Below are 57,671 nucleotides of genomic sequence, written 5' to 3'. Positions count from 1 at the left end.
GGAAGCCATCAAGCGGCACCAGAGCCTCCACAGCAAGCTGGTAGCCAACATCGGGGACGTCATTGTCATCATCGATCAGGAAGGCGTAAACCGTTATAAGAGCGCCAATATAGAAAAACATTTCGGCTGGAAGCCGGAAGACGTGGTGGGAAAAAGCACCTGGGACAACGTCCATCCTGAAGATATAGAGGAGGCGAAAGAATTTTTTCTGAATCTGGCCAGGGAGCCGGATAAAACAGGCGTTCTTGAATGCCGGTATCGCCGCAAGGACGGCGCTTTTCGATGGATAGAGTTTACGGGCGTGAGCCTTTTTCATGACCCTGATATCAATGGAATTTTAGGAAATTACCACGACATAACCGAAAGAAAGGAGGCTGAAAAATCGCTGCGGGAAAGCGAAGCCCGCTTTAAGGCCCTGCACAACGCCTCCTTCGGCGGAATCGCCATCCATGATAAAGGAGTGATTCTGGACTGCAACAAGGGGCTTTCCGATATCTCCGGATATTCGGCGGAAGAATTGATCGGCATGGATGGGCTGCTGCTCATCGCCGAGCAAAGCCGGGACCTGGTGATGGGAAATATCTTGGCGGGCTATGAAAAGCCCTACGAAGCCATGGGGGTCCGGAAAAACGGCGAGGAGTTTCCCATTCGCCTGGAGGCGCGAAACATCCCGTACCAGGGCAAGCAGGTCAGGGTGGTGGAATTCAGGGACATCACCGAATCCAAGGCGGCGGAGGCGGAGCGGGAAAAGCTGCAATCCCAGCTTCTGCAAGCGCAAAAAATGGAATCCGTAGGCCGCCTTGCCGGCGGAGTAGCCCACGATTTCAACAATATGTTGAGCGTCATTATCGGGCATGCGGAAATGGCTATGGATGAGATGGACCCCGCCAACCCTATTTTCGCCGACTTAAGCGAAATCTTCAGCGCCGCTCAGCGCTCGGCCGACATTACCAGGCAATTGCTGGCTTTCGCCCGCAAGCAGACCATCGCCCCCAAAGTTCTGGACCTGAACCACACCGTGGAAGGCATGTTGAAAATGCTGCGCCGGCTGATCGGCGAAGATATAGACCTTGTGTGGGCGCCGCACAATAATTTGTGGGCCGTCAATATGGACCCCACTCAGATCGATCAAATCCTGGCCAACTTATGCGTCAACGCCCGTGACGCCATTGACGGCGTGGGGAAAATTGTCATCGAAACCAGTAAAGTCTCCATCACGGACTCTCCGGACAAAGACTCGGAAGCCCGGCCTGGAGACTATGTGGTCCTGGCTATCAGCGACGACGGCAAAGGCATGGATTTTCAAACCCAGGAGAAGCTGTTCGAGCCTTTTTTTTCAACAAAAGATGTGGACAAGGGAACCGGGCTGGGATTGGCCATGGTCTACGGAATTGTAAAGCAAAACAAGGGTTTTATTACGGTTCAAAGCGAAGTGGGCCAGGGCGCCACCTTTAAAATTCATTTGCCGAAGCATACGGCGCCTGTTGCGCGTGCGCCGAAAAAATCCGCGGAAGCTCCGGCCGCCAAGGGACACGAAATGATCCTGGTGGTTGAGGATGAACCAGCCATCCTGAATATGGCAAGGCTCATGCTGGAGCAATTGGGGTACAAGATTTTGGCGGCCAACTCCCCCAGCCAGGCCATCCAACTTGCCAAGGACCCGCCCGGGGAGATTCGTCTGGTGATAACCGATGTGATCATGCCAAACATGAACGGAAGGGAGTTGGAAGAGCGTTTGCGAATGATGCATCCGAACATCAAAACCCTGTTCATGTCCGGGTACACAGCCAATGTAATCGCCCAGCACGGCGTTTTAGACAAAGAAATCAGGTTTCTCAAAAAGCCTTTTACCAAAAAGATTCTGGCGGCAAGGGTTCGGGAAGCCCTGGACGGGAGTGATTGAAGACATCCTCGAACAAGGTAATTCCATAAACCATAAGGACAAAACCGGGCTCTTATTCAAAGACGAACAAGAACCCGGCTGTTGGCGGAATTTGAAGATTATTTCGGGTTTTTGGGATTCATAATCACAGAGGGTTTTGTTCGCTTCGAATACTTGAAATTGGGCGCTTCCACTGCCTGGCCGTATTTTTTTTGCAACTCGTCCAAAGGCCCGAAGTCCAGCGCCCTGGTGTAGCAGGCCTCCACGCAGGAAGGCATTTTGCCCTGGACCAGGCGGTCCGTGCAAAAGACGCACTTGCCCATTTTAGCGCCGGGCTCGGGGCCGAACTGGGGGGCGTCGTACGGGCAGGCCTTCAGGCACTTGGCGCCGCATTCCTCCTTGCCCAGGCAAGCGTTGCGATCCACCAGGACGATCCCGTCCTCCGGCCTCTTGGTGATGGCGCCGGCCGGGCAGGCCTCGGCGCATATGGGCGATTCGCAATGGAAGCAGGTTTGAATCATGTAGGCCACAAACACGTCCGGCGTTTCGCCCTGCTCCAAGTATTTCACCTGCATCCAGGCTTCCGGGCCTTCAGGCACGTCGTTCCAGTCTTTGCAGGCCACGCGGCAGGCGTTGCAGCCTGTGCAGCGGGTTTGGTCGAAATAAAATCCCATTTGCATAGCATCCCCTCCTTTAGGCCTTGGCAACCTGGACCAGTGAAGTGTTCATGACAGCAGCGCCGCCGCCGGAATAGTCGTCCTTGGTCAGGGTATTGGCGCAGGCGCCCCGGTCTATCCCGTTTTCGTCAGGCTGATACCAGGCGCCTTCAAACATGCAGACCACGCCCGGCTTGATGCGCTGGGTGACGAAGGCCTTGAGGGCCACCCGGCCGCGATCGTTAAAAGCCTGGATGTCGTCGCCGTTTGAAACGCCCCGGGCCTCCGCATCCTTGGGATGAATCCAAAGCACGTGGGGCTCGGCCTCCCTCAGCCATTCCACCTTATACATTTCGGAGTGCACCCGGTTTCTGGGATGGGGCGTCAATAGTTGCAGGGGGTATTTTTCAAACAGGGGATCGTTCCGGTCCTCGAAGGTGGGAATGTATTTGGGCACAGGCGGACATTTGGGGCTGTTTATGTCAGCCACCCGCTGGGAATAAATTTCGATTTTGCCCGAAGGCGTGTCAAAGGGATTGTTCTCCGGGTCTTCAATCTGCTTGCGAAAGGCGATGTACGGCTCCTTCAACTCAATCCGGTGGATGCCGTCGTTCTTGAACTTGTCAAAGTCCGTGACGTATTTGCTGGTCACGGGATTTTGGTCCACCATGTGCTTGAGGATGTCATCTTCCTTTGCGCCCAGGCGATAGTCTTTCACGCCCAGATAGTCGGACAGCATTTCGCAAATTTCCAGGTCGGACTTGCACTCGCCCAAAGGCTCGATGGCCCGGTTCACAAAAGTGTAATAGGGGCCTGAGGGCCAAGCGTAGGTGAGGTCGCTCCGCTCCGCAGCCGTGGTGACGGGCAGAAGCAGGTCCGCGTACCGGGCCTGGGCGGTCATGAATATTTCATTTACCGCAAAGAAGGGCAGCTTTTTGAGGGCCTTGTCCCCCTTGTTGGCGTTGCCGATCTGGTTCAGGTAATTGTTGCACATGGACCAGGCCATTTTGACGTCCGCGGGAAATCCCCCGGCCTTGCCTTCCAGAATGGCCTCCCACAGCTTGTTGATGTGGATGCGCTTGATCACCCGGTCCCGGATGTCCAGGGTGCCCTTGATTTTGGGGCCGGTCATTTCCACGGGGTTCTTCCCGGGCGGAATGGCCGACATGCGGAACATATGGCCGATGGGGATGCCCATGAGTCCGCCGCAGGCCGAACCGCCGGGCTTGCCCACGTTGCCGGTCATGGCGGACAGAGTGGCTGCAAACCGGCAGTATTGCTCGCCCATGGCGCTGCGGGCCGGGCCCTGGCAGTCCATGAGCGCGGCCGGCTTGGCTGCGGCGTACTCCCGCGCCAGGTCCGCGATGGTTTCGGCGGGAACGCCGCAGACGGCCTCGGCCCACTGCGGGGTCTTGGCCTGGCCGTCCTCGTCGCCCAGGATGTATTCCTTGAACTTGTCGAAGCCTATGGTGTACTTGTCCAGAAAAGCCTGGTCATGCAGGTCTTCCGTGATCATGACATAAGCCATGGCCGCCATCATGGCCGTGTCCGTACCCGGATAAATGGGAATCCACTTGTCGGCCACGGCGGCGGCGGTGTCGGTGTAACGGGGCTCCACGGAGATCACCCTGGCGCCGTTTTCCTTGGCCTTAAGCAAGTGATGCATGGTGTTGGAGCCGGAAATCATGCGCGCCGGATCCCAGCCCCAAAGAATAATGAGCTTGGAATTCAGCATGTCCTCCCGGCTGTGGCCCACCATCACGCTGCCGTATTGGACCAAGGAAGCCCAGACCGCGCCTTCGGAGGAAATGTTGCCGTAATGGGTGGTGTATCCGCCGAACTGGTTCAAAAGCCTGGGCGCAGCCATGGACCCGCTATGCAGGCTGGCCAGATACCCCCCGCCGGTCATGAGCAAAATGGATTCGGGGCCGAATTTATCCTTGGTCTCCTTGAGCTTGTCCGATAGGATGCTCAAGGCCTCGTCCCAGGAAATGCGTTCGAACTTGCCCTCCCCTTTGGCGCCCGCGCGTTTTTGCGGATGCATAAGGCGTTCCGGGTGGTGCACGTATTTTCGGTATGCGCGACAGCGAAGACAGGTGCGCAATTGCCGGTCCGAGTCCGGGTGATCGTCGCCCTCGATGCGAATGATCTTGTTGTCCTTCACATGAAGCAGCAGCGGACAGCGCCCGCCGCAGTCAAAGGCGGACGTGGCCCGGACTATGCGGACGTCTTGGGAGTGTTGCGGGTTTTCCAAAGCAGGCCTCCTTACAAAAGGTGCATGGTTGCTTTCCCTCGGGGTGGTTCATGGTTGATCTCGCAAAGGAAATTTAACCATACAGGGCGGTGGATAAGCAATTTTGGCGCTTGGATTTTCCGGCAAAGGCTGAATATCGCCTTAAAAAGCCATTAGAATTTCTGTTTTGATCTGTTCTAAAATGGTATAATTAATATGTTTGAAAGGGAGTTTCCGTTCTGTCAAGCGGGCTAGCACGGTTGTGAAAATCAAAGAAAGGCGCCCCCATGGGTTATGAAATCAAAAGAAACTGCGAAAACGTAGACTGGCAGGCGGTCTCGGATTTGCTAAAGCAGGTGGGCATGACCCATTACCCGCCTGCTATTCATCAAAAGGCTTTCAAGGCCAGTTACTCTGTGGTCTTTATTCTGGATAACGGCAAGCTGGCCGGCATGGGCCGGGCCATATCCGACGGGGCGTATCAGGCGGCCTTTTATGACTTTGCCGTTTCGCCGGATTATCAGGGCAAGGGGCTGGGGAGAATTATCCTGTCTGCAATTTTGGCTGACGTTCCCGATTGCCATGTGATCTTGTATGCTGCGATCGGCAAGGAGGGCTATTACGAAACTCAGGGCTTTAGGAAGATGAAAACCGGCATGGCCAGGTTCCTGAACGCCGAGGCCATGGCAAAAAAGGGGTTTACGGAATAGCCGTCAGCCGTTCCCACGATTCTGTGTGGAAACGCATCATAGGAATAATCAAGCTATCAAAATGATTGTAATATTTTTGTTTTCAACACCTTACAATATGCATTCCCACGTATGAGGGCATGGGGTCAAATCCACGTTTGACGTTTGAGGAAATTGGCGATTCCCGTATGCATTCCCACGCGACAGCCCATATCGCAAACCACTGCGATACGGGCTGACAGCATGGGAACGAGTTCAAAAAAGCGCAGAATCAGTTAGTTGGTCATACACAAACACGACACGTGGTCCTCGCTTGCGGGCGATCCGGAAACAACCGGAACGCCTTTGCGGGGATGACAACCCTAAAAAGGTAACCAGCTGTAATACTGATATATTGTTGGGTTTCGCAAGCTCAACCCAACCTACGTCGCGCAAGGATGAAGCGTTGGGTGGTTTTGCGCTTAAAAATTTCATGAATCCATAAGTATAGCTGAGCCTGCATTATGAATGAAATGGTGCAATGATGTTATGCAGGTTAACCCAACAAAACAAAGCGACAGCATGTTCGCCCTCATTTATTTTAGCGGAACCCGAATTTCGGTGATGAGGTCCTGGGGCGCGACCTCCTCCGGGCTGTTGATATACACTTCCAGGGAGGGGCCGTAGGCGCCCTCTTTGCCGCTGGATGGCAGCCACTCTCCGAACAGCCAGCGGTAGCAGTCATGCAATCCCTCATAGGGGCCGCGGTGGGTCAGGACGGCGTACTCTCCCCCTTTGATGGTCTGTTTTTCCATGCCTTCCGGCGGCGAGAGAGAGGGCGGCGCGGTGACACAAACATCCATGCGTATTTTGTCCGCTTCGGTGATGTCCGGGTCATCGTAGCAAATGCCTATGGCCTGGGTTTCAGGCCCCAGTTCTTTGGCGACGTGCGGGTGGGAGCACAGCTTTTCCCAGGCGATTCCGCACTCTTCGTACGGGCCGGTATGGCGGATGAAAACAACATCAAGGGGTGGAAATTCTTCGATTCGGATGTCCATGGCGTCTCCTTTAGGCTTGAGGATTCTCAGGTTAAAAACCTGGGGAGAGCCCGCCCTATTGCGAGCCCTGGAGGGGAGCTCCGTCCTGTATTGTCTGGGGGGAACGCCGAACATATTTCTGAAAGCGCGCGTAAAGGCTTCGTGGGTCTGGTATCCCGCGTTCAAGGCCACCTGCACCACCGGCTGATTGGAGTACCGCAGTTCATGGGCGGCCCGCTCCAGAAGCAGACGGCGGATATATTCCTTAAGCGGCTCTCCCGTCATGGCGGTAAAAATCCGGTGAAAATGGAACGGAGAGAAGCACGCCACTTTGGCCAGTTTCTCCAGCGTCATGGGATCATCCAGATGATCCTGGATGAACATCTGCACCCGGATTATGCGCTCTTCATAATATGCTCGTGCGTCGGACATTGCCAACCTCCATGGCCTCAACGCTTAGCACACGGCATGGGAGCTTTCTTGACCGTTTTTGCGGAGTTTTATCAATCCGCGCTCTTCAGGACAACCAGGGCGTCCAGGGCGAACAAGTTCGTCCCTTCGGTGACCAGGGGATTGATGTCGATTTCAGCGACCTCGTCGTGATCAAGGCCGATTTGCCCAATGCTTATAAGGATGTCCTCAAGGGCCCGCTTGTCCACGGCCGGCTTGCCGCGGAACTCGCCCAGGAGCTTTTTCGAACGGATTTCCTCGATCATCTCGCCGGCGTCAAAGCGGGTTAAAGGGGCAATGCGGAAAACCACATCATCCAGGGCTTCCATCAATACCCCGCCAAGGCCGAACATGACGTAGGGGCCGAATTGAGGGTCGCGCCCCAGGCCCACGGCGAATTCCCGGTCCGCTTTGACCATGGGCATGACCAATACCCCGTCCAGGGGAACGCCCGCCGCGACCAATTCGTCATAAACGCGGTCAGCCTCCTCCTCATTGGCGATGTTCAGCTTGACCAGGCCCATCTCGGTCTTGTGAGTCGCCTGATCCGAACATCCTTTCATGACCACAGGATAGCCGATTTCCCCGGCCATTTGCAGGGCTTCCTTTCGGGATTTCGCCAGACCCTGGGAGGGGACCGGAACGCCCGCCTTTTGAATCAACAGTTTGGATTCATACTCAGAAAGCGCCTTTTGTTTCTTTTCCATAGCCTTTTGGATCAACTCTTTCATACCGCCCTCCTCAAATCAGGAAACATACATCCACTTCAACAGCTCTTTAAAATTCTCCCCTTTGTAGTGGCCCCTGAGCTGCTGCAAGCCGATATAAATGGAATAATCTTTAATAGCCTTGAGCTCCGCAAGGGTTTCATCGTCAAAGTTCTTGCGATGCACTTTTTTCAGGTGCTCAAGGCGCATATGGTCCATGCGATCCTGGAACTCCCGCACGACCGGATCGTACAAGGCCCAGGCACGGACGGCCAGCTCCAGCCCGCCAGGGATTTGAAACACATGGTCCGTGAGCTTTTTCAGGTGCTCCAACGCGTCGCCGTCGTCCAATTGCATGGAGGTGATCTCCCCGTAATACTCCAGCAGCGCTTCTATGTAGACTTCCCGATTTTTAAAGTGGTGGTAAAAGGAGCCCTTGGTTTTTCCGGTGCGGGAGCTCAAATTTTCAATGGACAGGGCGCCCGGCCCTTCCTGCTCCAGGACTTTCAGGCCTTCGTCCAGCCAGACATATCTGGGAGCTCTTTTTTCCACGGCCATGGAGTCTTCTCCTTTTTTCTTGACATCCGGGGTGGGCTTACCATACTGTAAGGTACGTAAACATACCTTACAGTATGTTTATAGCTCCAACCAAACAGGCCGTCAAGTTTTTTTATGTCCGGGATTTTTTTGCAGGAGGATGGAAAAAATGGTCCGCAATTTTGAGCAAATAAACCGTATGTTCAACCCCCAAAGCATTGCCGTGCTGGGCGTTTCCGCCCAGGGCTTCGGCTTTGGCCGAGGGATTTTGCACTCCATCATGTCCGTGGGGTACGAAGGGCGTTTGTATCCCGTAAATCCCAAAGGGGGGGAGGTTTTCGGGCTGGAAATGCATCCCTCGGTGGAAGCGATCCCGGAGGATATAGATTTCGCCATCATCGCGGTGCCGGCCCCTGCCGTGCCTGCGGCTCTTGAGGAATGCCGGAAAAAAGGCGCGGCGGGCGCCGAGATTATTTCCTCGGGCTTTAGCGAGCTGGCCAACGAGCAGGGGGAGGAGCTGGATCGTCAAATCAGGGAAATCGCCGCCAAGGGCATCCGGGTTCTGGGGCCCAATTGCTTTGGCATCTATTGCCCTAAATCCGGCCTGACCATGGCGCCGGGCGGGGACTTTCCCCGGAAGACCGGACCTGTGGCCCTGCTTTCCCAAAGCGGCGGGCTTTCCATTGACTTTGTGAGCATGGCAAGGTGGCGGGGGTTCAATTTTTCCAAGGTGGTGAGCTTCGGCAACGGATGCGACCTGCGGGAAACTGAAATGCTGGAATATTTGCGCCATGATCCTGACACGCAAGTCATATGCATGTACGTGGAAGGCGTGGAGGACGGCCGGGAATTTTTTAGGGTTTTGCGGCAAACCGCCCTGGAAAAGCCGGTCATCATCCTGAAAGGCGGACTTTCCGAGTCGGGCGGCCGGGCTGTGGCCAGCCACACGGCCTCCATGGGCGGCAGCGATAAAATCTGGAAGGCGGCGCTTAACCAATGCAATGTGGTCGTTGCGGAAACCTTGAAGGATATGGCTGACGCGGCCCTGGCGTTCACCTTTTTGCCCAGAAAAGCCTATAAGGGAATGACCATCGTGGGCGGCGGCGGCGCCCTGGGCGTGCACGGGGCCGACATGGCGGAGCTGGCCGGATTGGCCACGCCCCTGTTGCGGGAGGATTTGCGGGAGCAGATTCACGCTATCCTGCCCAAGCCGGGCTCCAGCGCCAACAATCCCGTGGACATCGCCAATCCGTTCACGCCGCCTCGGATTATCAAGGAGACCGTTATGCTGGCCTCCCAGGACGAAGCCATCGACCTGCACCTGATCATCCAGCTTTTGTATATGTACAAGGCCAACGTGGGGATTATGAACGCCAAGGACGTGACGGAAATCATCCCCTTGCAGGATTTCATCTCGGAATATCGCAAAGCCCACGAAAAGGCCGGAAAGCCCATTGTCCTGGCCCTGCCCAACAACCGGCAGGAACGGGAATCCATGGAAGTGGAGGGAATCATCCGGGAAGCGCGGTACGGCCTGACTGAGGCGGGCATACCCATTTTCGACCAGGTCAAGGACGCGCTGCAAGCCGTGGCGGCGATCTCCCGCTACACCGAAAGGCGCCAGGCCATGCTTGGATAAAGCCAGATCTGCCCAGAAACGCCTCTGGCGGCGAACTTTTTTTCTGTGCGCCGCAGAGCGGCTAAAAAAGCTCCGCAAAAAACTTTTGAATGGCGCTTTGTGCGGGGCGAACAGATCGCTGTATTTGTATGGATAAGCAACAAAGGAACTATGATGATATACAAGGGATCTTGCCTTTGCGGGAAAATACGGTTTGAAGTGGACGGAGAATTTGAGAGCTTTTTTCTTTGCCATTGCGAGCGTTGCCGCAAAGACACCGGTTCCGCTCATGCGGCGAATCTTTTTTCTTCCACAGCCAGGCTGACCTGGGTGTCAGGGAAGGATGATGTGCAGACCTTTGATTTCAAATCAGAAGGACACATAAAGAGTTTCTGCACTGTCTGCGGGTCGGCTCTGCCCAACATCCAGATGGACGGAGCATTGCTGGTCGTCCCGGCCGGGAGTCTCGACAGTGACGTGGACATTAGGCCTCAAGGGCATATCTATTGCAGGAATAAAGCGAACTGGGACAAGGAGTTAGCTGAAATTCCCAAATTTAAGGAACTTCCGGAAAAAATCTAAGCGGCATTTTAGGGGACATCCTTAACTTTTTAAATAAGAGCATGATCATTGGGACGCAGGGGCCTGGCTTGCAGCTGATTCGTACATGTTAACGGGGCTGCCATTGCGTATAAGATTGAACTATATGTCGCTATGCGACCCCGGCAGGATACTGCTCTGCCGGGGCTGCCCGCTTGAGGAAGCGTTTGTGGAAACCAATGTTCTTCCTGAACCAGTGTCGCCGAAAAATGCAGGCTCCATAAAAATCCGTCCGTCCGTCCGTCCGCCCGCCCGCCGGGCCAAACCTTGATTATCACCTTGGGTCGCGCCTTTTGCGCTTAGGCGCCCAGGAAAACGAGTTTCCTGGGCCAGTCTAATCTTGAAAAGCCCAGGTTACTGTGGAGCGGCGAAGATAGTGCTCCCGTATTTGGTATTTTCATCCCAAAATATTGGGGGGTATTCTGAATAAGCCACTAACTATTTGTCGCTATGCGCCCTCCGGCGGCCCTCTTTTTCGAAAAAATATCTTTCCTCTCAAAAGCCTAACCAAAATATAATGCTTACAATGAGCCTGCCTTCTATTATAATATGGCATGTTGGAACTGTTTTTGCTTAACCTGTTCCATGAGGCCGGCCGCGGCCGATGAGGTGAATTATGGAAGGCGAACTGTACGTCAGGCTTGGATATACCATGGATGCTCTGTACCGGAGCATCACAAGGCATTTGGCTTATTCCCTGGGAGTTGTGCCGACCCAGGCTTCAAAGCGGGACATCTACCTGGCCCTATCCTATTCGGTCAGGGACCGCCTGCTGGAAAAAATGCTCAAGACCAACCAAAGGTACGAGGATTCCGGCGCAAAACGGCTGTATTATCTTTCCATGGAGTTTCTCATAGGAAGATCCCTGGCCAACAACCTGCGGGCCATGAAGATTTACGATCAGGTCGCCGAAGCCCTGGAGCTTTTGGGCACGGACGTGGAAACCATCTGCGACCAGGAGCGGGACGCAGCCTTGGGCAACGGCGGCTTGGGCCGTCTGGCCGCCTGCTTTCTGGATTCCATGGCCAGCCTGGACATGCCGGGATTCGGGTATGGGCTTCATTACGATTACGGCCTGTTTGAGCAGGATATCAGCAACGGGTATCAGCGGGAAAAGCCCGACTCCTGGATTTCTGAAGCGCCGGCCCTGCAGGTGGAGCGCGCCGACGCCGCATGCATCGTGCCCATGTACGGCAGGATCGAGGAGACCAAGGACAAATGGGGCCGCCACAATCCTTTGTGGCTGGGCTGGAACCTGGTTACGGGCGTGCCTTACGACATCCCCATCGCCGGATACGGCGGGTTGACGGTGAACCGCCTTAGACTGTTCGCCGCCCGGCCTTCCACGGAGTTCGACATCAAGATCTTTAATGAAGGCGACTACTTGCGGGCCGTGGAGCAGAAAATCGAATCGGAAAAAATCTCTAAAATCCTGTATCCCAAGGATTCCTATGAGGCGGGGCGCGAATTGCGCCTGATCCAGGAATACTTCCTGGTGGCCTGCTCGTTGAACGACATTGTCCGCACCTACGAAAAGGATTACAGCGATTATAACAAGTTCCCGGAAAAAGTGGCGATCCAGTTGAACGACACCCACCCCGCCCTGGCCGTGGCCGAGTTGATGCGGATTCTGGTGGACCAAAAATGGGTCCCCTGGGAGCGGGCCTGGGACATCACCAACCGGACCATCGCCTACACCAACCACACGCTTCTGCCCGAAGCCCTGGAAAAATGGCCGGAATCGCTCCTGGCCAGGCTGTTGCCCCGGCATCTCCAGTTTATATACGACATCAACCAGCAGTTTCTGGACAGGGTGGTCACCTTGTGGCCCGGCGACGTGGACCGGATGCGCAACATGTCCATTGTGGAGGAAGGCCCTCCCAGGCAGGTGCGCATGGCCAATTTGGCTATTGTGGGCGCTCACTCCGTCAACGGGGTTTCCGCGCTGCACACGGACCTGATTAAAAAATCCCTGGCGCCCAATTTCTTTGAAATGTGGCCTGAACGCTTTAACAACAAAACCAACGGGATTACGCCGCGCCGCTGGCTGTGCGTGGCCAACCCCAATCTGCATGATTTGATTGAGGACGCCATCGGCCCTGGATTTGTCACGGATCTGGAAAGGCTTCGGGAGCTGGAGCCATTCGCCGAAGATCCAGTTTTTTGCGAGAAGTTCCTGCAAGTCAAGCACGGCAACAAGGAGCGCCTGAAGGACGTCATCTTCAACACCACGGTGGTGGAGGTGGATCCGGCCTCTTTGTTTGACGTTCAAGTCAAGCGCATTCACGAATATAAACGGCAACTTATGAATGTATTGGGGATTATCTGGGAGTACTTGGCCCTGACTGAGGACGGCGTGGAGCCTGCCAACCCCAAGACCTTCATCTTTGCAGGCAAGGCCGCCCCCGGATACTGGGCCGCCAAGCAATTGATCAAGCTGATCCACAACGTGGGCAACACCATAGAGGACGATCCCAAGGCCCGCGACTTTCTGAAAGTGGCCTTTGCGCCCAATTTCCGGGTTACTCTGGCGGAGCAAATCATCCCGGCGGCGGACATCAGCCAGCAAATTTCCACGGCGGGATTCGAAGCCTCGGGCACGGGCAACATGAAGTTCGCCCTGAACGGCGCCTTGACCATCGGCACCATGGACGGCGCCAACATCGAAATCTCCCAAAAAGTCGGCCGGGAAAACATTTACATTTGCGGGCTGACAGCGTATGAAATCGAGAAAATGAAGCGTGCGGGCAGTTACAAACCCAAGGCCATGTATGACAAGCATCCCATGATCAAACGGGTGGTGGACTCCTTGGCCAGCGACCGGTTCTGCCCCCGGGAGTCCGGGCTGTTTGCCTGGCTGAAGGATTATCTGCTGGCGGACAACGAAATGTTTTTCCACCTGGCGGACCTGGAATCCTATGTAAAAACCAGGGAACTGTCCACCAAGGAATATGTGGATAAAACCCTCTGGGCGAAAAAAGCGATCCTGAACGTGGCTCGCGTGGGCCATTTTTCCTCGGACAGGACCATCCGGCAATACGCCGACGAAATCTGGGACCTGGTTCCCATTCCCCCCACCGAGGCGGAGAAGTCCGGCAAGTTAAAATACACTCCCAGCGATCCTTCATCCATTGCCACGGCAAGGGCTTGGTGAAAGAGGAGCGGATATGAGAATACATTCCAAGCAAGAACAGGACGTCATGATCCTGACCCCCATGGAGAAGAACATCGACGCTTCCATTCAGGATGAATTCAAAGCGGCCTTGGTGGAAGCCATTGACGAGGGGCACAAAAAGATCATCCTGGATCTTTCGCACGTCAAATTTCTGGATTCCAGCGGCCTGGGAGTCATGGTCGCCATGGTGAAAAAGCTCTCCGGCTCGGGCGCCCTGGCCTTTTGCGGGATTCAGGAGCAGGTGGGCCAGGTTTTCAGCCTCACGCGGCTGGACAGGGTCTTTAACATTTATCCCAACAAAAACGTGGCCCTTGATGCGTTGGTTGCAAAAGGGCCTGCGACGGAAGGAGCGGTGTAATGAAGCAGGTTTTCCGGGTTCCGGCGATTTTTTGCATCTTCATTCTTCTTGCGGGGTGCGCGACAACCCAGCAGGATACGATCACCCAATATTCGTTCATTGACGCGATATTGGCGGGCGCCTACGACGGCCAGGAGAAATGCAGCAAAATCCTTGAACACGGCGACATGGGCATTGGCACCTTTGACGGCCTGGACGGCGAAATGGTGGTCCTGGACCGGCAAATCTACCAGGTGAAGTACGACGGCAGCGTTGTGACGCCCGGCCCCGAGGAAACAACGCCTTTCGCCTGCGTTACGGAATTTCTGCCGGACAAGGCTGTGAACATCGTTCCCGGAACCGACCTGAAAGGCCTCATGCACGTCACGGACCTGGCCGCGCCCAACCAGAACATCTTTTTGGCCCTCAAAGCCACGGGAACCTTTTCCATGATGCTCACCCGGAGCGTGCCCGAACAGACCAAGCCCTACCCGCCTCTGGTGGAAGTCACCAAAAACCAGTCCCAATTCCATATGAAAAACGTCAAGGGCACGGTGGTGGGATTCCGCACGCCTCCCTACGCCAAAGGCATCGGCGTGCCCGGATACCACCTGCACTTTTTATCCGACGACAAACAGCAGGGCGGACACATCCTGGACCTGACCTTTGAAAAAGGCGCCGTGGAAATCGACTTGTGCAACCGGTTCGTGCTGATCAACCCCAAGGATGAATCCGGGCTGAAAGACATGGATTTTTCCAAGGACCGCACCCACGAGCTGGAGCAGGCCGAGAAAAAACGCCAATAGATGGAGTTAGTCCCGCCGGAGGATTTATTTCCTCCGGTGGTCGCAATCCTTGCTGGGGCAGGACTTGCACGGGCTGAGGCTCGGCAGTTCAGGCGCGAAGGCGATGGCGCCCGTGACGGACTTGGACGGCGTCATGGCCCACCCCTCCGAGGCGGTTATGCCGATTTTTTCCGGCTTTAAAAACTCGAACAATTCCTTTTGCCCTTCCGTGGGCCAGTCGCAATATCCCGGCGAAAACCTTCTGGACATAACCAGGCCTTCAAAGGCCGGATCCCTTCCGATCACAAATTGCACCGCGTCCGCCGCTTTTTCGGCGACCACGGCTCCGGCCGCATGCATGAAAAATCCCATGGCCATGGCTTTTTCCTGAATCCGGGCGCTTTCCTCCTCCAACTTCTTGCCCAGAGTCACGGCGAATACGGCGGCCTTACGAGGCTCAGGCGTTTTTCCCATCAATTCCGCCCACAACCTGCTGGAAATCTCCATGCCCTGGCAGATAATGGCGGCCTCGCCGACCTCTTGAATCTCCGTAACCTCGTACATGGCCAAGGGCTGGCCCAGGCTGATGACTTTTTCCAAGGTCGGGACGGCGATGGCTTTGATCTGAGAGGGAACGTCCTCGATTTTCGGGTATCCCAACTGCTGGAAATACTCGTCCAGGACGGCTTCGGGCTTGGGCAAGGGCGGTTGAAATAAGGGCATTCTTAATCTCTTTTATGAGTTCTATTCTTGTTCCGGGAGTGAGGCGGCTTCCACCTCTTCCACCCGGAGCTTCTTGTCGTAATCCACAAAAACGCGGGAGGCCCTGGTTTTTCCGGCATTCATGACGTTCTTTAAGCTGACGGGAACCCCAACGGCGGACTCGGCGTAGCCGTCAGCGCCCATGCTTTGGGCCGCGTCCTGGTCCAGGGCTGCGCCGCCCACCAACACCTTAACATGAGGCAGGCGATTTTTACAGATTTCAATGGTGCGGGACATGTCCGCCAACGGCGTGGACATCATGGCTGAAAGAGCCAACACGGAAGCGCCCTGCTTTTCCACGGCCTCCACAAACTCCAGGGGGGCCACGTCCCTGCCCAGGTCCACCACCCGATATCCATAGGCTTCCAACACTCCGGCTACTATGTTCTTGCCCAGGTCGTGGACGTCCCCCCGGACCACCCCTATGACGACCACGGGCATGTCTCCGTCTTGGGGCCGATTGTCCCTGATCTGCCGAAGACCGGCGCGCATTACATCCACGCACAGCAGGAACTCCGCCACGGAGGAGCGGTAGTCGCCCAGCTTTTTCCTGACCGCGTCCAGGCCTTTGGTCAAGGCCTCAAGGGCCTGGCGCGGGTCCGGGTTGTTCTCAAAGGCCGTTGCAAGCAGGTCCATGTCCGCTTCAAATACGGCTTGCTGCAGGTCAGTATATATATTTTCATTTGTGGTATTCATGCTCCCCCCTTTGGGCCTATTTTTCCACGGCCTTGATCATGGCAAATGCGCTGTCCAGCGGAATGTTGGGCGGATACTCGCAGCCGGGCGCCAAAATAAAGCCGCCGTCCTTGCCCAGGACGTCTATCTGCCGCCGGCATTCGTCCATGATCTGCTGCGGCGTTCCGTGGACCAGCAAGGGCGTTGGGACATAGCCGATCAGAGTCAACTGGTCCCCGTATTTTTCCTTCATCTCCCGGGGAGTGGCGCAATCGTCCGGCAAGTGGGCGAAGCTCATGATCGACGCGCCCATGGCCTTTGTTTGCACGTCAAAGTAAGGCGCGTGCCCGCAATTATGGACGCCCACCAAGCCTCCCTTATCCCTTATGGCCTGGGCGATTTGACCTGCAAAGGGGCCTTCGATTTCCTCCCACACTTTTTTCGGCAAGGCGTTCCACGAGGCGTAAAGGGTGTCTATGGCCACGGCGGGCATGCCGGCATCGCATTGCGCCTGGGCGAATTCCACCAGGGTTTCAGTTACGGCCTCGCAGGCGGCCATGACCTTTTTTGGATGATTAAGGCAATCCTTGAACAGGGCTTCCGCGCCGCGCATCATGGAGAGGACGCCCAAAGGCCCAAACACAAAGCCGCCCGCCATGGTCCCAAGCCCCACGCGTTCGGCCATGATTTGGCACAGCCTTACCTGCTCCTTCATGCGGGCGGATTTTTCAAAGGGGACGGGCCGGATTTTAGCGTAGCCGTCCACGTCTTTGATCAGGGGATTATCGTAATTGGGCCGGGCTGTGGAATCCAGGGGATAGACCATCTCCTGGCCGAAGTCGGCGGCTTCCACGGACAAGTCCAGAAGCAGCACAATAAAGTCGGCGCCCACAAAATCCACGGAAGCCGTAAACACTTCCGCAGCGCTTTCCGCCTTCAGGGAATAATCGGGAAAGGAAACGCCCAAAATTCTCCGGGCCGCCGCGTTTACCAGGGGCGCCACGGGAATCCGGTCCGGCTCCTTATGCCGGACGGCCGCCAGGACGCGTTCCAGGCTGCTTAAGCGGGAAAACTTGCCGCGAAGGCTGGCAACAGAGGCCAGGACGTCCTGCAGCGGCTCCGGAATGCCGCCTACTGGCGGAGCCTGCCCCTTGATCAATCGCTGAAAAATCGTCTTCGTACTCATTCCCCCTCCAAAAATAGCGCTATTGGGCGAAAACCTCCCGCCGGATGCGGTCAAAGTCCAAATCTTCCAGGTCCCTGGGCAAGGTCCACCAAATGGGATGATATCCAAAGCCGCCGTTTTTCATTTCCTCCACGGCCTGCTCCAGGGGCCAGCCGCAGACGACAACCCGATAGCAGGCTGTCAGGGCGCCGGTCCGGTCCGATCCGTGGCGGCAATGAAGAAACACAGGAGCCGTTGCCGGGTCTTGCGTCAGCTTCAGAAACCGGATGACATCCTCCTCATCAGGCTCCCAGGGAAACATGGGAATGCCCACCAGATTCATACTTGCATCCCCGGCGTACCTTTCGTCCCCTTGTGTGATGCGCAGGTTGACCACGGTTTTAATCTCAAGGGCTTCCAGGCTCTTGAAGCCTTCAGCCTTGGGCTGGGCGCCGCGATACAGGGAATCGCTTACCTGGTACATATTGGACGTTCCCGGCAACTCCTTGCGCTGGGCGGCGTCCAGGCAGGCGTCATCAGCCCGGCAGGACGCAGCCAAAAGCAGAAAAAGCACGGCGCAGTGAAACAAACAAAAAACTCCGTTGGAAAGTCTTTTATTCATCATTGCTTTGCTCCATTAGTTTAGAATTAGGTCTTTCGCCAATGACATATTCCCAGGCCGGACCCCTGGAATGCATGTTCAAAGAGGGCGGCCCTTTCGGCTTAAGATCAAGGAGGACTTGGTTATCCGGCCCGAGCCTGTAAACGCCGAAACGCCGAACCATATCGCCGGACTCATCCCGGCCCAGAACAATCACGTTTTCCGGTTCCAGGGTGTGTGGCCTGAACACCTCGCCGTATATGATCTCCCGCCAAACGATTTTATCCGGCTCCTGGAACACATGGTCCTTCACCCACTGATCCATGCAATAAAGCTGCGGAGGGTTTTCCCATTCCTTGGGGAAGCGGATCAGTTTTTCCAAAACAAGCCGGGTCGCCCAGGAATGGACGCTCATAAGCCCCGGATGGTCCCACAATGGCTGTTCCGCAAAAATCACGGCATTTTCCCCCATGTCCGGGCACAAAGCAAGAACCTGAGTCCAAAATTCTTTCTGAAGCCGGGCGCTTTTGGCGTAATCCTGTTGCACGGACAAGTGAAATCCCCCTAACAGGGCGAAGCAGCAGGAAGCGAAGACAACGAAGACGGCGGTTTTTGCCTTATGAGCCGCCAACTCAAACAAATAAGCCAGGATGATTCCTGCGGCCATGGATCCGCCAAACGCGGCGGCGAAATGCACCCTGGACGCTGTGCCCGCCAAAGCGACCGGCGGCCAATGGGGCGGGAAAAAGGCCATGGGATAGGATAACGCCAGCAAAACAAAGGCCGGAACGATTTTATTCCATGGGATTGCGAAAGGCCGGTCTTCCCGCTCCGTCCACCAGACTAAAACAACCAGGCTGCATAAAAAGATGAGGGCCATGCTGATGATGCCGGACATGGAGAAAGCGCCGGAATTTAGCAAAGGAAGGATACTAAAGGACTTGAGGATCGTCCAGGGCCCTATGACCATGGCGGTCAGGGCTTTAAAACTTATTTGCCCCAGGCCCATGGAGGCCAATTGCCGGGTCATGCGGGGCTCGCCCAAATTCATGCGGATGATGCAATATACGGCCAATAAAACGGCCAGGGCCGCCCCGTGGCGGAGCAGACGCCTGGCAAGCCTTTCTTCGGATTTTTGATCCAGCAAAGGGGCGGCGGCAAAGGGAAGCAACGTGGATTCGTAGGTGATCGCCGCCAGAAAAATCAAAAGGTAAGACCACCGGCGATGCGGGCTCAGGTAAAGCAGAAAGGCGGCCAGCATAAAAAATAGTGCAGGCTCGTTTCCCATAAAATGGGTGGCCCAGGCCTTGACCGTAACCGCCGGAAACAGGCAAAAGGCCAGGGTTCCCAACACGGCCGCGTTTTGTCCGGCGAATTTCCGCACCAGCAGAAAAAAGAGCGCGGCATTGGCCAGCAGCATTAAATAGCCGGTTATGTACACGCCCGGCAGACCGCCCAACTTCACCCCGATGTAGCTGAAAGGGGCTATCAGCGCAAAGCCCAGGGGCCGGCCCTGGGGCCAATCCCGGCAGTGGCAGTAGAAATTGTATACGGACTCGTCAAAGTTCCTGGCCATGGCGTCCACAACCTTGGCGTAGTCGTCTTCATAAAGCAGAAAATCCCCTGAAAGGGAAAAATGGGCGAACCAAGCCGTCAGGCCTATGAGAGTCCAAAAGCCTAAAACGCGGACCCAGGAATTGGCTGGAAGCATAAAGGCCTCCGGGCTTTTACAACAGGAATGATTTAACGGATTTGATCTGGATGGACGCGGCTATACCACCCTCAGGCGCAATCATTGTCTGTTTATATAGGCTTGTCAAGGAGATTGGCGAAGCCTTTGGGGACTCACGCAGCAATGTGAAACATGTCACACTACAGGGTGTTTTTCAAATATTCCCTTGCTTATGGGGGCGCCTGGCTGATAAAATTAGGAGCTTTGAAGCGGCGGCGGGGCTAATCCCGAAATGCCGCAAACATAGGGGAATGCCATGAAACGATTAGGAATGGTTGCCGGAGTATTTTTGATCCTGGCGCTCTGCGCCGGGTTCGCCTATGCGGGAATGGTTTCGGAATTTCAACTTACGGATGGAACCGTGCTGCGAGGCGAGATCATCGCTCATTCCGGAAGGGTTTACAGCATCCGCTCCAAAACCCTCGGAGTCATCCGGGTCCATGAGTCCAAAATCACATCCATCAGTTCGCAAAATCAGTCTTCAAGCGGAGCTGCGAGCGGCGGTCAGACCTCTTCTTACACAGGGTCTGCCAGTTCGACTTATGGAGCTTCGAGCTCCGGAGGCAACGCCCAGGTTGTGAAGCAAAGCCAAGCCTTACAGCGGCAAATGATGAGCAACCCGAACATCATGAACGAAATCATGTCATTATCATCGGACCCGGAAATCATGGAAATCCTGGCGGACCCTGAAATCATGAACGCGGTTTCCTCCGGGGATATAAATACTTTGATGGCCAATCCCAAGTTCATGAAATTGTTGAGCCATCCTAAGATGCAGCAAATTACGGAAATGACGACGTCCCAATAGGCGGCCGGGATCAGGGGAGGTTCTTTTCCGGGCGTCTTGACAGCAAATATAGAATATAGTCGGTTTTTTAGGCGCGGCCTGATGGGCGCGCAGTCCTACCAATGTTTTTATAGGAGGCGGTTCCATGGGAGAAAACAATGTGATCTTTCTGGAAGTAATCGAATGGTTCGACGAAACCGGAAAGCAGATGGTTCAGCGCATTCCGCGGGAAGGCTCCGGTGAAATCAAATTCGGCGCTCAACTGACGGTTCGGGACAGCCAAGCCGCGGTGTTTTTCTACCAGGGCAAAGCTTACGACGCCATAGGCCCGGGCCGCCACACGTTAAAGACCCATAACATTCCCGTGCTGACCAAGGTGCTGAGCGCCCCTTGGGGCATGCAAAGCCCGTTGAGAGCGGAAGTCTACATGGTCAACATGAAGACTTTCACGGATCTCAAGTGGGGCACCCGCGATCCTGTCGCTTTCAAGGACTCCCAGCTTGGTTTGGTGCGCTTGCGCGCATTCGGCATATTCAACGTGCAGGTGGTGCAGCCGGTGCTGTTTATCAACAGGCTGGTGGGCACCCAGGGCATGTACACCACCGAGGAAATCGAGGATTATTTGAACCGGGTCATTGTCTCGCGGTTTAACGACCATTTGGGCGAAAACCTGGACTCCCTGTTCAACCTGCCCGGCCGCTACGAAGAACTGGCGGACAGCCTGCAGCAAAAACTGGTTGACGACCTCTCCCATTTTGGCTTGGCCCTGACCCATCTTTATATTCGCGCCATCACGCCGCCGCCGGACGTGCAGCAGGCCATTGACGACAAAAGCCGCCTGGGCCTGTTTGACGACATGAACAAGCTCATGGCCATGAAAGCGGCCATGGCCATGGAAAAGGCGTCGGAATCCTCCGGGGAGGCTTCTTCGGGGCTTGGCATGGGCATGGGCGTGATGATGCCCGGAATGTTCGCCAACCTTTTGCAGCAGGGCGCTCAGCAGCCTCAACAGGGCGGGCCTGCGCCGGCGGCCGAAAGCCAGCCGTGCCCGGACTGCGGCCAGCAGATTCCCAAAGACGCAAGATTTTGCCCCCAGTGCGGGCATCAGCAGCTTGTTTTCACCCAATGCATGAAATGCCACAAAAATCTGCCGCCCACGGCCAAGTTCTGCAGCCGCTGCGGAACGCCCGTAAACGGCAAGGATCAGGCTGTTTTCTGCCAGGCGTGCGGGGCGGAGAACCTGGGTAATTCCAAATTCTGCAACAGTTGTGGAGAGAAACTTGGACTGGCGGATTGATCATCCCTGCCCCCAATGCGGCGGGCCTGTAACGTTAGAAGAAACCGACCGGGTGCTGGCGTGCCCGTTTTGCAAGGTGCGCCTGCACATTACGTCGCGGGGGCCGTTCAGATATTGCATGGACCTGGGCGAGCAGGCGGATGAGGTGGTTTACGTTCCTTACTGGCGGTTTAAGGGAACCCTGTTTTCCGCGGCCGTGGATAAAATCAACAACAAGCTCCTGGACTCTTCCACCCAGGCGGCTTCCTTGGATTACGCCCCCATGACGCTGGGGCTTCGGCCCCAGCTTTTGCATCTGCGATTCGCAACCAGGGAGGTCCCGGGCTCGTATGTGGCGCCTAACATCCCCTTCAAGGACGCGCTGAAAGCCATTGAAGTCAACCTGCGCCTCGCCCAGGTGGACGCCTATAAGGAAGAATCTTTTGAAAAGGCGTATATCGGCGATAACACCAGCATCATTTACGCGCCCTTTTTTGTCAAAGGCGGCCAGCTTTTTGACGCTGTCCTGAAAAAACCCGTGGGGCGGCTGCCTGAGGACGCCCAAATGCTGGACCCCAACCTGTTGTCCAATCATAAATGGTCTCCAAATTTTCTTTCCGCCATGTGCCCCCATTGCGGCTGGGACGTAGCCGGCGAAACCGACAGCTGCGTGTTTTTGTGCCAGAATTGCGAAAAGGCCTGGCGGCCCAAGGACGAAGGCTTTAAAAGGGTGACGGTCCAAACCATCGGCGAGTTGGAGAAAAATGGAAAATACCTGCCATTCTGGCGGATTAAAGCCAAAGTGGAAGGATTGGACCTCGCTTCCGTTGCGGACATGGTCCGGGCGGCCAACCTTCCCAAAGCCATTACCGAGGAGATGGAGAATCAGGAGTTTTTCTTTTGGATTCCTGCTTTTAAGGTCAATCCCCAGTTGTTCGTCCGTCTGGCCAGGCACATCACCTCCACTCCCTTTCCCGGAGAATTGGAAGATAAATTACCCCAAGGGGAAACCCACCCGGTCAACCTGCCTTTGAGCGAAGCGGCTCAAAGCCTGAAAATTTGCATCGCCTCTTTTGTCAAACCCAGGCAAACCATGGTGATGATGCTGCCGGAAATTTCGGTCACGCCGCAAAAGGGCAGCCTGGTATACGTCCCCTTCGCCCGCCAGGGCGCTGAGTTTGTACACAGGCAAATGAATTTTTCCGTGAATTCAAGGGCTTTGCATTACGGCAGGGAAATGTAGACTATTCCGGCAACTTGTTCTGCTTGATAAACTCCAGCAAGGCTGACGCCAGGGCCTTGTGGCCCTCTGCATTGGGGTGCATGAAGTCCTGAAAAAGATCCAGCCTGCCCCCCAACACGTCGTAGGCCTCCAGCATTGGAACGCCCTCCTCCCGGCAAAACTGGACCGCCGGGCATTCGTGCCTTCGCGTATAAGCGTAGCAAGGATGGATTATAAGCAGGCCCGCCCCCATTTTTTTACATAATCCGTTAATTTTATAAAAATTATTCACTCGCTCTTGATCCGTCACCCTACGGGGATGCGGCGCATTTCCTTCGGCGTTTTCAGGCCGGGAAAAATCTCCGCTTAACAAAAGATTGGGCGTCATGCCAGGCATGCCTATTTGATGCAAATCATTGACGGCCGGGCCATATTGCCCGGTCCGCATATGCAATAGGAGTTTGGTTTTTAAAGCGAAACGAACCAGGGCCGACCTTTTGGCCAAGACGGACAAGGCGCGGAAAGACCGGCTTCCGTAAAGCTGTTCGTCGGAATCCATTTCTCCGAACTGGTTGAAATAGGTTTTTCGCACCAGGACGGGCAGATAGTCGTTGACCTCATGATACACCACAACCAAATCCGGGCTAAGCTCCGCTCCCCGTGTACGAAGGAACTCCCTGCTTTGGTAGGACGACCAGGCGGGAACGCCTGCGTTGATAACCGTATAACGGCCGGCCCCGTCTTTATCGCTCAAGAGCTTTTCCAGGATCGAAGGATAATCCCGGCCGTTGGCAAGCCCCGCGCCAAAGGTGGTGCTTTCCCCCAGGCACAAAACGCGGAACTCTCCGGGCTGCTTAGCCGAAACCTCCGGACTGCGCAGGCCCATGGAATTGATCGAGACTCGATGCTGATCATACGAAATAAAGGCGTCAAATCCCGGCTTCAGGACCCAGCCCAGATCAGGATCCGGCAAGAAGGCCTCGGCCCCTGGAAAACTGGAATATTGGCACTGATCCGCATGGGTGGCGCGCACCAGCGCCTCGGCTGCTCCGGTTAGGAGCAGCAATCCGAGCATGAATGCGCTTAGGACAAACAGCTTGGGTCTGTAATGTCTCACGGCTGTCTTCAGGCTTTTTGAATAAGTTCAAAAAATGCAGGGCAACAGGGGCGTCCTCCGCAACTCCCTGTCAGGACTTGAACGATAGCATGTTTGGCGGAAAAAAAGAAGGTGCAATGAAACCGGAATTTTATGACTATTTTTTGGGCCTTCCAAAGCCGCCGCCGCCCGGGGTCTTGATAATCAGGACGTCGCCTGGATCGGCCTTGGTTTGAGCCAGAGAGGGAAGAGCTTCCGGCTTGATTGCGCCCTTTCTTATAATCAGGTTTTGCCCCGGAGCGCCGGGCAGTCCGCCCATTAGCCCAAAAGGGGCGGAGGTTCTGCGCTGGGTCAGCAGGGATATTTCCATGGGCTCAAGAAACTCAATGGCCCGGATCGCTCCGCAGCCCCCGGTGAATTCTCCTTCCCCTCCCGAGCCGCGCCTGATGCAAAATTGCCGGACCAGGACAGGATACCGGCGCTCCAATATCTCCACGTCGGTAATGCGGGTGTTGGTCATGTGGGTGTGCACGGCGTGGGCGCCGTCAAAGCCCGGGCCGGCGCCGGCGCCTCCGCAGATGGTTTCGTAGTAGCTCAGGTTTTCGTTGCCGAAAATAAAATTGTTCATGGTTCCCTGGCTGGCCGCTGCAACGCCCAGGGCGCCGAGCAGGATGTCCACAACCTTTTGGGAAAGCTCCACGTTGCCGCCCACAACGCCTGGAAACCTGGTGGGATCGTCCTGTCCGGGAGGGTTCAGCATGGAAGTTGGGTTGATGATCTTCACCGGCGCCAACACCCCGGAATTCAGGGGGATGTCCTCCTGAATCAGGCAGCGCAAACAGTAAAGAACGCAGGCCGTGACAACGGCTTCGGAAGCGTTCAGGCTGTTGGCGTTGACCGGCCCCGTCCCGGAAAAATCAATCAGGGCGGCGTCCCCCTCTATGGTTACAGCCACGGCCGTTTGCGCGCCGTCGTCCAAGGCGTCGCGGAAAACATGCATGCCGTCGGGCAAAGCCCTTAAGGCGGCGCGGGTTTTTTCCTCGGCTGCGTCCCGGATGTATCCCATATACGCTTTAACCACCTTCCAGGAGTGCTTGGCCGTCATGGCGATAAGCTCCCGGGCGCCTGTCTGGTTGGCTGCTATCGCAGCCCGGATGTCTGCGATATTTTCACGGGGATTGCGGGAGGGGTAAGGCCCTTGAGTCAGGGTTTGCATGAGCTCTGTTTCCAGAAAACGGCCTTCCCGGCAAATTCTCAGATGGGAGAAAATCACCCCTTCCTGGGCCAGGTTTTCGGCGAACGGATAGCAGGATCCCGGCTGCACGCCGCCTATTTCCGCATGATGGGCCCTGGACGCTGTAAAAAAGCGCAACTCCCGCCCCTCGTCGTCAAACACCGGAGTCATGACCGTCAAGTCCGGAAGATGGGAGCCGCCCAAAGCCGGATGATTGGTCAGATAAACGTCTCCCGGCCGAATATCCTTAACGGAGCCCAGAAGGGACTGCACGGTCCGGCTCATGGCGCCCAAATGCACCGGGATATGGGGCGCGTTAACCACAAGATTTCCAGAAGAATCCAAAATGGCGCAACTGAAATCCAGACGTTCCTTGACATTGACGGACAGGGCGGTGCGCCTGAGTATGACTCCCATTTGGGAGGCAATATGCTGAAAATGATGGTTAAACAGGGAAAGCGTTACCGGGTCGCGGCGGGATTCGGTCATGCCGGACTTGGCGCCCTCCTCCAAATCGCGGATGATTATGTCGCCCAATCCGGTAAAAACCGCTTCAAAGCCGGGATCTATGATGACCGTGGATAGGCCCTGGGTTATCATGGCCGGGCCGAAAACCCGGTCTCCTGGCCTGAGCATGGACTCGTCGTATACGAAGGTTTGCATCTCCAGGCCGTCGAACCAGACCCATTTGGTAGTGTTGGAAACCGCGAGCCGCGGAATCTCGGCGGCCTTCTTCTTTTCCGGCCTGGGGGTTGAGCCCACGCACTCAGCCCGAATGGCCGCGATTTCAATCTCCCGGCCCTGGTGGACGTGCCCGTACAACTGCTGATGGCGGCTTTCAAAAGCGCCTGTCCAGTCTCCGTCTTTAGGGCAGCGGATGGAAATGGCGGTTTCCTCCCCTTTATATCGAAGGTCCATGATCCGCACGGGAGTTTTTATGTTTTCCGGAAAAATTCCCTGGGCCGCCGTCTCCTCCACAAGGGCCTTTTCCATGGCCTGAAAGCGCTGAACTAATGGACCTTCGGGGTTCCAGGAATGGGAATCCAGAGGGCGCAGAAAACTTTCTTCGCGAAAAGAACGAACGTCCGCGGCGCCGATGCCCCAGGCGCTGAGCACGCCCGCCAGGCCCGGCGCGCAAATCTCACGCACGCCCAATTCCCGCGCTACGGAGCACGCATGCTGAGGGCCTGCGCCGCCGAAAGCCACCAAAAGGTAATCCCTGGGATCGTAGCCTTTGGCTGCACTGATGCGTTTGACGGCGTCCGCCATTTTTCGATTGGCCACTTGCAAGAAACCCAGGGCCAGTTCATGGGGAGTCATGGGCTGAGGCGCCAGAGCGGCCATTTCCCTGAGCAATTTTTCCACCGGCGCCAGATGCAGGGGAAACGGAAAATGATCCGAGCTGACCTTGCCGCAAAAATAGTTGACGTCCGTTACAGTCAGAGGGCCGCCCCTGCCGTAGCAAGCCGGCCCGGGGTGGGAGCCCGCGCTACCCGGGCCGACAGACAGGGTGACGCCGTCAAATTGGCAAATGGACCCGCCTCCGGCGGCGACGGTTTCAATGGCCATCATGGGCGCCACAATGCGCACGCCGGCTTTTTGGGCTGAAAACTGGGTTTCGTACTCTCCGTCAAAACGGCTGACGTCCGTAGAGGTGCCGCCCATGTCAAAGCCAATGGCCTTGCTCCTGCCGTAGCTGCGCGCTATATCGGCGAACCCCACGACGCCGCCGGCCGGGCCGCTCAGTACGCTATCCTTGGCCTGAAAACGCTCAGCCTCCACAAGCCCGCCCGCGGAAGTCATGATCTTAATCTCCGCATCGGGCGCTATGCTGCGAATCAGGCTGATGTATTCACTGAGCACCGGCGCCAGATAGGCGTCCACCATGGCGGTGTCGCCCCGGTCCAAGGCTTTGATGGTGGGAGTGAGCGCGCTGGAAACCGATATGTTATCAAAACCCAGGCTCCGGGCCAGGCGCTCCAGCTCCTGCTCATGGCAGGGATTGGCGTAGGAGTTGAGCAGGCAGACGGCCAGGCTGTCGACGCCCTGATCTATAAGGTCCTTTAACAAGGGTCTGACGCTTTCAGCGTCCAAAGGCTTAAGAATTTCGCCCCAGGCGTTTATTCGCTCCGGGATTTCAACGACCTCTGCAAACAAAGGCTCCGGCTTTTCAATATCCAGGGAGAAAAGCTCCGGCCTGGCCTGGGCGCCGATGGAAAGCAAATCCCCGAAGCCCTCCGTGACCGCCAACGCTGCGGGGCCGCCTTTACGCTCAAGAAGAGCGTTGGTTCCGCGGGTGGTTCCCAAGCGGATGGAAGATTGGCCTATGGCGTCTTTCAGGCCCAGTCCCGCCAGCATTCGAATGCCTAAAATGGGCGCGGGTTCATGGGCGGTCAATTCATAGGAAAAGGACTTTGGAAGATCTTTCGGCAAAGGCGGGTCCACGTTGAAAACGCCCTGGGAAAAGCCCAGAACCGCCCCCTTGCACCAAACCGCTCCATCGGATGAAAGAATGGATATCTCGTACCCGGTAAAAAAATCGTCGGGCTGCTTTTTGCGAGCGCGGTCGAATACGGTTCCAGCATCGGGGCGGGACGTCCCCTCCCCCTTGATTCCGCCGCTGGATAGCACCTTGCACTGGGACAGGGTCTTTCCGTCCCAGGCCAGGCAATCGGTAAATGTGCCGCCTACGTCAATCCAATATTCCATAATCCGCTCGCTGAAAAAACTCAAAGCGCAAGAATGCCTCTCCTGACGAGTCAAGTCAAGTGCGGATAAACGGAGGCTTGATTTTATGGGGAGAAAGAGAAGCCAAGGCAAATGCGGCTTACAGCGGCGCAAAAAAAGAGGCTGCGCCGGATAAGCGCAGCCTCTTTGAAAAAGCGATGTTTTGACCAGGAAATCAGTCCTTGGGATGGCAGGCGGTGCAGCTCGTGGGAGCTCCGTCCTTGCCCCTGAAGCCTTTTTCCTTGTTGTATGCCTTGTGGCAGTCCCGGCAATTCATGTGGAGGGCCTCAGCATGGTATTCCAGTTCCTTTTTCTGCTTTTCTTCCCTGGACAGACCTTTGATTTCCTGCTTCACTTCCCTGGGCATTTCGCCGGCGATCTTGTGGCACTCAATGCATTTCTGGACTGCGTCGCCTTCCTTCAGGCCCGCAAGGGGTTTGCCCTCGGCGTCATGATGGCATTCACCGCATGCAATGGCGTGGTCTTTGTAGTGCTTGCCGTGGGTAAACTGTACGATGCCCTTTTTGTGGCTGTCGTAAGCGGGATCTTCCATGGGGATGATATCAGGGCACGTGCTTGCAATGAGTCCTGCAGCCAGAAACAGCGTGGCGACAGAGGCCAGCGTCAAAATTTTAAAGAATTTTCCAGTCTTCATTGGTTGTTAAACCCCCTTTCCGTTCCGGTACGGTTATAAGAGCCTTGAACTTTACCAGCCCGGATGGCGTAACGCCGCCAGGGCCTTGCTTTGATGTAAATCAAACTAACAAACAGCCTGAAAGGTGTCAATCAATATCATCAGCATCCGTTTCAGGCTCGGGTTTTTTTCCGAAAATGACCGCGCCAATTATGCTTATTTCATACAGAACGACTAAGGGAGTGGCCATCATCAACTGGCTGAAAGGATCCGGCGGCGTCAGTAGGGCTCCGCAGATGACAAAAATGACCAAGGCGTATTTCCGCCCTTTTCTCAGCATCTGGGGCGTGACCATTCCCATGCGCGAAAAGGTGACGATAAACAAAGGCAATTCAAACACCACGCCAAAGGCAATCAGCAGCTTGGTCGCCAGGCCAAGGTATTCCTTCATGGAAGGCAGGGCGTCCGCCACATCGCCCCCAAAAGCCAACAGGACCTTAAAGCCCATGGGAAAAACAATGAAGTAGCCGAAGCTCGCCCCTCCGGCGAAAAAAAGGCATCCCAGAAAAACCAGGGGGAAAAGCACCTTTTTTTCCTTGGAATAAAGGCCGGGCGCCACAAAGGCCCAAATTTCGTAAAGAATCACGGGCAAAGCCAAAATGATTCCGCCGAAAAAGGATATTTTCAAATAGGCGATAAAAGGCTCGGTCAGGCTGGTGAATATGAGCTTGCCGCCTTCACCCATGGCGATGTTCAGGGGCCTTGCCACCAGGGCGAAAAGCTCTTCCTTGAATCCATAGCTGGCGAAAAAGCCGACAAGAACCGCAACCACGCAGATGATCAGGCGGGTCCGGAGCTCTTCCAGGTGCTCGGTCAGGGGCATCTGTTTTTCTTCGGTCATGTTTTCTTCGGTCATGACTCCGGGGCGTCCTCAGCGGCTTGGGGTTTCTTGTCCCGGTCGTCGACAGCTTCCGTTTCAGCTTCCGCTTCAGTTTGAGCTTCCGCCTGGGCCTGGGCTTTGCTGTACGGGTCTTCCGGGGATTTGGAGTCCTGGATCGCGTCCGGCTCGGGCTCCGGGGCCTGCTTGGCCGAGGGAGGGTCCTCCCAAATTTTCGGAGCCTGCTTGGCGTCGGAAACCGCGCCTTTCACCTCGTTCTGCATGTCCTGAAAAGCGCTTTTTACTTGGGAGACGTCGTTGTCAATGTCCAGGGAGTCCTTGATATCCTGGGTGGCTTTCCGGAACTCGGCAAAGCCCTTGCCAAGGGCCTGGGCGATTTCCGGCAGCTTTTTAGGGCCGATGAAAATCAAGGCCACCAAAAGAATGACAACCAACTCCTGCATGCCTATGCCAAACATCTTTTTTGGGCTCCTGCCTGACCTTGGTGGGTTGCAAAGGGGGTTAACAAATCCTCTTAAATGGGGAAGTTATTCTTTGCCAGGGCCTGTGTCAAGCATAATTGCCGGACCGGGGCGGCCGCCGGAATATTTGGCGGCGCAAAAAGTGCCAGAGGCGAAATAAGGGCGGCTTTGGCGCGCCTGAAACCGCCGAAATAGCGCTCGTCTGGGGTCTTTTTAACCGCGCCCTCATAATTTGGTTGACAAAGTTGATGATTATTTTTTAATGTCCCGACTTATCATTTTGCCGGAGTGGTGAAATTGGTAGACGCGCTGGACTCAAAATCCAGTGGGCGCAAGCCCGTGTCGGTTCAAATCCGACCTCCGGTACCAGAAAATCCCAAGGGGCTGGCCTTTTTTGGCCGGCCCCTTTTTTTATTTCATGCGCCTTCACGCCTTCTCTAATCTCCTTCCCTGGATGATGATCTCTCCCATTCTTAAACGCCTTATGCTGGCCATGGTAGAGAATCAGGCCTCCACAGGCATTTGCCCCCTGCTGGGGACCGGGAATGAGTACCCCAATGGGTTTTTTCACACGATAAAGGAGATTGACATTGAGTAAAAAAGACCCTGCATTTGATTTTGAAAAGGCATTGAAGCAACTTCAGGCCGGCAAACCGCTGACAGGTAAAGGCGGCATTTTCACGCCATTGATCAAGGAGCTTACGGAAGCTGCCCTGAAGGACGAGATTGAAGCCCATCTTGCCGAGGAGACGGATCCCAACCGCCGCAACGGCTACAGCAAGAAGATTATGAAAAGCTCCGCCGGAGCTTTTGAGTTGAACACCCCCCGAGATCGCAACGGCAATTTTGCCCTCCAAATGGAATCTACGTCTTTGGAGAAAGTGTCCATTTTCAAAGTCTCAAGGCATGTCGATCTTTGTTTTTTTGTCACAGTCAACAAGACTTTTGTGACCTCATAGCTTCGCGCCTTCCTTAGAAAAACAGTCGAAAATTGAAACCCACAAAAGGAGCGGGATCATGACCGACTGTTACGATGAGATTTCCGTTTTCATTTTCAAGCTGCAACCTTTCGCCCAGTTTCAATAGTTTGATTTTCATTCCCGGCCAAAGGGCCGCTATTTTCCATGACCAAAACTGGAAGAGGAAACGAGAATCCCTGTCCGGGAAAAACTGGCGCTGCTTTTCATGGGAATCGGTTCTTAAAGTTTTTTCTTTTCGAACCAGAAAAAAAGTCCCACAACGGCAAGCATGAATAACGGGATAACGATCCAGTGACTTATCCCCAATATTCCAGGCACGGTGATTTTGCCAAGGTCCCCCCAGGTCAGGACGGTTCGCTTCATCAGAGGATAGGCTTCGGCATAAATCGCGGCGCCTGCCAGCATTCCCAAGAGGCCCCAAATGCCATCCCAACGGCCTTCACCGACAGCGCCCATGGATGTGCCAGGGCAGTATCCCAGAAGACCCCATCCTAAACCAAAAATCAGGCCCCCGATAATCGTTCCTCCCAGGATCGTTGACTTGATGGACAACTTGACTAAACCCAGATCTTTGAGCAGGTATATTCCAACACTGCCGACAAGGATCGCCGTCAGCATGAACTTGAAAATGGTCATGTCCATCAGTCGCAAGGCTCCAATCTGCTTATCGTATCGCAGCACTTGCCCCCTTTGCAGAAAAAAGCCGAACAAAATTCCCGTAACCAAACCATAGATTAGCTGAGTCGTCATTTTTTGCCTCCACGGTACAAGATGTTGGAACTCACTATCCCCCCGGCGAAAAAGCACATCAACGCAACGAATCCGCTGACAGCAAGCTGAGCCAGACCGCTCAGTCCGTGGCCGGACGGTCAGCCGCCAGCCAGTCGTGCGCCGAACATAGCTACTAAGCCGCCGAGGAATGCAACAATTGCTCTCGTGGAAATGCGGGGACCAAAGCGGTTCCGCCACATTTCAGGAACCGCCTGCATCTTAAAAGTTCCGGACAAACGGGAAGCTAACAGGGAACCAATAAATATACCGAAAACAAACATCCACTGCCACTCGATCTTGGGGGTGGTTTTAATAAAGTAATCCATTTGGCTCACTCTCTCGGGGCTGATTGCGTTTTCGAGCAAACCTACGGATCTCACAAAAGACGTCGATGCCCCAAAATATTTACCGGTAAACCAAACCGAGAGCACCAAAACAAGCCCGGCGCAGGCGCCGGCAAGATAAGGACTCCAGTACTTTTTTTCACCCAATTTTTCCATATTCCAACCTCCTATCAAGAACACCCGCTTTGTTTTTCAAGGACCCTTGGGAGTTGTCTTTGCAAGATTACTCTTGCAATCTGCAAATTGATTCCAGCGTAACCATCTTTTTTCTGGCAGGCATTGCCTGCACTTTTATACCCCCTTGAAAGGAGTCAAACATGCTTTAATCACTTTCTCCAGGTCAGCGTGATCTCCAGCATTTTCGTTCCTGTACTCAAATAGTATTTGATCGCCAGGCCCAAGCACAAAAGTACCTCCTTGTTGCCAGGGATCCCCAGCTGCGGCGCTTTGTCGGAATCCCCTTTTTATGGCAGAGAAACCCTTTATAATCGAGTTCAGGCCGAGTGAACGCCCCACGCCTCGATTAAGTCCGAATGCCTTGTATGAAACAAGCTTTTGGTCCACATAGATCTCTCCCCGAAAGTTTGCCTTGCTGGCAAACCCCTTTGCCTGCTCCGGGCTTCCGCTCCCGATGACAACAAGGGTGGTTTTAGCGGCGTCCAATCTGTCTTTTATTTCCATGAGGGCAGCAACCTGCTGCTTTGCAAAAACTCATCCGAAATGACGCAAAAAATCAATCAGTATGCGCCGGTCCGTCCAAAGCGAAGCAAGTTCAACCTCTGCACCCTCAGGGTTTCGCACGCTTATGCCCTGAATATTCAGCTCTTGGTTGTTCTTCGTGAATGTATTCATGGTTTGGCGCCTTCCTGGATTTCACCAATGCAAAAATTGAATACAACTCTTAATCCGCCATTTCCGCTGGTGAGTCCCAGCTTTGCTATGCTGTTAGGTGAGTGATTTACAGAAGTTGAAATACCCCCCTGATGATCGAACTGGTTCCTCTGCTAGTGATCAGAAGGAGGAATTGAATGAGTGATTTTATAAAAATATCACAATCGTAAAGGGGCTGTAAATACTACATTGTCGGGCGCCCATCAACGGTTTATCCGTGGTGGATCAGGTTCGCACTTGTTATGCTCATGGCCCTATTTCAGACAATCCAAACCGGGCGGCGCGGCCCACGCAGAGGCTCCCAATCTGTGGAAATGGCCTTTTGGCGGGTACTTGGGGAAAATGGGGTGTAGGCGTGTTTGAAGGCGGGAGAACTGGTCTACGAGGGGATTTTAAAAGATGATTGCCGCATAATTCAGGTTTAAAAGGTGTTTGCTTATTTTTTTTTAGGAATCAGCGCGGGACATCTCCATGCTGAGCCAAAAACCCGCACCCAGCAGCATCAGCCCGCCATAGATCATGTTGGAGGAAGGTACCTCGTTGAATATGAGAAAACCAAGTGTGGACGCAATCACCGGTGAGGTGATTATGTCCACCAGCGAGTATACGTTGGCGCTCAGCGTGCGCAGCACGATGGAGATGCCAAAATAGGCAAAGCCCATGGAAATGATACCAAGGCAGAGTGCCCATAGTACTACCGGCAGGTCAACACCCAGTGCCGCGTAATGGATACAAGCTCCAACTTGGCCTGGTCCCACCCAGGCAATGGAGGGGGCGAAAATAAGGGCGGCAACCAGCAGCGACCAGGCGATGTCGTTATCAGTCTCGGTTTTTCCCTCGTGGCGCATATAAGTGACCATGGCGCCGTAAATGGCGCCTACGCTTAAGGCCACAAGGTTGCCGAACATGTACCCCTCCTTTAGGGGCTTTGCGATGAAGATGCCGGTGAGGGCAATTGTAAATATTATAATGTAGTTTTTCTTCACCTTCTCCTTGAGAAACAGCCATGAAAAAATAAAGGTGAAGAAAGGGGCCACGCTCCAGAATATGACAGCGTTGGCAATGGGTACCAGGGTCATTGCATAGTTGAACAACCCGCTCTGACCAGCGATGAGAATCCCGATAATGACGGTGTCTTTGATGTTGTCAGAAGGGAAATCCAGTGGCTTCCTGTTCAGTAACGACATGCCCACGAGAAGAAACAGGGCGGCACATGCCAAGGCGTAGAAGTTCAATGTTTGAATGGGGATCATGCCATCGGTGAGCTTTACGAACACCCCGATGGTTGCTTCGGAAATGGTTATAAGTGCAAGCAGTGAAAATGTTTTTATTCTGTTCAATGTTTATTTATCCTTTACTGGACAGAAGCGGTCCCCAATCGTTGTACATCAGCCGTGTACTAACAAAGTGGGGCCATTTTCGGCTCTGTCAAACAAACTGTGTAACTGGCCAAATCGTCAAACCGGCACTCTGCCTTCAAAAATAACAGAAAAATATTTTTTCTTTTGTTTCATCCTGATTTTGAAAAAAAGGAATAAATATGATCCGCAAATCCCGTTGTTAACAATACAATAGCAACAAATATAGGCATGGGATGCCGATAATAACGCCGTGAAAACAGATAGATAGCATCGCATAGAAGCATTAAAGGCTAAGCAGCGAATCGGATTTACGGTCCTAAAGAACCAAAAGGACCAGCAGGCCGAGAAGGGTGACCGAAAGAAGGACGCCGCCCACCAGGGAGCCGAATTTCCAGCCCCCGGAGTAAACGGCGATGCCGCTCTTGACTACGCTGTTGGAGACCACGGCAATGGTTATGCCGATGGCTCCCACGTGACGGTCGAGGGCGAGGCTTTTCGTCTGCTCCACGATGGAAAGGGTAATGGGGTCCACGTCCGCCAGGCCGCTCACCAGGGAGGCCAGGTACAGGCCCTGGTCACCCAGGGCGTTCTGGGCGATCTTGGCCGCAAAGAGGATTCCCACGAAAACCAGGGCGAACTTGAGAGCCGGCCCGATGGAAAAGGGGTTGGAAAGGGCCAGGTCATCAGCCTCAGTGTGTTTGCCTGCGGCCCCCTGGTCACGGGCGCCGCGCCACAGGATGATGGAGGCGAAAAAGGCCCCGGTCATCATGGCGCCAATGGACCAGACCAGTTCCCGGGTCAGGGCGCGATCCAGGATGAAGACCACCATTAAGACTCGTGCGAACATGGTGGCATTGGCAATGACCGTGGCCATGGCGCAGGCTTTCCTTAAAGCCGGGGCGCCCTTGGCCTGGGCCGCCATGGAGGCCGTCACCGCCGTGGAAGAGGTGAGCCCTCCGAACAGCCCCGTTATTCCCAATCCCCGCTGGGCCCCGAGAAACTTGGTGCAGAAATACCCCACAAAGCTGATGCCCGAGATCAGGATCACCAGAAATGTCACCTTGTAAGGATTAAAAACATCATAAGGCCCGATGGTGCGGTTGGGAATGAGGGGGAGAAGGATGAGGATGATGACCAGGAACTTGAGCGTATCCGTGAATTCGATGCGCTTGAGCTTCCCCAGCAGCTTGGGCATGTTGCCTTTCAGAGCCAGGAGGATGGTGATTATCAGGGCCAGCGCCACGGCCGAGTGGGCTTGATGATAGCATAGCGCCCCAAGGGCCGCGCAGACCACTCCGGCGATTTCCGTGGTGATGCCCGGGTCCGGATCCCGGTCCAGGACGTATTTCAAGGCCAGGAAAAGGATGAGACCGGCCAGGATGACCGGCGCGGCAAAGGAGTATTCATTGCCCAGAAGGGCTGCGGCGAACCCGCCCAGAGAGAGGATGGAAAAGGTGCGCACGCCCAGGAGGGTGTTGGGCAGGCCTTCTTCCTCCGTTGGCTTTTCGCAGTCCCTGGACGAAGGCGCCAGGCTCCGTTCCAGTCCAATTAAAATGCCTATTCCCAGCGCGTACAGGATTTTTTGAAATGTCGCCCAGTCCAGATCCATAAATCAACCATCCCCCTTTTTTATCCCAGATTCAGTAAGATTAGGCCGCGTTTGAGATTCCTGGCTTCTCCGCAACACTGCTAAACTGGTTGGGATTTTATGAGCTATCATATTCCAATAAGCAAAACAATATAATGAAAACCCGTTTTTGGTCACTTCGCAAGCATTGGGCGGCGCACCTCTTTCGTTGAAGCTCAGAAACTCGTCTATATTCCTCATTTTTTAAAGCCCGATGACCATGCGTTCGCGCGAAGTTCGACTCCCGCCCATGGCCCCTTTTTCGTTTAGCGAAATTTTCACTTTTTTTCAGGGGATTGGCAAATCAATGCCAATCCTTCCGCTTGTTGTCCATGTGAAGCTCTTCCCGCCTATCTGCCATTATAAGGCGACGCCCCTATCGGGAGGTTGAAATCCCGCATTTTCAGGGCTTTGGCCCATTTCAACAATACATTGGAACATCTTATTGACGCGGCCGGGCAGGCTGCAAAAGCACCATGGACCCGACCGCCGGGGCGCACTCAAGAAGGTATTGGCCTATAGCGAGCAAAACCGTTCCCTTCAAAAAAAAAAGGCTACTTTTTTAGGATCAAAATGTTGCATAATAACGGAAGATTATATTATTTCAAAGCGTTATGAAAACCCGTCGGGATTGCGTTCCTGGCTCATATCGTATACCATATAATGAATAATCGCGCGTACACGATACAGCAATCCGGGCGTCGGATGCCATGCTCCCCACGGTTTATTCAAATGAACCGCCCAATTCAGTTCTTCTGTTTGCATGAACTGTTGAGGCGGCGTCCACAGGGAGAGGAATCAAAGGACCCACTCGTCAATACGCGCCATGGCGTCCGTGCCCTAAAGCCGAAAAGGATTTGTTATGGACACGCACACGGAGTCTATGGAAGATCCCATAGAGCTTTCCTACGAACAAAAGGCCATTGAAATGGCCCGTTCCCATTGGGAGCGGGAGAAGAAAAAGGCCATTCATCAACGCAGGACTTTTTTAGGCCTACAGATCATTCCCACGTCCAGCTATTACGATGAGTCTTCCGGACACCGGCCGGGAGAAAACAACTGGACAGGCTTCGGGTTTGACCTGCACCCCCAGGTTTCCATGGGAGCGGGCGTGCTGCTGTTGATTTTCATCGTGTTGACCCTGGTATTCGGGGAGCAGAGCGCCGTTTTTTTCCAAAGATTGCTTGATGGCATCGGAAACAGCTTCGGCTGGCTCTATATTCTGTCCGCTAATTTTTTTGTCATCGTCATGGCCCTGATCGCCGCCAGCCGTTTCGGCAACATACGCATCGGCGGGCCTGACGCCCTGCCGGAATTCAGCACCTTCAGTTGGTACGCCATGCTCATCAGCGCCGGCATGGGGATCGGCCTGATGTTCTGGAGCGTCGCCGAACCTATTTTTCATTACATGGATCCCTCCCCCATGTTCAAGGCGGCGCCCAAAACCGCCCAGGCCGCGCAGGTCGCTTTAGGGCAGACTTACTTCCATTGGGGGATTCACCCCTGGGGCATATACGCCCTGGTCGGCCTGTCTTTGGCGTTTTTTGCATACAACCGGGGCCTGCCCCTGACCATTCGTTCCATCTTTTATCCTATTTTGGGGGAAAAGATATACGGATTCTGGGGCAATCTAATCGACGTCCTGTCAGTGCTGGCCACCCTCTTCGGCCTGGCCACGTCGCTGGGCCTGGGGGTCAAGCAGGTCGCCTCCGGGCTCCATTACCTGTTCGGATTTCCCACCACAACGGGATTCGCCGTAACGCTCATTGCGGTGATCACTTTTTTCGCCGTACTTTCGATCATCACGGGCCTGGACAAGGGCGTCAAGTTTTTGAGCTCGGCCAATATGGTTACAGCAGCCGTTTTTATGGTGTTTTTGCTGCTGGTGGGGCCCACCGTATACATCCTTAAGGCCTTTACCCAGAATATCGGGTTTTACATCCAGAATCTGCCCCGTTTGAGCTTTTGGGTGGAAGCCTATCTGGGGGCGGAAGGCAGCAACTGGCAAAATCCATGGACCATTTTTTATTGGGGATGGTGGATATCCTGGTCGCCCTTTGTAGGGATGTTTATCGCTCGGGTCAGCAAGGGCCGCACCATCCGGGAGTTCATCGTCGGGGTCATGCTGTTTCCCACGGTGCTGTCTTTTTTATGGATGTCCACCTTCGGAGGCTCGGCCCTTTGGCTGCAGCTAACGGAAGTCGCTGATATCGCCTCCGCGGTTAACAAGGATGTTTCCACCGCGCTTTTCGTCATGCTGGAAAGTTTCCCTTTTACTCAAGTCACTTCATTCATTGGAATTCTTTTGGTGGTGATCTTCTTTGTCACGTCGTCGGATTCCGGGTCTCTGGTGGTCGATCACCTCACGTCCGGCGGAAAGCTCGACTCTCCGGTCCCTCAACGTATTTTCTGGGGCGTCATGGAAGGGGTTTGCGCCGCGGTGCTGCTCATGGGGGGCGGCCTGGTCGCGCTTCAGAGCGCTTCCATTGCAACGGGGCTGCCTTTCACCATTGTTTTGCTGGTCATGTGCTACAGCTTGTACCGGGGGCTGAAAGAGGAGCACTATCACGCCACGATCATCGGTAAGATGAAGCCGGAAACCCACAAGATCGAAATCCCGATCTAAGAGTCCTAAGAAATCCGTCCGGCTCTGCATGAGAAAATATTCTTTGCCGAGCGGCCGCCAGAGCAAGCATAAAGGGGCCAGCCTTTAGAGGCGGCCCCTTTTTTGCCGCTTTTTACGGCCTTTCTTAGGGGATGCGTCGGGCCATTTGCATAATTTTGCCATTTTTTCTTGATTAATTTGTTGCAATGGCGAAAGGGCCATGTTAGAGGACGGCTCCTGAAAGGCAAACAAGCCGAAATCTTATCGCCCCGCTCCTCTCAAAGGACGGAAAGGAGGTTGCCCGTGTTTTATCCCATTCCATCCCGCTGGATAATCAACCTCCGTCCGGTTCCCTAAACAACGACACCGGCCGGAGGGCCCGGCTCATTTGAATCCTGCCAATGCGACAGGCGTCATGCTGAGTCTAACAGGCGATTTGCGCCCGGTTTCCGCCGTGCGCCGCCCTAGCCCAAAGGAGGTGCATCATGTCCAGAAAACATCCACTCAACGAGCAGGCAAGGTTTTGAACCTACGAACAAGCGCCGCAAGGGATACCCTTCCGAGACAAGGGTAAAACGCGGTCTGCGCATCGTTCACGGGGACAAAGAGCTTGAAGAAAAACTCGGCAGGAACGACCCCTGCCCCTGCGGATCCGCCAGACGATTCAAGAACTGCTGCATGAAAACCAAGCGGTACGATGGATCGCTGAGGGACCACTACTTTTAGGGAAAAGGGTTGAAAACAGCCGCGCCCAACCCCTTTTTGCGAAAGCGCAAATAGAGGACGCAACGGTTGCGCGGAAAAGACCGGCCTGGGCGGATTTTCGCCTAAGCGCCGGGATGCCGGCCTTTTCCGCGTTTTCTCCCTTCCCTGTGAGGAGAAAAAAAATTCCATGAAAGAAGAAACAGTGAACGAAATCATAGACTGCCTTCCCAAGGGAAAAACGCCGTTTTATTACTTCAGGGACCGGTACGCCTTGATGATGCTTTCCTACTATGTGGGGGACGGCAAGCGGGTTCAGGAAATCAAAAAAAGCCGCCTGGGCAAGCTGTTGAATAAGCCCATGGTAAAAAACGCTCTTAAAGGCGCAGGCTCCGGCATACTGACCAAAGGCGCCCTGGATTCGCTCTGGCCCGCCATGCCCGAGTGCTATCTGCTGACTTTGGGAAAATGGGTTGGGGACGCCAAATGGAGCCGGCCGTATTACCAGACATCCCGGCCGGGGGCCAATCTTGTATTGCAGTTGAATTTTTCAGGCAAGCACAACACGCCGTTCCGGAAAACTTTCCATCCAAGTGAAGAAAATATCTTTGTGTTCAAAGAGCATCCCAACGCGGAAGAGGGATTTAAAACCCTGGCCTGGGCCAGGATAGACCTGGATTTTGACACGGATGAAGCCTTGATAGAGGAGGTTCAATGCGACTGGATCAAAAACGCCTTGTGGGAGAAAACCTTCGCTGCATTATTTGCTGAAGAGGCCGTAAGCAACGAAATCTCCGATCAGGAGTTTTTTGAAGACTGGGGCTATACACCCAAGGGGCTGTTAAAATACGTCGAGCAGGTTTTGAAGCCTCATATGAAAATCTGGGATGAAGCCATGCTTTCCGCCGCGGTCTGGTTTTTAAAGGAGGAAATCGGCATCAACCGGATTTTCTATCATTCCTTTGAGACCGGCTGCAAAATCAAGAGGCAAAGCGGCCGGAAGCCGCCCAGGTCGGTGTACACCACGCTGCCCGAAAAATTTTGCTTTACAAAAACCAGGGAATATCCTCGATTGCTGGAACATTCAAAAAACCGCCGGGTTAAGGCCATCTTAAAAGGCAAGGACGCCAGGTTTTTTCATCTGGATTTTTAGGCCGATGATTATGAAGCCCTCCCGCTTGCATGGGGGAGGGCTTCGCAAACAATATCCCGCAGCATCGGCGTCAATGCGCCTGCCTGGTTGTGATGGACATGAGCTTGGCCGCCTGCCAGACCAGCTTGGCGAAAAGGCCGGGGAAACCTCAAGCGCCGCACAAGGCTGTTGCCAATTAACTAATTATAATGGTATAATTTTAATATGGATAGAAAACGAACAACCCTTCGGCGAATGGCCGAAATTCACAATGACGACTACGTTCCCGGAACTCCTGAGGAGCGCCTTGCCATGGTTTGGCCCCTGACCTGTGAACTGGTCTCTTTGAGCGCAAATTTCGATGCTGAACAACGACTACAAAGACATGTTACTCGCCTTATCCGCCGAAAGGGTTAAGTTCCTTCTCGTCGGAGCCTATGCCATGGCGGTCCACGGATATCCTCGAGCCACTATGGATATTGACATTTGGGTCATGCCTACACAAGAAAACGCTGAAGCAGTCATGAGGGCGTTGATCCATTTCGGTGCACCTTTGGACAAGCTCACTATCCAGGACCTGCTCTCAGAAGACACCGTTTTCCAAATTGGAGTCGCTCCCAGGCGAATAGACATCATGACGCAAGCATCCGGCCTTGCCTTTGAGACAGCCTACAAACAGTCTCACGCTGTTGACTTAAGCGGAGTTATTGTGAACGTTTTATCAATAGACGACTTGATTCGTAATAAAAAAGCCTCCGGTAGAATGAAGGATTTAGCCGATGTTGAGGCTCTGAAAGGCATTACATCTTCTGGATTGTGATACTCTTTAATTCCTGTTCCAGACTGACATACCTTTAATACTGATCTCCATTATATCTATTTCAATGCGCCTGCCTGGTGGTGATGCACATGAGCTTGGCCGCCTGCCAGACCAGCTTGGCGAAAAGGCCGGGGCAGACATGGACCTTGTTTTTCCGGATGCCCTTGATGGCGCCTTGCACCACCTTGGCCGGGTCTTCGGCTAAAATGGAGTTGAGGCTTTGGGTTTTTTCCGAGCCGTATTCCGGCGATTGCAGCAGCCTGGTGTTCACCCAGGAGGGGTAGATGATGCTTGTTTTCACCCCTTTGTCCTTGAGCTCCCGCGCCAGGGCCATGGCGAAACCCCGGATTCCGAATTTGGAGGCGGAATAAGGCGCTGACATGGCTGTGGCCGCAATGCCGGACAAGGAGCACACAAAGGCGATATGCCCTTGGCCATTCTTCACCATGTCGGCGGCGAACAAGTGGCTCAAGCGCATGGGCGCCAGGAGGTTTACGGATATGAGCGTCTCCCAGGGGGCGTCCGGGATGTCCCAAAAATTGCCGTAATTGATCATGCCTGCGTTGTTGATGAGCATGTCCAGGGACGGAGCGCGCCGATACACCTCATTGTAAAGATCCAGGCAGCCTGCAGCGTCCGAGATGTCGGAGACTATGGCGCCAAGGATCTTCCCTTTGCCCGGATAAGCGGGTTCAATCAGGGCGTTCAACCCGTCCTTATCCCGATCCGTCAGGAGAATATGGGCGCCCAGGGCTAAAAGCTGGCGTGCGAATTCCGAACCCAGGCCGCCCGCGGCGCCGGTTATCAGAATGGTTTTTCCCTCCAGGGATTTCATGCTCATAAGGTCACTCCCTCAGCTTCTCCGTCGCCCCCTTCGGGTTGATAAGACAAGAGCGGCGTGGGAAAGTCGGCGATGGCTTCTCCGTGATTCAGCCGGGACCGCAAGTTGTCGGAGGTCCACATAATAAAGGGCTTGGCGGTTTCCAGTCCCAAAGCCTTGATGTTTTCCGTCATGCCGTGGCTGCTTTTTCCCACCCGGACTTCCAGGTCTTTAACAAAGCAGTTTTTGTACTTTACGTTGGTGTCGATGATGGTCTTCCAGATTTTTCCGCGGAAGTTGGAAAAGGTCACCAGGTCCGTGCCTGTCATGCGAATGCCCGCGGTATGGGAGCCTTTGACCTCCACGATCCACTCGTCGGTTTCCGGGTCTTTCACGCCGAACTCAAAGCGGTTTCCCTGCAGCTTGAAGGGGATTTTGGTCTGAAACTTGGGAAAGCCCCACAATTCGCGGCCTGCGGCGCGGGCCTGTGGAATGGTCACGGGCATTTCGATGACGTATGCACCGATGCCGTTCCAGTTGATCCCTTTTTTCTTGAAGATGCTGGGGAGGTAGATTTTAGGGTCGGGCAGCATTTCCGGCCGCACCAGCACCGTGATGGTAACCTCGTCGTATGCCCCGATGGTGACGTCCTGATAATTATAGAAAATGAAGCTGAGCAGGCACTTTCCGTTGAAAAAGCGGCAGGGGATGAGGCCGGTTCCTTTAAGCAGCGGATCCACCCTTTCGGGGTCGATGAAGTAGTTCAAGTGCCTGACCCGGGTGGTATTGAAGAGCATGGGAAGCACCACCGGGCTCACCGAGGTTTTGGTCATCCTGTTGGGAACATTGAAAAAAGGGTCTTTGCGGAAATCGTCGTAGCTTCTTGGCGGCGCTTGTTTGCTCATTGCATGTTCTCCTTCACCCATGTATGTATTTCTTGCGTGGCGTCGGCGTAGGACGCCCTTGTCTTCCATCCCAGTTCTGCTTTGGCCTTGGAAGTATCAACCTCGCAATCCCGGCCCATAAGACCCACGGCATGGCGCGTGATGAACGGCCTGGTTTTGGTCGCCAGGGCGATTTTTTCAAAGATGCTTCCCAGAAGCCACGCCAGCCCAAAGGGAATGTTCATGCGGATTTTTCCGCCGACCATGGCGGCAAGGTCGTCCAGATAGCGCCTCCAGAGCAGATTGTAATCGTCGCAGAAAAAATAGGTTTGCCCGGCGGCCTTTTTTTCGGACCCGCATAAAAGGATTCCGTCCACCAGATTGTCTATGAAAAGCAGGCCCGCGCCGTGGCGGCCGCGGTCGAAATAGGCGAAGCCGCCGCCCTGAATGATGGACCCGACCTCGGCGACCCACACACTTCTGGGGCCGATGACGTTAGAGGGCCGGACGATCACCGCGCCGCCGGAAAAGCGGGATTCAAAGCCTTTGACCAGGACTTCGGCCTCCATTTTAGCGTCCCCGTAAAAAACGCCCGTCTTTTGGCAGGGATCGGATTCCTTGCGCCCTTTCAGGTGCTTGCCTGTTCCGCAGGCGCAGATGGAGCTTATGTAGACGAACCGCCCGGCCTTGTCCGCGCTGACCTCCAGCATGTTCCGGGTTCCGTCCAGAATGGGGCCGAAAAAGTCTTCCCGGGTTCCGTAATCCACCACCCGGGCGGCCAGATGATACACCACGTCCACGCCGTCGGCCGCGCCGCGCAAGGTGGATATGTCGGTGATGTCTCCTGTGCGGATTTCGGAAATCCACTGGGCTATGTGGGAATAGTCCTCTCCGGGAAAAATCAGCGCGCGGATTTCGTCGCCTTGTCCGGCCAAAGCCTTGCATAATTTGGCGCCCATAAATCCCGTGGCGCCGGTCACCAGTGCTTTCATGATTCGCCCCCCTTGGCGTCATGCGAAAGCCTTCGCTACTTTGTGGAAGACTCCGCCATTTCCCTCTCTATATGCCTGAAAAGATTCTGAAGAACGGTCTCGCGAAGCGAGAGGGGATCTTCGTGCATGTAGCTTAAAAGCGTGTTGTTCAATCCCGCGATGTACCCGTGGAGCAGGCTCCAGAACAGGACCATGTGGGACCTTGCCCGGCTTTCCGAGGCCGGAACCCCGGCTACTTCCATGATTTCGCGGATAGGCTGAAGCGCGAAGTTATAAAACTCCTGGGAGACCTCCAGCTCGCGGCTGGCGGCCGCTTCCATGGGCGTGCCGAAGTAGTCCTGAAACTTGGGCACATGCCAGGTGAACATAAGGTTGTAAAAGTGGGAATCCTGCATGCCGAAATCCAGATAAGCCGTCGCCAGGGCCTTTAAACGGTCCATGGGCGCTGCAACCCCTTCCAGGGCCGCCCGGCAATTTTCGTGCAGCCGCTCAAAGCCTTTGGTCAAAACCGCAAGGTACAGTTCGTCCCTGTTTTCGTAGTAGACGTAAAGCGTGCCGCTGGACACCCCCATGCTGCGGGCCACGCCCCGCATGGTCAGTCCGTCGAATCCTTTTTGTCCCAACAGTTCCAGGGCGTGGTCCAGGATGCGATTTTTCATGGCCTGGATTTCCTCGGGGGTCATGGCTTTTTTGGGCATGGGAGTCTCCTTAATTGTTGACTGGCGTTTATTGAACACCGTCCAATTTATTTTGTCAAGAAAATTTGGCCGCTATACAATCAAAGCGGCCGCCGGCGCCTTCCTGCCCATTTATCGAATGGCTTACTTTTACCGGGGTTTGATAAACTCGTAGATCATGTTTGTGAGGGCGTTTATAAGGCGTTCCTCCTCTATGCGATGGCCGATGAACTTGGCGGTGTGAGCCGCGTTTTCCACGGAATTATGGATTATCAGCGCGGAAGCCCGGGCGTCCTTTATGTTCAGCACATCCTTGAAAGCAATGATGAGGGACTCCAACTGGGCCACCTGCCTCTCCCGGTCCCTTTCATACACCTCGTTGATGTCGGGATCGGAGTAGCGCAAGGCGTGGGTCTGGCGGTGAAATTCCGGGGATATGTCGTAAGCCTTGAACACGTGGCGGACCAGGCTTCGCACTTCGTCCTCGCCCCATTGCGCAGGGGGCGCTGCGCTCACCTCTTCCCAAATGGCGGTGTAGTGCCTGTCCAGATAGTCCTCCAGCATCTCCAAAAGCAGGGTCTTCTTGTTTTTAAAATAGGCGTAAAAACTGCCGATGGAAACCCCGGCCTTTTTCACGATCTCCTTGGAATTGGTCCCGTGGATGCCTTTTTCCGCAAACAAGGCGAACGCCGCGTCCATGATGGCGGCCCGCGTTTTGATGCTTCTATCCTGTTGAGGCTGTCTAACCTTGCCCATATCGTCCCTTTCTTTGCATGGCCGCAATGTAGCCAACTCACAACCTAGTGTCAATCCCATAAATCCATCCCCCTATAAGCATTATTGGGTTAACCAGCTATAATTCATGTAAATAATATTTATTGACAATATGAACTAAAGTTCGTATTCTTGAATAAATGAACTTTAGTTCATGTTTTTCGGCGCGTGTGCGCCTCCACCAATAAACGGACGCCCTGATACCCCGAAGCCTTGTACCTATCCGCCAGGGCGGCCTTAGTTACGGAGACAAGTATGAAATTTTCCCTTCTTTTGTACGCCCTTTATGCAGCGTTGCGGGTGGCCTCAAAGACGCACAAGGGGTTCAGGCATTTCATCCGCAAGGCCAGAGTGAAAATTCTGATCAAGACCGCCGCCGGGGATCCTGCGCGGCTTTTTATTTTTGACAGGGGACGCGTTTCTTCGCTTCCCGGCGATCAGGCGGATTATGACGCGGCGCTGGTCTGGAAGGATGCAGCCGCTGGGTTTTCCGTGATGACCAGCAGGAAAAAAGACGCCGTGTTCAACGCCGCGGCGCGTGGGGACCTGAAGGTGCTGGGAATGAGCGTATACGCCATGTGGTTTCAGGAAGCCATCGATCAACTCATGTAAACTCGGAACAAATATTCATAGGAGGATTTCATGTCGCAAATTACCGGCGGTCATCTGGTCGCTAAGTATTTAAAGGAAATTGAGGGCGTCGAGGCGGTTTTCACCCTTTCGGGCGCGCATATCGAAAACATCCTGGACGGCTTGAACGAGTTCGGCTTGCGAAGCGTGGACGTTCGCCACGAGCAGGCGGCGTCCATGATGGCCCACGCCTGGAGCCTGTATACGGGCAAGCCCGGCGTTTGCCTGGTGACGGCGGGCCCCGGCTTTACCAACGCCCTGACCGGCATTGCCAATGCGTTTTTGGACAACGCCCCCATGGTCGTCTTGTGCGGCCGGCACCCTTTAAGGGACGATCTCAAGGGCGCTTTGCAGGAGATGAACCAGATCGACATGGTCAAGTCCGTGGTCAAATGGAGCGCCACGTGCCGCGACATCAAACGCATTCCCGAATACCTTTCCATTGCGTTCCGCCAAGCCGTGGAGGGAAGGCCCGGCCCCGTCTTTCTGGAATTGCCCCCGGACATCCTGTCCATTGCCGTGGATTTGGAATCGGTGGACATCCCCAAGCGGCGGACCTTAAAAACCTCCGTGACGCCCGTAAAGGAGGACCTGGAAGCCGCCGCCAAATTGATCGATCAGGCGAAAAGGCCCTTGTTGATTGGCGGCAGCGGCGTGGGCTTCAGCGAATGCGGCCAGCAAGTCGCCGCCTTTGCGGAAAAGACCGGAATCCCCTTCGCCCTTTTGAACAACGGCAGAGGCGCCCTGCCGGACAGCCATCCCCGTTCCATCAATGACGGAGGCTTTACGGCGGTCATGGCCGCCCTGCCCCAGGTGGATCTGGTTATCATCGTCGGGTTGCGTTTGAACTGGGTCATGGAGTCGGGGCAGACCTTTCCAGACGCCAAGGTGGTCAGGATCGACATAGACCCCACGGAGATTGATCGAAACCGGACCTCCGACGTTGGGTTGACGGGCGACGCCGGACAAATTTTGGACCTTTTAACGCCCATGGCCGCAGGCAAGGATAGAAGCCAGTGGGAAAAGGATCTTCGCGCCGCTTACGGCGCTTTTCTGGTTACGGAGCGGGAGCAGCGCGAAACCCCCTCCCATCCCATCCATCCCAACCGGTTGGTCGCCCAAATCCATAAGGTGATGGGCGAGGACGCCTATTACGTGGTGGACGGCGGAGACACCAGCTATTATGGCAGCGCCGGTTTTTCGTCCATCCATAAGGCCGGAGTCTTGGCGCCTGCAAGCTCTTTGCTGGGATGCATCGGCACGGGCGTTCCCTTCGCTCTGGCCGCAAAAATCGCGCATCCGAACAAGCCGGTGATCCTGTTGAACGGAGACGGCTCCTTTGGGTTCAACGGCATGGAGTTTGACACGGCCGTGCGCCTGAACATCCCCATTGTCTGCGTGGTGAACAACGACTGCGCCTGGGGAATGATCAAGCACGCCCAGGAGATGAGCATCGGCCCGGAGCGCTGCACTTGCTCGGAGCTGGGAACCCGCCATTACGAAAAAATGGTGGAGGCCTTGGGCGGATACGGCGAATTTGTGGAAAAGGACGAGGACATCATCCCGGCCTTGAAGCGGGCCATTGAGTCCGGCAAGCCCGCCTGCGTGAATGTTATGACGGACTGCACGGCGGTGAGCCCGGCCACGGTGGTCTTTTACCAGACCTTGTCGGACTTTTAAAAGCCGAACCATAATTGCAAATGGAGGGAAGCATGGGGTTTTTTGCCAATAAAAGAGGAAAGGCCATCAGCATTACGCTGATCGCCTTGTTTGCGGCGGGCGTTATCCTCTGGTCGGCGACGGCGCCTCCGCCGTATATCCGCATCCATCCGCCCATTGAAATGGGGGAGGTTCCCCAGGAAGTCACAGACGTGCAGGCTGAGGGCGATCCTTTGGGCGAGCTGTTGGCGGAAATGATGGACTTGCCCGGACACGACGAGATCGTTCTTCAGGAAGACCTTGGCCGCGCTTTCGTGACCTGCATGGACGGCAAAATCTGGAAGGTGGATTTTGCCGCAAATACTGCAGAGCCCTTTGTGGACCCGCCCCTGATGGCGGCGGGCGCCCGGCAAATGCCCGGCGATCCGGATACGATCGTGTTTTGCGCATCCTATCTGCACGGAGCGACCTATCCTGAAGGCGAGCAAGTCGGGATTTACAAACTGTCCATTTCCACCAAACAGGTTGCCCCTTTGCTTACCAGAGCTCCTGTTATCCCTGAGACCTGCACTATCCCCGGCGAAAACACCGGGGCGGTATACACGGGCGAGAACTTCAAGGCATTAAAAATAGATAAAATGACCGAGCAAAACAGCCGGGCTCTCATGTTCTGCAACGACCTGGACGTAAGCAGGGACGGTAAGCGCATCTACTTCAGCGAGCCTTTCGCCTATGAAGGCGCCTCCATGGGAGGCGGCGCCGTTGCCGAAGCCATCTCATTGGGAAAAAACGGCATGCTGTGGCGGCTGGATCTGGAGGACGGCAGTATAGGCTTGGTGGGCCGGGGATACTCATTTCTGGACGGCGTGTTGCTGGAGTATGAAAACGGCGATCGGGAAAGCTCCGTCCTCATAACCGAGACCATCAAGTTCAGGATATTGCGGCTGCATCTGGAAGGCGCCAAAGCAGGCAAGGATAGGGTGCTTTGGAAGGACCTTCCCGGCATGCCGGACGGATTGGACCGGGACGCCCAGGGCAGAGTCTGGGCGGGCTTGTTGAAAAGGCGGTCCCCGTTGGTGAACTTTATCCATGCGAATCCCTGGATCAAACCTTTATTCCTAAGGATTCCGCCGTCCATGATTCCGGCGGGCAAGGAAACGGGCATTATCGCCTTTTCGCCGGACTGCTCGCAAGCGCTGTACGCCACCATGCACGACGGGAGCCTCATGAATGACGTCTCAGTTGTCGTTCCCGGCCGGGACAGGATCTATCTGCCACGTTTCGACCAGGAATCCCATGGCTTGTACAGCATGGAAAACCCTTTGAATTAAAAAAGGATTGCAGGCATTCCTGTAATTCCGGAGTCCAGGATCCAATAATTGCAAGGCGTTGGGCCGCTCATTAAAAAAGGCGGCCTGACACCAAAAGGGATTGTTTATCCTTCAACTCTTAATCATCAGGAGGGGCTTATCATGCAGAAATTAAGGGATAAAATAGCGATCATCACCGGGGGAGGCACGGGAATCGGCAAGGCTGCTTGCCTGGACTTTGCAAAAAACGGCGCCCATGTGGTTATTATTGAAAATATCGAGGCGAACGTTAACAGCGTCGCCGAAGAAATCAGCGCTCTGTGACGGTTCAGCCCCTATCCGCAGCTAAGATAATAAAAAAGACGCCGCAATGTTGCGCAGGTTCACCCGCCAAAATACTTAGTGGGGTCGGGAACTCCGGCCTCTTCAAAGCCTTTTTTACGAAGCAGGCAGGAGTCGCACTGGCCGCAGGCCAGGCCTTCGGGCGAGGGGTCGTAGCAGCTATGGGTCAGGCCGTAGTCCACGCCCAAGGCAGTTCCTTTTTGGATGATTTGCGCCTTGGTGAGATCGATCAAGGGCGTGTGAATCTCGATTTTTGTGCGGCCTTCCACGCCCGCCTTGGTGGCCAGGTTGGCCATGGTCGCAAAGGCCCGGATGTATTCCGGGCGGCAGTCGGGGTATCCGCTGTAATCCACGGCGTTCACGCCTATGAAAATATGCGGGGTTTCCAAAACTTCGGCCCAGGCCAGGGCGAAGGAAAGGAATATGGTGTTCCGGGCGGGCACGTAGGTGACGGGGATTTCCTTTTGCATGTCTTCCGTCGCCCGGCCTTTGGGAACGTCGAGGTCGGCGGTGAGGGCCGAGCTTCCAAAGCAGGTCAGGTCTATGTTTGCAATTTGATGCCGGACGGCGCCCTGGGTTTTAGCGACCCTTTTGGCGGACTCCAATTCGGTGGTGTGGCGCTGGCCATAAGAGAAGCTGAGGGCGTAGACCTGAAAGCCCATGTCTTTCGCCATGGCCATAGCCGTGGCGGAGTCCAGGCCGCCGCTTAGCAGCACTACAGCTTTTTTTGTTTGCTTTTCAGTCATGGGAGATATGGAGTTCTTTCGCTTCCTTATTGATTTCGAGGGGACACGATACTTATCTCAGGAGCCGGGCTCGGCCGCGATTTCATAACGACGCTGGGTCCCCGCTTCCGGGAGAGCGTCATGCGGATTGCGACACTGTTGCAATCATCCCGCCGCCTCCCTCCACGGGGATGACGGAGGGCGGAGCAGCCTCAGTAAATTAGTTGTCACACGCCGCGGGCGTCCTTGCCCCAGATGAATTTATGCATTTGCAAATGCAGCCTTACTTCCAGGCGGTCCTGAAGAATCCATTCGGCCAGGGTCTTGGGGTCCAGTTCGCCGAAGACCGGGGAAAAATGGATGGCGTTCATCCGGCATCCGTCAAAATCCAACAGGCGAACCCGCTTGCGCGCAAAGTCGTAATCCTCCCGGTTTGCAATGACGAATTTAAGCTCGTCCTTTTCGGTCATGCGGGAGAGGTTGCTGTAATCGTTATACTCCTCCATGCCGCTGGAGGGACATTTAACATCCACGATGCGGATGCACCTGGAATCCACCTTGGCAATGTCCTGGCTGCCGTTGGTTTCCAAAAGCACCAGAAGGCCTATGTTCAAAAAGGCGTCCACCAGGGCGGGAGTCTCCTTTTGCAACAGGGGCTCCCCTCCGGTTACTTCCACAATGGGGCACCCAAACTGGCCGGCCTTGTCCATGATTTCCGAGATGCTCATGGTCAGGCCCGCGTCATAGGCGTAACCCGTATCGCACCAGCGGCACCTTAAATTGCATCCGCTCAGGCGGATAAAAACGCAAGGCATTCCCTGATACGTGGACTCCCCCTGAATCCCGTAAAAAATCTCGCAAACATCCAGCGCCATTTACTCCTCCCAGTAGGCTGCGCCTGCGCCGGGGGCTTCGAAAACCTTCACCCGGCTGACCTTGGTGTACTTGTTGTTGAGATGAGATCCCAGTTCCTTATAAAGGAACATGGCCACGTTTTCGGAAGTGGGATTCACGCTTTGAAATGCGGGATGGTCGTTCAGCATGCAATGATCCAGGCCTTGGGTGATTTCCTCCACCGCGTCCTTGACGTCCTTGAAATCAATCCCTATTCCCACGTTGTCCAGCTTACGGCATTGGATGGAAACTTCGACCATCCAATTGTGGCCGTGAATCCGGGAGCAGTCTCCGTCGTAGCCGGTTAGTGCATGCGCCGCGCTAAAATGGGTTTTAACGTATATTTCAAAAACTCCGGCCATAACGGTTTTCTCCAACGGGTTGGTTTTGAAACATTGTACTTCTTATCAGGAAATACCCCATATGATGCTTGTTCGTCAAATGTTGGCTTTTGGAAACTTGGCGGGCAAGGGAGAACCCTCACGCTTTTTGACGGGCGACCTCCATAATCCAGATGGGGCGGTCGTTTTCGTCCACGGTGCGTTTTTCCTTGATTCTGATGAAAGACATGTCCTCGGGCATGGTCAGGGAGGCATGAACCCCTTTGAGCAGGGTGCCGGAAAACACCGCTCCTTTGGTTTTAAGCTCCGGCAGCCCCGGCTCCTCTTTATCTTTGGCTATAAGATATTCGATTTCCTGCTCCAGATCTTTGATGCGTTCTTCCAGCGCCTGTTTTTCCTTTTCTTTATTGCGCTTGTCGTCAAAAATCAGCTCTTGCTTTTCCAGCAAGGTGTCAAGGGCCTCCCCAACCTGGACGGATTGCTGCCTGATGGCGGCCGCCCTCATGGTCATGGCGGACACGTCCCCCTCGCCTTCCTCGATTTTTTTATCCAGATCCCTGGCCGCCACCATGGCTTTATCCTGCACCTGAGCCAGACGGCCCACGTTTTCCTGCAGCTTTTCCTGAGCCTTGTTGATCTCATCCAGCAAGACGTCTTTTTTCGCCATTTGTTTTTTGGTCTGTTGAATCTCTTCCTTGATTCTATCCAACTCACGCGTGAGTCTTTCGTCCACCCCCAGAAGCAACGTGCAGGGCTTGGAGGAATCCGAACCCACCTGCATGGCCTCGATGCCCTGTTTGGCGCACACTCCCGAGGAAAGGATTTTGCCGCGAGGTATGATGCACGCTCCGGTGGTGATAACCCTGGAGTCGAGGATCTGCTTTCCCACCACCACGTCGCCCACGGCTTCTATAGTGGATCCGTATACGTGCTTGGCCCGGACGGTTCCTCCGGCTTGAATCTTTGCGCCCAAAATACCGCCCGTAACCACCACGTCGCCTTTTACGTTGATAACGGCTTTGCCGATCTCCTTGGCGGTCAGGCTGCCTCCTTGGACTTCGAAACCGTCCTGAACGCTGCCCTTGACCTCTATAGCGCCGTCAAAACGCACATGGCCCGTCTCAAGGCTGACATCTCCGGGAATGGTAAGGCCCGGGAACACGAACAAGCGCCCGTCGCCGGTGACGGCCGGCCTGCCGTCCGTTGAAGCGATGACGGCGCTTCCGTCCTCTGACTTGGAGGCGCCCTTCCCCACCCGCACCATGGTCTTTGCCGACTCCACTTTCGGAGGCTCGATTTGCTGGCCGAAAACGTCCATGCCGGGGACGCCTTCCGTGCCCTCCACAACCCTGGCGATGACGTCTCCCTTCTGAACCTGGGGTATTTCCCCCCGATCCTTAAAGTCCAGCTCCCCCCCTTCTTTGATTTTTCCGACCTTGAGGGGATCTATGTCAAAAAGGTATTCAATGTACCGGGCGGTTCCGGGGACGGCCGGAGCGCCCTGGGCGACCGCTGCAGGCTCTCCGTTGGCTTTTGCCTTTTCTATGGCCTGGGCAATCTCCTCCCTGCTTGCAACCCCGTAGACGATGTTGCGGGCGTCCAAAAGATCCAAAACCTTTTCGGGGGTAATTGCAGGGGCTTCCGGGTCCGTGCACACCAAGGCGGCTTCCATGTCTTCATGGAATATTGCGATTTCCCAGCCATGCTCCCGGCCGCGCACCGGTCTCCCTTCCTGGGAAGGATTGAGGTTCTGATTGCCGCCCATTGGCTTGGAATCATTTAAGTTTTCTGTTTTGCCGGTTCCGTCCGGCGCTGCTTCAGAGGCCATCCCTCGCCCCCGCCATTTGCGTGATAAAGGTTGTAAAAAGACTTTTCCGCCGCCCGGTTCTCGGACCGTTGCAAGGCTAAATTCCTTAATGCAATCATGGCGCCATCCTATTAATTTTACATTGTTTTTTAACTTTGCGCCAACCGGAGTGCATTATATTGGGCCTTAAAGCGATTTATCGCCCAAAAGACGCATTTGCTTGTATAGAACGCCGAATTTTTGCTACACTAAGCAAAGTCCCAAAGCTGTCAATCTCCACTTCCGTTGAATGATCCAAGACAAATATTTGTGTGTACGTTCTTTATCTTAAACCCACCGTGCAGAATTCTTGCTGCAGAAAGGACGCATCATGCATTACAGCGACAAACCCTGGCTCAAACATTACGACCCCGGCATAGAAGCTGAAATTGAAATTCCCTCTCTCTCTTACAGGGACATTCTGGAGCAGGGACTGACCCGGTTTCCCGACAAACCCGCTTTGTTCTTCATGGGAAAAACAATCACATTCAAAGACCTGGACCGGATGTCCGCCCGGTTTGCCGCCCATCTGGCAAAGTGCGGTTACGGCGTGGGAGACGTGGCGGGGATTCATATGCCCAACATCCCCCAGTACCTGATCGCCCTGGCCGGCGTTCAAAGGGCGGGCATGGCGGCCACCGGCATATCCATGCTGCTCAAACCCCGGGAGCTGGCCCACCAGCTCAACGATTCGGGCGCCAAGGTTCTTGTCACCCTGGACGTTTTCTTTGAGCAGGCCCTGTGGGAAATCAGGGACCAGGTTCCGGCTCTGGAAAAGGTGTATTACGCCAATGTGGGGGACTTTATGCCTTTTGTGAAAAAATCCCTGGGCGCCGCCCTGAAAAAAATTCCCACCGGCCTGATCCAGCCCATATCCGGGAAGACCGTGGAGCCCATCCTCACCATTCTCAAGGAGGGAGACCCGACGCCCCCGGAGGTTTCGGTGAAGCCCGAGGACACCTGCCTTATCCAGTACACCGGCGGCACCACCGGCCTGCCCAAAGGCGTGGTGCTGACACACCGGAACATCGTGGCCAACGTGGAGCAGCAGGTGCGGTGGAGCAAGTTTGAACCCGGAAAAGACGTGTTTTGCTCCGGCTTTCCGTTCTTCCATATGGCCGGCAAGATGATGGGCATGGCCGCCATGTCCACCAGCAGCGCCCAGTGCCTGATTCCCGACCCCAGAAACACCAAGCACATCGCCGGCGAAATCAAGGCTCACAAAGCCACGGTCCTGGTCAACGTGCCCACCCTGTACCAAATGCTTTTGGATGAACCGGCTTTTAAATCCCTGGATTTTTCCAATGTGCGGATGTGCGTTTCCGGGGCCGCGCCTTTTTCCGTAGACGCCATCAAACGGTTTGAAGCCCTTGTGGGAAAAGGCAAGGTGATCGAGGTGTATGGCATGACGGAAACCTCGCCCCTTTCCACCTCCAACCCCCATGTGAGTCCTAAAAAAATCGGGTCCGTGGGCATACCGCTGTCCAACACGGACATCAAAATCATGGACGTGGAGACCGGAACCCGGGAAATGCCCTTTGGGGAAGAGGGGGAAATTTGCGTGAGCGGCCCCCAGGTCATGGCCGGATATCACAACAAGCCCCACGAAACCAGCCACGCCCTGCGCGAGCACGACGGCAAATTATGGATGCACACCGGCGACGTTGGCCGTATGGACGAAGACGGTTACATCTATCTGGTGGACCGGGCCAAGGACATGCTTATTGTGGGCGGGTACAAAGTATTTTCCCGCGAAGTGGAAGAGGTTCTTTCCAATATACCCAGCGTGGAACTGTGCGCCATCATAGGCATTCCCAACCCGGAAAGGCCGGGCAGCGAAACCGTAAAAGCGGTGGTGCAGCTTGCCGTGGAGTATCTTGAGCGCGACAAGGGTCAGCTGAAAGAAGAAATCCTTGCTTATTGCCGGGAAAATATGTCACCTTACAAAGTGCCCAAAATTGTTGAATTCGTGGATGCTATTCCCCTTACCGCCGTGGGCAAGGTGGACAAAAAGGCGCTACGCCCTCCCAAGCAATAAGGACAGGTTTATGAAAATTCATTCCATTCAGGCGCGCGACCTGCCTGATCTTTGGTTTCAAGCCGTACATGACATTTTGGACCATGGAAGCCGTTTTGTCATTGACCGGGGCTCCTACGCCGGACAAACCCGGCTGGAGTACGATTATTTCACCGGACATGTAAAATTTCCCGGAACCCAGCCCCTGCTGCCGGACATCCCGCCGGCCTGCGGCATCCCCAACCCCGTGGAGCATGATTACATCTACGGCGGGGAAGGCTACGAGCGCTCTTACATAGAATACCTCATGACCCCCCATAAAGAGGAAGGGGAATCCTACACCTACGGGGAACGCCTGACCGGCGCGCCCATCACAGGCGACAAACTGGACTGGTGGCAGGCCCAAAACAAGGAGATCATCGACTTCCGGGAGCCTGACGGCAAAGTGGTCTACGAAAAAGACGGCCGGCTTTACCTGAACCAAATCGAATGGATTATCCAAACCTACAAGAATTTCGGGCACAGAAACAACCAGATGGTCCTGCAGGTGGCCCACCCCTCGGACCTGACCCTGCTCGACCCTCCCTGCCTGCGCTCCATTGACACCCGCATCCAGGACGGAACCCTGCACTTTTTCGTGTACTTCAGATCCTGGGACTTGTGGGGAGGCCTCCCGGCCAACCTGGCGGGAATCCAGAACCTCAAGGAGTACATGGCAACGGAGATCGGAGTCAAAGACGGGGAAATGGTCGTGGAAAGCAAAGGCCTCCACCTGTACGGCTACGCCGAAGACCTGGCCAAGCTCCGCTGCCTGAGAGACTAAACCAAGCCAAAACCAAACCGGGCCTTTCCCCGATTTAGGGAAAAGGCCCGGTAAAAGACCGGCCTCCGGCGGCAAATTGCCGAAAATCAGAAAAGCGTGCCTCCGGCGGGTCGCTTTTTTGAAAAAAAGCTCCGCAAAAAACCTTTAAAAGGCGCTTCGCGCAGGGCGTCTTTCAAAATCGTAACTCAAGTTGAGCCCCGCCAAACCCAACAATTGCACTTACATTCGTAGGGGCGTTGCTTGCTGCGCCCTCGTTGTCTTTCCCGAACGCCCCGGCTTTTGTAGCGACAGGCCCCCGTGCCTGTCCATGCTTTTTGCCCGTCATTCCCGAGCGTCCCTGTCGGGAATCCAGGGTCTTTGACTTTGGCATTCTGGGAAATAGTTGCGCGGTCCCCGCGCAATGTAGTGGCGAGGTCTCCTCGCCCGCCGTAGTGCAGTTTTCCCGCCGTCGTCGCGCGGTCCCCGCGCCGTATCTGGGAGGCTCCCAAACCCGTCATTCCAGGGCGTCCACGCTATTGTAGCGACAGGCCCCCGTGCCTGTCCATGCTTTTTGGCCGTCTTTCCCGAGCGCCCCTGTCGGGAATCCAGGGTCTTTGACTTTGGGTACTTGGTCAGCCCTGGCAGAGCAGTATCCTGCCAGGGTCGCACAGCGACATGTTGTTCAACCGAAAAAATCGTGGATAACCCGCAACTTGTCCCAGTTGGTTGGCAATGCTTACAAACCAACGGCATTTCCACCGTCTCGCCGCCTTGGTTATACCAAATTCGTCCGCCGTCCATGTCAACTTGATCAAAAATAACACGTGATTTCAATAAGATTCAAAGTTAGTGGAATAATCAAAGACGTCCCCAAGAACGTTGCGTCATTCCCGAACGCCCCGGCTTTTGTAGCGACAGGCCCCCGTGCCTGTCCATGCTTTTTGCCCGTCATTCCCGAGCGCCCCTGTCGGGAATCCAGGGTCTTTGACTTTGGGTACTTGGTCAGCCCAGGCAGAGCAGTACCCTGCCAGGGTCGCATAGCGACATGTTGTTCAACCGAAAAGATCGTGGATAACCTGCAACTTGTCCCAGTTGGCAATGCTTACAAACCAACGGCAGTTCCACCCGCCTCACCTCCGTTTTTGCTAAAATATGGCCCCTATGTAATGAAAAATAATATATGATTTCAAAAAGATATAGAGTTAGTCACTTATTAAGGGACGTCCCCATGAATCACAAGAATCTTCGTCCCCAAGAATCTTAAGGGACGTCCCCCAGAACCCACAAAAAAACAGAAAATGCTAATAAAACCATTCCAAACAAAAACCAAAATAATATCGGAACCCCAGTTGTTTGACTTGATTCTGATTCCCTAAATAAATCCTTCCAAGAAAAAAAATTTCCTGCTTTCCTTTCAATTCTCCATCTTTTTAAGCCTACGCCAATTCCAATTAAACAGGACTTTCAGAGCTAAATGGAATATGAACTGCTATTTTTAATAAAATCAATCCGTTGAACCCTCCCCCTTGTAGAACCTATCCCCAATCTTTCAATACATTGATTCAACCGGTTATTTTTCTAACGAATACTTTCTTTTTGCCTTGACATGTAGAACCTAATTTGTCACAATGCAATATGGCGCATTTATACAAGAAAATCATTAAAGGTAGAACCTACTGGTACCTCCGGGAAACGCACCGGGTGGACGGCAAGGTCAAGCTCAAGTGGCAAAAGTACCTGGGCACGGCGGACTCCATCCTGGCCAAGCTG

Annotated in this window: 49 protein-coding genes, 1 tRNA gene and 1 pseudogene (1 of these 51 running past the window's edge); 22 read left to right on the top strand and 29 right to left on the bottom strand. The window is 54.7% G+C overall.

The window, feature by feature from the left end:
- Positions 1-1,903: the 3' portion of a PAS domain S-box protein gene (locus BUE18_RS28465; protein ID WP_073476073.1), read on the top strand. The gene continues 1,430 nt to the left of window position 1, outside the view; only the last 1,903 of its 3,333 coding nucleotides appear in the window; its start codon lies off the left edge, out of view; it ends in the stop codon at positions 1,901-1,903.
- Between the two features lie 98 nt (positions 1,904-2,001).
- Here the strand turns inward: BUE18_RS28465 and BUE18_RS12315 are convergent, their stop codons facing one another.
- Together BUE18_RS12315 and BUE18_RS12310 are read right to left on the bottom strand one after the other, a co-directional pair.
- Positions 2,002-2,562, bottom strand: coding sequence for a 4Fe-4S dicluster domain-containing protein (locus BUE18_RS12315; protein WP_073476071.1), 561 nt, complete (start codon positions 2,560-2,562; stop codon positions 2,002-2,004).
- A 13-nt stretch (positions 2,563-2,575) separates the two neighbouring features.
- Positions 2,576-4,792: a molybdopterin-dependent oxidoreductase gene (locus tag BUE18_RS12310; RefSeq protein ID WP_073476069.1), complete on the bottom strand. Its 2,217-nt coding sequence runs from the start codon at positions 4,790-4,792 to the stop codon at positions 2,576-2,578.
- 266 nt (positions 4,793-5,058) lie between these two features.
- Between BUE18_RS12310 and BUE18_RS12305 the strand changes: the two genes are divergently transcribed.
- Positions 5,059-5,481: a GNAT family N-acetyltransferase gene (locus BUE18_RS12305; RefSeq protein ID WP_073476067.1), complete on the top strand. Its 423-nt coding sequence runs from the start codon at positions 5,059-5,061 to the stop codon at positions 5,479-5,481.
- Between the two features lie 554 nt (positions 5,482-6,035).
- Here the strand turns inward: BUE18_RS12305 and BUE18_RS12300 are convergent.
- From BUE18_RS12300 to BUE18_RS12290, 3 genes are all read right to left on the bottom strand, one after another.
- Positions 6,036-6,908, bottom strand: a complete 873-nt coding sequence (locus BUE18_RS12300) for an AraC family transcriptional regulator (protein WP_073476066.1) — start codon at positions 6,906-6,908, stop codon at positions 6,036-6,038.
- A 71-nt stretch (positions 6,909-6,979) separates the two neighbouring features.
- On the bottom strand, positions 6,980-7,657 hold the full coding sequence (locus BUE18_RS12295) for an acetate--CoA ligase family protein (protein ID WP_073476064.1): 678 nt from the start codon (positions 7,655-7,657) through the stop codon (positions 6,980-6,982).
- A 15-nt stretch (positions 7,658-7,672) separates the two neighbouring features.
- The gene (locus BUE18_RS12290; protein WP_073476062.1) at positions 7,673-8,191 is read right to left on the bottom strand and encodes a TetR/AcrR family transcriptional regulator; all 519 of its coding nucleotides are present in this window, start codon (positions 8,189-8,191) and stop codon (positions 7,673-7,675) included.
- Between the two features lie 148 nt (positions 8,192-8,339).
- Between BUE18_RS12290 and BUE18_RS12285 the strand changes: the two genes are divergently transcribed.
- The 5 genes from BUE18_RS12285 to budA all read left to right on the top strand — a co-directional run bounded on the left by BUE18_RS12285 (position 8,340) and on the right by budA (position 14,706).
- The gene (locus BUE18_RS12285) at positions 8,340-9,809 is read left to right on the top strand and encodes a CoA-binding protein (protein ID WP_170868340.1); all 1,470 of its coding nucleotides are present in this window, start codon (positions 8,340-8,342) and stop codon (positions 9,807-9,809) included.
- A 150-nt stretch (positions 9,810-9,959) separates the two neighbouring features.
- Positions 9,960-10,370 carry a GFA family protein gene (locus BUE18_RS12280; RefSeq protein WP_483188882.1) on the top strand — a complete coding sequence of 137 codons (411 nt, stop codon included), beginning with the start codon at positions 9,960-9,962 and terminating at the stop codon, positions 10,368-10,370.
- 634 nt (positions 10,371-11,004) lie between these two features.
- A complete protein-coding gene (locus BUE18_RS12275; protein ID WP_073476057.1) occupies positions 11,005-13,542 on the top strand; it encodes a glycogen/starch/alpha-glucan phosphorylase in 2,538 nt (845 codons plus the stop codon).
- Positions 13,543-13,555: 13 nt separating this feature from the next.
- Entirely contained in the window at positions 13,556-13,921 is a 366-nt protein-coding gene (locus tag BUE18_RS12270; RefSeq protein ID WP_073476055.1) for an STAS domain-containing protein, read from the top strand.
- Complete coding sequence (gene budA, locus BUE18_RS12265) at positions 13,921-14,706, top strand: acetolactate decarboxylase (RefSeq protein WP_073476054.1); 786 nt, start codon at positions 13,921-13,923, stop codon at positions 14,704-14,706. The genes BUE18_RS12270 and budA overlap by 1 nt, the downstream gene beginning before the upstream one ends.
- A gap of 24 nt (positions 14,707-14,730) precedes the next feature.
- Here budA and BUE18_RS12260 read toward each other — a convergent pair whose 3' ends face one another.
- From BUE18_RS12260 to BUE18_RS12240, 5 genes are read right to left on the bottom strand one after another with little or no spacing between them, the layout of a single operon-like run.
- The gene (locus tag BUE18_RS12260; RefSeq protein WP_073476052.1) at positions 14,731-15,408 is read right to left on the bottom strand and encodes a vitamin B12 dependent-methionine synthase activation domain-containing protein; all 678 of its coding nucleotides are present in this window, start codon (positions 15,406-15,408) and stop codon (positions 14,731-14,733) included.
- A 21-nt stretch (positions 15,409-15,429) separates the two neighbouring features.
- Positions 15,430-16,143 carry a cobalamin B12-binding domain-containing protein gene (locus BUE18_RS12255; protein WP_073476051.1) on the bottom strand — a complete coding sequence of 238 codons (714 nt, stop codon included), beginning with the start codon at positions 16,141-16,143 and terminating at the stop codon, positions 15,430-15,432.
- Positions 16,144-16,159: 16 nt separating this feature from the next.
- Positions 16,160-17,308, bottom strand: a complete 1,149-nt coding sequence (locus BUE18_RS12250) for a uroporphyrinogen decarboxylase family protein (RefSeq protein WP_083610972.1) — start codon at positions 17,306-17,308, stop codon at positions 16,160-16,162.
- Positions 17,309-17,327: 19 nt separating this feature from the next.
- On the bottom strand, positions 17,328-17,912 hold the full coding sequence (locus BUE18_RS12245) for a fused DSP-PTPase phosphatase/NAD kinase-like protein (protein WP_083610971.1): 585 nt from the start codon (positions 17,910-17,912) through the stop codon (positions 17,328-17,330).
- Entirely contained in the window at positions 17,902-19,599 is a 1,698-nt protein-coding gene (locus BUE18_RS12240) for an ABC transporter permease/ATP-binding protein (RefSeq protein WP_073476049.1), read from the bottom strand. Before BUE18_RS12240 ends, BUE18_RS12245 begins: the two co-directional genes overlap by 11 nt.
- A gap of 277 nt (positions 19,600-19,876) precedes the next feature.
- On the opposite strand from BUE18_RS12240, the gene BUE18_RS12230 reads away from it, so the two are divergent.
- The 3 genes from BUE18_RS12230 to BUE18_RS12220 all read left to right on the top strand — a co-directional run bounded on the left by BUE18_RS12230 (position 19,877) and on the right by BUE18_RS12220 (position 22,926).
- Complete coding sequence (locus BUE18_RS12230; protein WP_073476045.1) at positions 19,877-20,428, top strand: hypothetical protein; 552 nt, start codon at positions 19,877-19,879, stop codon at positions 20,426-20,428.
- Positions 20,429-20,552: 124 nt separating this feature from the next.
- Complete coding sequence (locus BUE18_RS12225; protein WP_073476044.1) at positions 20,553-21,704, top strand: SPFH domain-containing protein; 1,152 nt, start codon at positions 20,553-20,555, stop codon at positions 21,702-21,704.
- Positions 21,688-22,926, top strand: a complete 1,239-nt coding sequence (locus BUE18_RS12220) for a TFIIB-type zinc ribbon-containing protein (protein WP_073476042.1) — start codon at positions 21,688-21,690, stop codon at positions 22,924-22,926. Before BUE18_RS12225 ends, BUE18_RS12220 begins: the two co-directional genes overlap by 17 nt.
- A 1-nt stretch (position 22,927) precedes the next feature.
- Here BUE18_RS12220 and BUE18_RS12215 read toward each other — a convergent pair whose 3' ends face one another.
- The 5 genes from BUE18_RS12215 to BUE18_RS12195 form a co-directional block, all read right to left on the bottom strand.
- On the bottom strand, positions 22,928-24,022 hold the full coding sequence (locus BUE18_RS12215) for an SGNH/GDSL hydrolase family protein (protein ID WP_139264714.1): 1,095 nt from the start codon (positions 24,020-24,022) through the stop codon (positions 22,928-22,930).
- Positions 24,023-24,158: 136 nt separating this feature from the next.
- The gene (locus tag BUE18_RS12210) at positions 24,159-27,968 is read right to left on the bottom strand and encodes a hydantoinase B/oxoprolinase family protein (RefSeq protein ID WP_211482804.1); all 3,810 of its coding nucleotides are present in this window, start codon (positions 27,966-27,968) and stop codon (positions 24,159-24,161) included.
- Positions 27,969-28,137: 169 nt separating this feature from the next.
- The gene (locus BUE18_RS12205; RefSeq protein WP_073476039.1) at positions 28,138-28,617 is read right to left on the bottom strand and encodes a cytochrome c3 family protein; all 480 of its coding nucleotides are present in this window, start codon (positions 28,615-28,617) and stop codon (positions 28,138-28,140) included.
- Between the two features lie 127 nt (positions 28,618-28,744).
- Positions 28,745-29,512: a twin-arginine translocase subunit TatC gene (gene tatC, locus BUE18_RS12200; RefSeq protein WP_073476038.1), complete on the bottom strand. Its 768-nt coding sequence runs from the start codon at positions 29,510-29,512 to the stop codon at positions 28,745-28,747.
- A complete protein-coding gene (locus tag BUE18_RS12195; RefSeq protein WP_073476036.1) occupies positions 29,509-29,952 on the bottom strand; it encodes a twin-arginine translocase TatA/TatE family subunit in 444 nt (147 codons plus the stop codon). Before BUE18_RS12195 ends, tatC begins: the two co-directional genes overlap by 4 nt.
- Positions 29,953-30,237: 285 nt before the next feature.
- Here BUE18_RS12195 and BUE18_RS12190 point away from each other — a divergent pair.
- Positions 30,238-30,324: transfer RNA gene (locus tag BUE18_RS12190), tRNA-Leu, on the top strand.
- 221 nt (positions 30,325-30,545) lie between these two features.
- Positions 30,546-30,815: pseudogene (locus BUE18_RS12180) on the top strand (transposase); the annotation flags it as partial.
- A 339-nt stretch (positions 30,816-31,154) separates the two neighbouring features.
- Here BUE18_RS12180 and BUE18_RS12175 read toward each other — a convergent pair.
- From BUE18_RS12175 to BUE18_RS12155, 5 genes are all read right to left on the bottom strand, one after another.
- Positions 31,155-31,685, bottom strand: coding sequence for a DUF6691 family protein (locus BUE18_RS12175; protein ID WP_073476031.1), 531 nt, complete (start codon positions 31,683-31,685; stop codon positions 31,155-31,157).
- Between the two features lie 119 nt (positions 31,686-31,804).
- Positions 31,805-32,206: a YeeE/YedE thiosulfate transporter family protein gene (locus BUE18_RS12170; protein ID WP_244549315.1), complete on the bottom strand. Its 402-nt coding sequence runs from the start codon at positions 32,204-32,206 to the stop codon at positions 31,805-31,807.
- 135 nt (positions 32,207-32,341) lie between these two features.
- Positions 32,342-32,731, bottom strand: a complete 390-nt coding sequence (locus BUE18_RS12165; RefSeq protein WP_073476029.1) for a peroxiredoxin-like family protein — start codon at positions 32,729-32,731, stop codon at positions 32,342-32,344.
- A 656-nt stretch (positions 32,732-33,387) separates the two neighbouring features.
- Positions 33,388-34,281 carry a DMT family transporter gene (locus BUE18_RS12160; protein WP_211482803.1) on the bottom strand — a complete coding sequence of 298 codons (894 nt, stop codon included), beginning with the start codon at positions 34,279-34,281 and terminating at the stop codon, positions 33,388-33,390.
- A gap of 337 nt (positions 34,282-34,618) precedes the next feature.
- Positions 34,619-35,911: an MgtC/SapB family protein gene (locus BUE18_RS12155; protein ID WP_073476027.1), complete on the bottom strand. Its 1,293-nt coding sequence runs from the start codon at positions 35,909-35,911 to the stop codon at positions 34,619-34,621.
- 880 nt (positions 35,912-36,791) lie between these two features.
- Between BUE18_RS12155 and BUE18_RS12150 the strand changes: the two genes are divergently transcribed.
- The 4 genes from BUE18_RS12150 to BUE18_RS12130 all read left to right on the top strand — a co-directional run bounded on the left by BUE18_RS12150 (position 36,792) and on the right by BUE18_RS12130 (position 41,188).
- A complete protein-coding gene (locus BUE18_RS12150; protein ID WP_073476026.1) occupies positions 36,792-38,555 on the top strand; it encodes a BCCT family transporter in 1,764 nt (587 codons plus the stop codon).
- 477 nt (positions 38,556-39,032) lie between these two features.
- A complete protein-coding gene (locus tag BUE18_RS28760; protein ID WP_073476154.1) occupies positions 39,033-39,260 on the top strand; it encodes an SEC-C metal-binding domain-containing protein in 228 nt (75 codons plus the stop codon).
- 166 nt (positions 39,261-39,426) lie between these two features.
- On the top strand, positions 39,427-40,389 hold the full coding sequence (locus BUE18_RS12140) for a hypothetical protein (RefSeq protein ID WP_073476024.1): 963 nt from the start codon (positions 39,427-39,429) through the stop codon (positions 40,387-40,389).
- Between the two features lie 340 nt (positions 40,390-40,729).
- Positions 40,730-41,188: a DUF6036 family nucleotidyltransferase gene (locus BUE18_RS12130; protein ID WP_073476021.1), complete on the top strand. Its 459-nt coding sequence runs from the start codon at positions 40,730-40,732 to the stop codon at positions 41,186-41,188.
- 61 nt (positions 41,189-41,249) lie between these two features.
- Here the strand turns inward: BUE18_RS12130 and BUE18_RS12125 are convergent, their stop codons facing one another.
- The 5 genes from BUE18_RS12125 to BUE18_RS12105 form a co-directional block, all read right to left on the bottom strand.
- A complete protein-coding gene (locus BUE18_RS12125; protein WP_083610970.1) occupies positions 41,250-42,029 on the bottom strand; it encodes an SDR family NAD(P)-dependent oxidoreductase in 780 nt (259 codons plus the stop codon).
- Positions 42,026-42,913: an acetoacetate decarboxylase family protein gene (locus tag BUE18_RS12120; RefSeq protein WP_073476019.1), complete on the bottom strand. Its 888-nt coding sequence runs from the start codon at positions 42,911-42,913 to the stop codon at positions 42,026-42,028. The genes BUE18_RS12125 and BUE18_RS12120 overlap by 4 nt, the downstream gene beginning before the upstream one ends.
- A complete protein-coding gene (locus tag BUE18_RS12115) occupies positions 42,910-43,884 on the bottom strand; it encodes an NAD-dependent epimerase/dehydratase family protein (RefSeq protein ID WP_073476017.1) in 975 nt (324 codons plus the stop codon). Before BUE18_RS12115 ends, BUE18_RS12120 begins: the two co-directional genes overlap by 4 nt.
- A 35-nt stretch (positions 43,885-43,919) precedes the next feature.
- Positions 43,920-44,582, bottom strand: coding sequence for a TetR/AcrR family transcriptional regulator (locus BUE18_RS12110; RefSeq protein WP_073476016.1), 663 nt, complete (start codon positions 44,580-44,582; stop codon positions 43,920-43,922).
- A gap of 129 nt (positions 44,583-44,711) precedes the next feature.
- Positions 44,712-45,317, bottom strand: coding sequence for a TetR/AcrR family transcriptional regulator (locus BUE18_RS12105; RefSeq protein WP_073476014.1), 606 nt, complete (start codon positions 45,315-45,317; stop codon positions 44,712-44,714).
- 273 nt (positions 45,318-45,590) lie between these two features.
- Between BUE18_RS12105 and BUE18_RS12100 the strand changes: the two genes are divergently transcribed.
- The 4 genes from BUE18_RS12100 to BUE18_RS12085 all read left to right on the top strand — a co-directional run bounded on the left by BUE18_RS12100 (position 45,591) and on the right by BUE18_RS12085 (position 49,258).
- Positions 45,591-45,947 carry a hypothetical protein gene (locus BUE18_RS12100; protein ID WP_073476012.1) on the top strand — a complete coding sequence of 119 codons (357 nt, stop codon included), beginning with the start codon at positions 45,591-45,593 and terminating at the stop codon, positions 45,945-45,947.
- A gap of 30 nt (positions 45,948-45,977) precedes the next feature.
- Positions 45,978-47,645: a thiamine pyrophosphate-binding protein gene (locus BUE18_RS12095; RefSeq protein ID WP_073476010.1), complete on the top strand. Its 1,668-nt coding sequence runs from the start codon at positions 45,978-45,980 to the stop codon at positions 47,643-47,645.
- A 32-nt stretch (positions 47,646-47,677) separates the two neighbouring features.
- Complete coding sequence (locus BUE18_RS12090; RefSeq protein ID WP_073476008.1) at positions 47,678-48,955, top strand: SMP-30/gluconolactonase/LRE family protein; 1,278 nt, start codon at positions 47,678-47,680, stop codon at positions 48,953-48,955.
- Between the two features lie 141 nt (positions 48,956-49,096).
- Positions 49,097-49,258, top strand: coding sequence for an SDR family NAD(P)-dependent oxidoreductase (locus tag BUE18_RS12085; protein WP_083610968.1), 162 nt, complete (start codon positions 49,097-49,099; stop codon positions 49,256-49,258).
- A gap of 59 nt (positions 49,259-49,317) precedes the next feature.
- Here BUE18_RS12085 and queC read toward each other — a convergent pair whose 3' ends face one another.
- The 4 genes from queC to BUE18_RS12065 all read right to left on the bottom strand — a co-directional run bounded on the left by queC (position 49,318) and on the right by BUE18_RS12065 (position 53,064).
- Positions 49,318-50,022 (bottom strand): 7-cyano-7-deazaguanine synthase QueC, encoded by a 705-nt coding sequence (gene queC, locus BUE18_RS12080; RefSeq protein WP_073476007.1) that lies wholly within the window; start codon positions 50,020-50,022, stop codon positions 49,318-49,320.
- A gap of 206 nt (positions 50,023-50,228) precedes the next feature.
- Entirely contained in the window at positions 50,229-50,876 is a 648-nt protein-coding gene (locus tag BUE18_RS12075; protein ID WP_073476005.1) for a radical SAM protein, read from the bottom strand.
- On the bottom strand, positions 50,877-51,257 hold the full coding sequence (gene queD / locus BUE18_RS12070; RefSeq protein WP_073476003.1) for a 6-carboxytetrahydropterin synthase QueD: 381 nt from the start codon (positions 51,255-51,257) through the stop codon (positions 50,877-50,879).
- A 118-nt stretch (positions 51,258-51,375) separates the two neighbouring features.
- Complete coding sequence (locus BUE18_RS12065; protein WP_073476002.1) at positions 51,376-53,064, bottom strand: flagellar assembly protein A; 1,689 nt, start codon at positions 53,062-53,064, stop codon at positions 51,376-51,378.
- Positions 53,065-53,413: 349 nt separating this feature from the next.
- Here BUE18_RS12065 and BUE18_RS12060 point away from each other — a divergent pair, with 349 nt between their 5' ends.
- Positions 53,414-55,120 carry an AMP-binding protein gene (locus BUE18_RS12060; RefSeq protein WP_073476000.1) on the top strand — a complete coding sequence of 569 codons (1,707 nt, stop codon included), beginning with the start codon at positions 53,414-53,416 and terminating at the stop codon, positions 55,118-55,120.
- 10 nt (positions 55,121-55,130) lie between these two features.
- Positions 55,131-55,922 carry a thymidylate synthase gene (locus BUE18_RS12055; RefSeq protein ID WP_028315022.1) on the top strand — a complete coding sequence of 264 codons (792 nt, stop codon included), beginning with the start codon at positions 55,131-55,133 and terminating at the stop codon, positions 55,920-55,922.
- The last annotated feature ends 1,749 nt before the right edge of the window (positions 55,923-57,671 follow it).

The sequence above is a fragment of the Desulfatibacillum alkenivorans DSM 16219 genome (assembly GCF_900142135.1).
Lineage (GTDB): Bacteria > Desulfobacterota > Desulfobacteria > Desulfobacterales > Desulfatibacillaceae > Desulfatibacillum > Desulfatibacillum alkenivorans.
This window is presented reverse-complemented; position numbering and strand designations above follow the sequence as displayed.

What these genes read in the sequence shown, in the direction of transcription:
- BUE18_RS12240 (WP_073476049.1), bottom strand. Translation starts at nt 19,599, where the DNA reads ATGCTTCCAGCCAATTCCTGGGTCCGCGTTTTAGGCTTTTGGACTCTC.
- BUE18_RS12105 (WP_073476014.1), bottom strand. Translation starts at nt 45,317, where the DNA reads ATGGGCAAGGTTAGACAGCCTCAACAGGATAGAAGCATCAAAACGCGG.
- BUE18_RS12090 (WP_073476008.1), top strand. Translation starts at nt 47,678, where the DNA reads ATGGGGTTTTTTGCCAATAAAAGAGGAAAGGCCATCAGCATTACGCTG.
- BUE18_RS12285 (WP_170868340.1), top strand. Translation starts at nt 8,340, where the DNA reads ATGGTCCGCAATTTTGAGCAAATAAACCGTATGTTCAACCCCCAAAGC.
- BUE18_RS12140 (WP_073476024.1), top strand. Translation starts at nt 39,427, where the DNA reads ATGAAAGAAGAAACAGTGAACGAAATCATAGACTGCCTTCCCAAGGGA.
- BUE18_RS12300 (WP_073476066.1), bottom strand. Translation starts at nt 6,908, where the DNA reads ATGTCCGACGCACGAGCATATTATGAAGAGCGCATAATCCGGGTGCAG.
- BUE18_RS12315 (WP_073476071.1), bottom strand. Translation starts at nt 2,562, where the DNA reads ATGCAAATGGGATTTTATTTCGACCAAACCCGCTGCACAGGCTGCAAC.
- BUE18_RS12130 (WP_073476021.1), top strand. Translation starts at nt 40,730, where the DNA reads ATGCTGAACAACGACTACAAAGACATGTTACTCGCCTTATCCGCCGAA.
- BUE18_RS12195 (WP_073476036.1), bottom strand. Translation starts at nt 29,952, where the DNA reads ATGTTTGGCATAGGCATGCAGGAGTTGGTTGTCATTCTTTTGGTGGCC.
- BUE18_RS12120 (WP_073476019.1), bottom strand. Translation starts at nt 42,913, where the DNA reads ATGAGCAAACAAGCGCCGCCAAGAAGCTACGACGATTTCCGCAAAGAC.
- BUE18_RS12305 (WP_073476067.1), top strand. Translation starts at nt 5,059, where the DNA reads ATGGGTTATGAAATCAAAAGAAACTGCGAAAACGTAGACTGGCAGGCG.
- BUE18_RS12175 (WP_073476031.1), bottom strand. Translation starts at nt 31,685, where the DNA reads ATGACGACTCAGCTAATCTATGGTTTGGTTACGGGAATTTTGTTCGGC.
- BUE18_RS12260 (WP_073476052.1), bottom strand. Translation starts at nt 15,408, where the DNA reads ATGCCCTTATTTCAACCGCCCTTGCCCAAGCCCGAAGCCGTCCTGGAC.
- BUE18_RS12075 (WP_073476005.1), bottom strand. Translation starts at nt 50,876, where the DNA reads ATGGCGCTGGATGTTTGCGAGATTTTTTACGGGATTCAGGGGGAGTCC.
- queD (WP_073476003.1), bottom strand. Translation starts at nt 51,257, where the DNA reads ATGGCCGGAGTTTTTGAAATATACGTTAAAACCCATTTTAGCGCGGCG.
- BUE18_RS12100 (WP_073476012.1), top strand. Translation starts at nt 45,591, where the DNA reads ATGAAATTTTCCCTTCTTTTGTACGCCCTTTATGCAGCGTTGCGGGTG.
- BUE18_RS12290 (WP_073476062.1), bottom strand. Translation starts at nt 8,191, where the DNA reads ATGGCCGTGGAAAAAAGAGCTCCCAGATATGTCTGGCTGGACGAAGGC.
- BUE18_RS12085 (WP_083610968.1), top strand. Translation starts at nt 49,097, where the DNA reads ATGCAGAAATTAAGGGATAAAATAGCGATCATCACCGGGGGAGGCACG.
- BUE18_RS12230 (WP_073476045.1), top strand. Translation starts at nt 19,877, where the DNA reads ATGAAACGATTAGGAATGGTTGCCGGAGTATTTTTGATCCTGGCGCTC.
- BUE18_RS12295 (WP_073476064.1), bottom strand. Translation starts at nt 7,657, where the DNA reads ATGAAAGAGTTGATCCAAAAGGCTATGGAAAAGAAACAAAAGGCGCTT.
- queC (WP_073476007.1), bottom strand. Translation starts at nt 50,022, where the DNA reads ATGACTGAAAAGCAAACAAAAAAAGCTGTAGTGCTGCTAAGCGGCGGC.
- BUE18_RS12255 (WP_073476051.1), bottom strand. Translation starts at nt 16,143, where the DNA reads ATGAATACCACAAATGAAAATATATATACTGACCTGCAGCAAGCCGTA.
- tatC (WP_073476038.1), bottom strand. Translation starts at nt 29,512, where the DNA reads ATGACCGAAGAAAACATGACCGAAGAAAAACAGATGCCCCTGACCGAG.
- BUE18_RS12245 (WP_083610971.1), bottom strand. Translation starts at nt 17,912, where the DNA reads ATGATGAATAAAAGACTTTCCAACGGAGTTTTTTGTTTGTTTCACTGC.
- BUE18_RS12170 (WP_244549315.1), bottom strand. Translation starts at nt 32,206, where the DNA reads ATGGAAAAATTGGGTGAAAAAAAGTACTGGAGTCCTTATCTTGCCGGC.
- BUE18_RS12275 (WP_073476057.1), top strand. Translation starts at nt 11,005, where the DNA reads ATGGAAGGCGAACTGTACGTCAGGCTTGGATATACCATGGATGCTCTG.
- BUE18_RS12055 (WP_028315022.1), top strand. Translation starts at nt 55,131, where the DNA reads ATGAAAATTCATTCCATTCAGGCGCGCGACCTGCCTGATCTTTGGTTT.
- BUE18_RS12110 (WP_073476016.1), bottom strand. Translation starts at nt 44,582, where the DNA reads ATGCCCAAAAAAGCCATGACCCCCGAGGAAATCCAGGCCATGAAAAAT.
- BUE18_RS12060 (WP_073476000.1), top strand. Translation starts at nt 53,414, where the DNA reads ATGCATTACAGCGACAAACCCTGGCTCAAACATTACGACCCCGGCATA.
- BUE18_RS12225 (WP_073476044.1), top strand. Translation starts at nt 20,553, where the DNA reads ATGGGAGAAAACAATGTGATCTTTCTGGAAGTAATCGAATGGTTCGAC.
- BUE18_RS12165 (WP_073476029.1), bottom strand. Translation starts at nt 32,731, where the DNA reads ATGGAAATAAAAGACAGATTGGACGCCGCTAAAACCACCCTTGTTGTC.
- BUE18_RS12115 (WP_073476017.1), bottom strand. Translation starts at nt 43,884, where the DNA reads ATGAAAGCACTGGTGACCGGCGCCACGGGATTTATGGGCGCCAAATTA.
- BUE18_RS12280 (WP_483188882.1), top strand. Translation starts at nt 9,960, where the DNA reads ATGATGATATACAAGGGATCTTGCCTTTGCGGGAAAATACGGTTTGAA.
- BUE18_RS12095 (WP_073476010.1), top strand. Translation starts at nt 45,978, where the DNA reads ATGTCGCAAATTACCGGCGGTCATCTGGTCGCTAAGTATTTAAAGGAA.
- budA (WP_073476054.1), top strand. Translation starts at nt 13,921, where the DNA reads ATGAAGCAGGTTTTCCGGGTTCCGGCGATTTTTTGCATCTTCATTCTT.
- BUE18_RS12250 (WP_083610972.1), bottom strand. Translation starts at nt 17,308, where the DNA reads ATGAGTACGAAGACGATTTTTCAGCGATTGATCAAGGGGCAGGCTCCG.
- BUE18_RS12270 (WP_073476055.1), top strand. Translation starts at nt 13,556, where the DNA reads ATGAGAATACATTCCAAGCAAGAACAGGACGTCATGATCCTGACCCCC.
- BUE18_RS12065 (WP_073476002.1), bottom strand. Translation starts at nt 53,064, where the DNA reads ATGGCCTCTGAAGCAGCGCCGGACGGAACCGGCAAAACAGAAAACTTA.
- BUE18_RS12125 (WP_083610970.1), bottom strand. Translation starts at nt 42,029, where the DNA reads ATGAGCATGAAATCCCTGGAGGGAAAAACCATTCTGATAACCGGCGCC.
- BUE18_RS12155 (WP_073476027.1), bottom strand. Translation starts at nt 35,911, where the DNA reads ATGGATCTGGACTGGGCGACATTTCAAAAAATCCTGTACGCGCTGGGA.
- BUE18_RS12205 (WP_073476039.1), bottom strand. Translation starts at nt 28,617, where the DNA reads ATGAAGACTGGAAAATTCTTTAAAATTTTGACGCTGGCCTCTGTCGCC.
- BUE18_RS12150 (WP_073476026.1), top strand. Translation starts at nt 36,792, where the DNA reads ATGGACACGCACACGGAGTCTATGGAAGATCCCATAGAGCTTTCCTAC.